The organism is Salinivibrio sp. IB868, from assembly GCF_001995655.1.
GTDB classification, from domain to species: Bacteria; Pseudomonadota; Gammaproteobacteria; order Enterobacterales; family Vibrionaceae; genus Salinivibrio; species Salinivibrio siamensis.
This window is the reverse complement of record NZ_MUEW01000005.1, coordinates 1-57,671: the sequence shown is the minus strand read 5'-3', so window position 1 is coordinate 57,671 and position 57,671 is coordinate 1. Positions and strand designations below refer to the sequence as shown.

Annotated in this window: 50 protein-coding genes and 1 other RNA gene; 33 read left to right on the top strand and 18 right to left on the bottom strand. The window is 50.2% G+C overall.

Annotation, left to right across the window (positions count from 1 at the left end; genetic code table 11):
* Nucleotides 1–192: 192 nt before the first annotated feature.
* Together dbpA and BZG20_RS06925 are read left to right on the top strand one after the other, a co-directional pair.
* Nucleotides 193–1,575, top strand: coding sequence for an ATP-dependent RNA helicase DbpA (gene dbpA / locus BZG20_RS06930; protein WP_108743407.1), 1,383 nt, complete (start codon nucleotides 193–195; stop codon nucleotides 1,573–1,575).
* Between the two features lie 123 nt (nucleotides 1,576–1,698).
* On the top strand, nucleotides 1,699–2,193 hold the full coding sequence (locus tag BZG20_RS06925; protein WP_077578540.1) for a DUF1003 domain-containing protein: 495 nt from the start codon (nucleotides 1,699–1,701) through the stop codon (nucleotides 2,191–2,193).
* Nucleotides 2,194–2,218: 25 nt separating this feature from the next.
* Here BZG20_RS06925 and BZG20_RS06920 read toward each other — a convergent pair whose 3' ends face one another.
* The 3 genes from BZG20_RS06920 to BZG20_RS06910 are packed head-to-tail and all read right to left on the bottom strand — an operon-like array spanning nucleotide 2,219 to nucleotide 5,296.
* A complete protein-coding gene (locus BZG20_RS06920; protein WP_077578539.1) occupies nucleotides 2,219–3,763 on the bottom strand; it encodes a tripartite tricarboxylate transporter permease in 1,545 nt (514 codons plus the stop codon).
* A 3-nt stretch (nucleotides 3,764–3,766) separates the two neighbouring features.
* Nucleotides 3,767–4,297, bottom strand: a complete 531-nt coding sequence (locus tag BZG20_RS06915) for a tripartite tricarboxylate transporter TctB family protein (protein ID WP_241828640.1) — start codon at nucleotides 4,295–4,297, stop codon at nucleotides 3,767–3,769.
* 21 nt (nucleotides 4,298–4,318) lie between these two features.
* Complete coding sequence (locus BZG20_RS06910) at nucleotides 4,319–5,296, bottom strand: tripartite tricarboxylate transporter substrate-binding protein (RefSeq protein ID WP_077578537.1); 978 nt, start codon at nucleotides 5,294–5,296, stop codon at nucleotides 4,319–4,321.
* 194 nt (nucleotides 5,297–5,490) lie between these two features.
* Here BZG20_RS06910 and BZG20_RS06905 point away from each other — a divergent pair, with 194 nt between their 5' ends.
* Together BZG20_RS06905 and BZG20_RS06900 are read left to right on the top strand one after the other, a co-directional pair.
* Nucleotides 5,491–7,164, top strand: coding sequence for a sensor histidine kinase (locus tag BZG20_RS06905; RefSeq protein ID WP_077578536.1), 1,674 nt, complete (start codon nucleotides 5,491–5,493; stop codon nucleotides 7,162–7,164).
* Nucleotides 7,161–7,850: a response regulator gene (locus tag BZG20_RS06900; RefSeq protein WP_074213090.1), complete on the top strand. Its 690-nt coding sequence runs from the start codon at nucleotides 7,161–7,163 to the stop codon at nucleotides 7,848–7,850. The genes BZG20_RS06905 and BZG20_RS06900 overlap by 4 nt, the downstream gene beginning before the upstream one ends.
* Before the next feature lie 14 nt (nucleotides 7,851–7,864).
* Here the strand turns inward: BZG20_RS06900 and BZG20_RS06895 are convergent, their stop codons facing one another.
* Nucleotides 7,865–8,929: a PLP-dependent cysteine synthase family protein gene (locus BZG20_RS06895; RefSeq protein ID WP_077578535.1), complete on the bottom strand. Its 1,065-nt coding sequence runs from the start codon at nucleotides 8,927–8,929 to the stop codon at nucleotides 7,865–7,867.
* Between the two features lie 130 nt (nucleotides 8,930–9,059).
* Between BZG20_RS06895 and BZG20_RS06890 the strand changes: the two genes are divergently transcribed.
* Genes BZG20_RS06890 through BZG20_RS06880 form a run of 3 tightly spaced genes read left to right on the top strand, consistent with a single transcriptional unit; the run spans nucleotide 9,060 to nucleotide 13,083 of the window.
* Nucleotides 9,060–9,527 carry an Lrp/AsnC family transcriptional regulator gene (locus BZG20_RS06890; RefSeq protein ID WP_077578534.1) on the top strand — a complete coding sequence of 156 codons (468 nt, stop codon included), beginning with the start codon at nucleotides 9,060–9,062 and terminating at the stop codon, nucleotides 9,525–9,527.
* 42 nt (nucleotides 9,528–9,569) lie between these two features.
* Complete coding sequence (locus BZG20_RS06885; protein WP_077578533.1) at nucleotides 9,570–11,330, top strand: ABC transporter transmembrane domain-containing protein; 1,761 nt, start codon at nucleotides 9,570–9,572, stop codon at nucleotides 11,328–11,330.
* Nucleotides 11,323–13,083, top strand: a complete 1,761-nt coding sequence (locus tag BZG20_RS06880; protein ID WP_077578532.1) for an ABC transporter transmembrane domain-containing protein — start codon at nucleotides 11,323–11,325, stop codon at nucleotides 13,081–13,083. The genes BZG20_RS06885 and BZG20_RS06880 overlap by 8 nt, the downstream gene beginning before the upstream one ends.
* An 89-nt stretch (nucleotides 13,084–13,172) precedes the next feature.
* Here the strand turns inward: BZG20_RS06880 and tesB are convergent, their stop codons facing one another.
* Nucleotides 13,173–14,036, bottom strand: a complete 864-nt coding sequence (gene tesB, locus BZG20_RS06875) for an acyl-CoA thioesterase II (RefSeq protein ID WP_046073853.1) — start codon at nucleotides 14,034–14,036, stop codon at nucleotides 13,173–13,175.
* A gap of 99 nt (nucleotides 14,037–14,135) precedes the next feature.
* Here tesB and BZG20_RS06870 point away from each other — a divergent pair, with 99 nt between their 5' ends.
* The 8 genes from BZG20_RS06870 to BZG20_RS06835 all read left to right on the top strand — a co-directional run bounded on the left by BZG20_RS06870 (nucleotide 14,136) and on the right by BZG20_RS06835 (nucleotide 22,065).
* Complete coding sequence (locus BZG20_RS06870; RefSeq protein WP_046073620.1) at nucleotides 14,136–14,555, top strand: YbaY family lipoprotein; 420 nt, start codon at nucleotides 14,136–14,138, stop codon at nucleotides 14,553–14,555.
* Nucleotides 14,556–14,594: 39 nt separating this feature from the next.
* Nucleotides 14,595–15,326 carry a hypothetical protein gene (locus BZG20_RS06865; protein WP_077578531.1) on the top strand — a complete coding sequence of 244 codons (732 nt, stop codon included), beginning with the start codon at nucleotides 14,595–14,597 and terminating at the stop codon, nucleotides 15,324–15,326.
* 122 nt (nucleotides 15,327–15,448) lie between these two features.
* Nucleotides 15,449–15,545, top strand: an RNA gene (ffs, locus tag BZG20_RS06860) — signal recognition particle sRNA small type.
* A 171-nt stretch (nucleotides 15,546–15,716) separates the two neighbouring features.
* Nucleotides 15,717–17,135: a DUF3404 domain-containing protein gene (locus tag BZG20_RS06855; RefSeq protein WP_077578530.1), complete on the top strand. Its 1,419-nt coding sequence runs from the start codon at nucleotides 15,717–15,719 to the stop codon at nucleotides 17,133–17,135.
* On the top strand, nucleotides 17,132–17,776 hold the full coding sequence (locus BZG20_RS06850) for a response regulator transcription factor (protein WP_077578529.1): 645 nt from the start codon (nucleotides 17,132–17,134) through the stop codon (nucleotides 17,774–17,776). Before BZG20_RS06855 ends, BZG20_RS06850 begins: the two co-directional genes overlap by 4 nt.
* Nucleotides 17,773–18,666, top strand: coding sequence for a DUF2861 family protein (locus BZG20_RS06845; RefSeq protein WP_077578528.1), 894 nt, complete (start codon nucleotides 17,773–17,775; stop codon nucleotides 18,664–18,666). The genes BZG20_RS06850 and BZG20_RS06845 overlap by 4 nt, the downstream gene beginning before the upstream one ends.
* A 205-nt stretch (nucleotides 18,667–18,871) precedes the next feature.
* Nucleotides 18,872–21,007 carry a glycoside hydrolase gene (locus BZG20_RS06840; protein ID WP_077578527.1) on the top strand — a complete coding sequence of 712 codons (2,136 nt, stop codon included), beginning with the start codon at nucleotides 18,872–18,874 and terminating at the stop codon, nucleotides 21,005–21,007.
* 191 nt (nucleotides 21,008–21,198) lie between these two features.
* Nucleotides 21,199–22,065 (top strand): aldo/keto reductase, encoded by an 867-nt coding sequence (locus BZG20_RS06835; protein ID WP_046073615.1) that lies wholly within the window; start codon nucleotides 21,199–21,201, stop codon nucleotides 22,063–22,065.
* A gap of 50 nt (nucleotides 22,066–22,115) precedes the next feature.
* Here BZG20_RS06835 and BZG20_RS06830 read toward each other — a convergent pair whose 3' ends face one another.
* Nucleotides 22,116–22,619, bottom strand: a complete 504-nt coding sequence (locus BZG20_RS06830) for a cupin domain-containing protein (RefSeq protein ID WP_077578526.1) — start codon at nucleotides 22,617–22,619, stop codon at nucleotides 22,116–22,118.
* Nucleotides 22,620–23,249: 630 nt separating this feature from the next.
* On the opposite strand from BZG20_RS06830, the gene BZG20_RS06825 reads away from it, so the two are divergent.
* From BZG20_RS06825 to BZG20_RS06815, 3 genes are all read left to right on the top strand, one after another.
* The gene (locus BZG20_RS06825) at nucleotides 23,250–24,188 is read left to right on the top strand and encodes an AraC family transcriptional regulator (protein WP_046073851.1); all 939 of its coding nucleotides are present in this window, start codon (nucleotides 23,250–23,252) and stop codon (nucleotides 24,186–24,188) included.
* A 31-nt stretch (nucleotides 24,189–24,219) separates the two neighbouring features.
* Nucleotides 24,220–24,702 carry a cyclophilin-like fold protein gene (locus BZG20_RS06820; RefSeq protein WP_158010024.1) on the top strand — a complete coding sequence of 161 codons (483 nt, stop codon included), beginning with the start codon at nucleotides 24,220–24,222 and terminating at the stop codon, nucleotides 24,700–24,702.
* Between the two features lie 179 nt (nucleotides 24,703–24,881).
* Complete coding sequence (locus BZG20_RS06815; protein ID WP_198531464.1) at nucleotides 24,882–25,562, top strand: carboxymuconolactone decarboxylase family protein; 681 nt, start codon at nucleotides 24,882–24,884, stop codon at nucleotides 25,560–25,562.
* Between the two features lie 59 nt (nucleotides 25,563–25,621).
* On the opposite strand, the gene BZG20_RS06810 is transcribed toward BZG20_RS06815, so the two are convergent.
* From BZG20_RS06810 to BZG20_RS16235, 3 genes are all read right to left on the bottom strand, one after another.
* Nucleotides 25,622–26,098, bottom strand: coding sequence for a Dps family protein (locus BZG20_RS06810; RefSeq protein ID WP_077578524.1), 477 nt, complete (start codon nucleotides 26,096–26,098; stop codon nucleotides 25,622–25,624).
* Between the two features lie 167 nt (nucleotides 26,099–26,265).
* On the bottom strand, nucleotides 26,266–27,645 hold the full coding sequence (locus tag BZG20_RS06805) for an HD domain-containing protein (protein ID WP_077578523.1): 1,380 nt from the start codon (nucleotides 27,643–27,645) through the stop codon (nucleotides 26,266–26,268).
* A gap of 51 nt (nucleotides 27,646–27,696) precedes the next feature.
* The gene (locus BZG20_RS16235; RefSeq protein ID WP_077578522.1) at nucleotides 27,697–28,992 is read right to left on the bottom strand and encodes a PAS domain-containing methyl-accepting chemotaxis protein; all 1,296 of its coding nucleotides are present in this window, start codon (nucleotides 28,990–28,992) and stop codon (nucleotides 27,697–27,699) included.
* 420 nt (nucleotides 28,993–29,412) lie between these two features.
* On the opposite strand from BZG20_RS16235, the gene BZG20_RS06795 reads away from it, so the two are divergent.
* The 9 genes from BZG20_RS06795 (at nucleotide 29,413) to choV (ending at nucleotide 39,935) form a co-directional block, all read left to right on the top strand.
* Nucleotides 29,413–29,976 carry a MarR family transcriptional regulator gene (locus BZG20_RS06795; protein WP_046073610.1) on the top strand — a complete coding sequence of 188 codons (564 nt, stop codon included), beginning with the start codon at nucleotides 29,413–29,415 and terminating at the stop codon, nucleotides 29,974–29,976.
* Between the two features lie 18 nt (nucleotides 29,977–29,994).
* Nucleotides 29,995–31,338, top strand: coding sequence for a cytochrome ubiquinol oxidase subunit I (locus BZG20_RS06790; RefSeq protein ID WP_046073609.1), 1,344 nt, complete (start codon nucleotides 29,995–29,997; stop codon nucleotides 31,336–31,338).
* A gap of 2 nt (nucleotides 31,339–31,340) precedes the next feature.
* Nucleotides 31,341–32,333 (top strand): cytochrome d ubiquinol oxidase subunit II, encoded by a 993-nt coding sequence (gene cydB, locus BZG20_RS06785; protein ID WP_101494459.1) that lies wholly within the window; start codon nucleotides 31,341–31,343, stop codon nucleotides 32,331–32,333.
* 649 nt (nucleotides 32,334–32,982) lie between these two features.
* On the top strand, nucleotides 32,983–33,585 hold the full coding sequence (gene betI / locus BZG20_RS06780; protein WP_046073607.1) for a transcriptional regulator BetI: 603 nt from the start codon (nucleotides 32,983–32,985) through the stop codon (nucleotides 33,583–33,585).
* A 54-nt stretch (nucleotides 33,586–33,639) separates the two neighbouring features.
* A complete protein-coding gene (gene betB, locus BZG20_RS06775) occupies nucleotides 33,640–35,100 on the top strand; it encodes a betaine-aldehyde dehydrogenase (protein ID WP_077578521.1) in 1,461 nt (486 codons plus the stop codon).
* Between the two features lie 20 nt (nucleotides 35,101–35,120).
* Nucleotides 35,121–36,845: a choline dehydrogenase gene (betA, locus tag BZG20_RS06770; protein WP_046073605.1), complete on the top strand. Its 1,725-nt coding sequence runs from the start codon at nucleotides 35,121–35,123 to the stop codon at nucleotides 36,843–36,845.
* Nucleotides 36,846–36,864: 19 nt separating this feature from the next.
* Nucleotides 36,865–37,824, top strand: coding sequence for a choline ABC transporter substrate-binding protein (locus BZG20_RS06765; RefSeq protein ID WP_077578520.1), 960 nt, complete (start codon nucleotides 36,865–36,867; stop codon nucleotides 37,822–37,824).
* Between the two features lie 55 nt (nucleotides 37,825–37,879).
* The gene (choW, locus tag BZG20_RS06760; RefSeq protein WP_046073603.1) at nucleotides 37,880–38,722 is read left to right on the top strand and encodes a choline ABC transporter permease subunit; all 843 of its coding nucleotides are present in this window, start codon (nucleotides 37,880–37,882) and stop codon (nucleotides 38,720–38,722) included.
* Between the two features lie 10 nt (nucleotides 38,723–38,732).
* Nucleotides 38,733–39,935 (top strand): choline ABC transporter ATP-binding protein, encoded by a 1,203-nt coding sequence (choV, locus tag BZG20_RS06755; RefSeq protein WP_046073602.1) that lies wholly within the window; start codon nucleotides 38,733–38,735, stop codon nucleotides 39,933–39,935.
* A gap of 152 nt (nucleotides 39,936–40,087) precedes the next feature.
* On the opposite strand, the gene BZG20_RS06750 is transcribed toward choV, so the two are convergent.
* Nucleotides 40,088–40,528 carry a fasciclin domain-containing protein gene (locus tag BZG20_RS06750; RefSeq protein ID WP_227486498.1) on the bottom strand — a complete coding sequence of 147 codons (441 nt, stop codon included), beginning with the start codon at nucleotides 40,526–40,528 and terminating at the stop codon, nucleotides 40,088–40,090.
* A 469-nt stretch (nucleotides 40,529–40,997) separates the two neighbouring features.
* Here BZG20_RS06750 and BZG20_RS06745 point away from each other — a divergent pair, with 469 nt between their 5' ends.
* On the top strand, nucleotides 40,998–41,303 hold the full coding sequence (locus tag BZG20_RS06745; RefSeq protein WP_077578518.1) for a hypothetical protein: 306 nt from the start codon (nucleotides 40,998–41,000) through the stop codon (nucleotides 41,301–41,303).
* Between the two features lie 87 nt (nucleotides 41,304–41,390).
* On the opposite strand, the gene yjjG is transcribed toward BZG20_RS06745, so the two are convergent.
* Both yjjG and BZG20_RS06735 read right to left on the bottom strand, forming a co-directional pair.
* Complete coding sequence (yjjG, locus tag BZG20_RS06740) at nucleotides 41,391–42,068, bottom strand: pyrimidine 5'-nucleotidase (protein ID WP_077578517.1); 678 nt, start codon at nucleotides 42,066–42,068, stop codon at nucleotides 41,391–41,393.
* Between the two features lie 133 nt (nucleotides 42,069–42,201).
* Entirely contained in the window at nucleotides 42,202–43,425 is a 1,224-nt protein-coding gene (locus tag BZG20_RS06735; protein WP_077578516.1) for a NupC/NupG family nucleoside CNT transporter, read from the bottom strand.
* A gap of 548 nt (nucleotides 43,426–43,973) precedes the next feature.
* Here BZG20_RS06735 and BZG20_RS06730 point away from each other — a divergent pair.
* The 5 genes from BZG20_RS06730 to BZG20_RS06710 all read left to right on the top strand — a co-directional run bounded on the left by BZG20_RS06730 (nucleotide 43,974) and on the right by BZG20_RS06710 (nucleotide 50,753).
* Nucleotides 43,974–45,590: a BCCT family transporter gene (locus BZG20_RS06730; protein ID WP_198531468.1), complete on the top strand. Its 1,617-nt coding sequence runs from the start codon at nucleotides 43,974–43,976 to the stop codon at nucleotides 45,588–45,590.
* A gap of 424 nt (nucleotides 45,591–46,014) precedes the next feature.
* The gene (locus tag BZG20_RS06725; protein ID WP_198531467.1) at nucleotides 46,015–47,631 is read left to right on the top strand and encodes a BCCT family transporter; all 1,617 of its coding nucleotides are present in this window, start codon (nucleotides 46,015–46,017) and stop codon (nucleotides 47,629–47,631) included.
* A 160-nt stretch (nucleotides 47,632–47,791) separates the two neighbouring features.
* Nucleotides 47,792–49,669 carry a DUF294 nucleotidyltransferase-like domain-containing protein gene (locus tag BZG20_RS06720; RefSeq protein ID WP_046073595.1) on the top strand — a complete coding sequence of 626 codons (1,878 nt, stop codon included), beginning with the start codon at nucleotides 47,792–47,794 and terminating at the stop codon, nucleotides 49,667–49,669.
* A 9-nt stretch (nucleotides 49,670–49,678) separates the two neighbouring features.
* Nucleotides 49,679–50,410, top strand: a complete 732-nt coding sequence (locus BZG20_RS06715) for a 3'-5' exonuclease (RefSeq protein WP_077578513.1) — start codon at nucleotides 49,679–49,681, stop codon at nucleotides 50,408–50,410.
* A gap of 139 nt (nucleotides 50,411–50,549) precedes the next feature.
* Nucleotides 50,550–50,753, top strand: a complete 204-nt coding sequence (locus BZG20_RS06710; RefSeq protein ID WP_046073593.1) for a hypothetical protein — start codon at nucleotides 50,550–50,552, stop codon at nucleotides 50,751–50,753.
* A 106-nt stretch (nucleotides 50,754–50,859) separates the two neighbouring features.
* Here the strand turns inward: BZG20_RS06710 and BZG20_RS06705 are convergent, their stop codons facing one another.
* The 6 genes from BZG20_RS06705 to dinG form a co-directional block, all read right to left on the bottom strand.
* Nucleotides 50,860–52,290, bottom strand: coding sequence for an alanine/glycine:cation symporter family protein (locus BZG20_RS06705; protein ID WP_077578512.1), 1,431 nt, complete (start codon nucleotides 52,288–52,290; stop codon nucleotides 50,860–50,862).
* 582 nt (nucleotides 52,291–52,872) lie between these two features.
* A complete protein-coding gene (locus tag BZG20_RS06700; protein ID WP_077578511.1) occupies nucleotides 52,873–53,055 on the bottom strand; it encodes a DUF2496 domain-containing protein in 183 nt (60 codons plus the stop codon).
* Nucleotides 53,052–53,978: a histone deacetylase gene (locus BZG20_RS06695; protein WP_077578510.1), complete on the bottom strand. Its 927-nt coding sequence runs from the start codon at nucleotides 53,976–53,978 to the stop codon at nucleotides 53,052–53,054. Before BZG20_RS06695 ends, BZG20_RS06700 begins: the two co-directional genes overlap by 4 nt.
* A gap of 14 nt (nucleotides 53,979–53,992) precedes the next feature.
* Nucleotides 53,993–54,544 (bottom strand): primosomal replication protein, encoded by a 552-nt coding sequence (locus BZG20_RS06690; RefSeq protein ID WP_046073589.1) that lies wholly within the window; start codon nucleotides 54,542–54,544, stop codon nucleotides 53,993–53,995.
* Between the two features lie 23 nt (nucleotides 54,545–54,567).
* Complete coding sequence (locus BZG20_RS06685) at nucleotides 54,568–55,338, bottom strand: TSUP family transporter (protein ID WP_046073848.1); 771 nt, start codon at nucleotides 55,336–55,338, stop codon at nucleotides 54,568–54,570.
* 17 nt (nucleotides 55,339–55,355) lie between these two features.
* A complete protein-coding gene (gene dinG / locus BZG20_RS06680; RefSeq protein ID WP_077578634.1) occupies nucleotides 55,356–57,428 on the bottom strand; it encodes an ATP-dependent DNA helicase DinG in 2,073 nt (690 codons plus the stop codon).
* Nucleotides 57,429–57,671: the final 243 nt, after the last annotated feature.

The window sequence follows — 57,671 nt, the reverse complement described above, 5'->3', positions numbered from 1 at the left end:
AGACAAGCCGCGTAAAGGTAAATACGGAGCTTGGTCTAACAATGACGCAACAAAACACATGAGGCGACAAAGCGATTATCAAGTGTGTGGCGCTAATTGGTTAATGTGGCAGCAATCAGACTCTGGTATGATACGCCCCCTTTTTGGCCGTGCTTGGGCGCGGCATGATTTACTTTTGCTGTGGATACGACTTTGATTGATACCGCTTTTTCCTCGCTCGCGTTACCTGCTGATTTACTCGATAACTTGGCAACCTTGGGTTATACGCAGATGACGCCCATTCAGGCGCAGAGTTTACCGTCTGTGCTCAGTGGCAAAGACATTATTGCCCAAGCTAAAACTGGCTCGGGGAAAACGGCGGCATTTAGCTTAGGTGTGTTAGCCAAACTGAACGTGAAACGCTTTCGCGTGCAATCTTTGGTGTTGTGCCCAACCCGTGAGCTGGCCGAGCAAGTGGCGGTTGAGATGCGTAAGTTGGCGCGTGGTCGCCATAATGTCAAAGTGCTGACGCTGTGTGGCGGTGTATCGATTGGCCCACAAATTGGCTCATTGGAGCATGGTGCACACATTATTGTTGGCACTCCAGGGCGTGTGGATGACCATTTACGCAAAGGCACCTTGCGCCTTGATGATGTTGAGACCTTGGTGTTGGATGAAGCCGATCAGATGCTGGATATGGGCTTCCAAGATACCTTGGATGCCATCATTGCGCGTGTTCCTGCTCATCGCCAAACCTTGTTATTTAGCGCCACTTTCCCGCGTTCGATCAATGCGATTGCCCAGCGAGTGCTGAGCCACCCTGTCTCCGTTAAAGTGGATGAGGTGCAAACGCAAAGTACAATCACGCAACACGTTTATAAAGTCGATGACAACAAGCAGCGTTACCAAGCGTTAAAGCTACTGTTATTACATTTTCAGCCGCAAAGTTGTGTGGTGTTCTGTACGACCAAAGCTCAAACACAACAAGTTTGCGATAACCTAGAAGATGATGGTTTTAGCGCCGTTGCCTTGCATGGCGATATTGAACAGCGTGGCCGTGAGCGCACCTTGGTAAAATTTGCCAACAAAAGTGCGTCCGTGCTGGTGGCCACTGATGTGGCTGCGCGAGGCTTAGACATTGATGACATGGATATGGTGATCAACTATCAACTCGCCCACGATCCGCAAACTCATGTACACCGTGTCGGCCGTACCGGTCGCGCTGGCAAAAAAGGGGTGGCGTGTTCGCTATATAACGATGCCGAGCACTATAAGCTGGCGATGATTGGCGATCAATATGATCGTGATTTTCTCCCCGAAGCCCTGCCGTCGCAGCATTTGCTCGACACTGCGCCTTACCAGCCTGAGATGGCAACCTTGATGATTGACTCGGGTAAAAAGCAAAAAGTACGCGCGGGTGATATTTTAGGTGCGCTGACTGGCCAAGCGGGCATTGATGGTAAGCAGGTCGGCAAAATTAATGTACTCGACAATGTGGCGTTTATTGCCGTGTCACAATCTTGCGTTAAAGCCGCATTACGTAAACTCAATGATGGAAAAGTTAAAGGTCGCACTATTCGTGCCCGCCGGATTTAGTTTGCATGATAAAGGATACTCTGTTTGCTAAGCCTCTAAGTTAATCTACTCTATTTCAATGGCTTAATGATAAAGTCTGCACGATACCTTGTTGGTGTCGTGCACGTTAGCATGGAGTGACAGATGAAAAAGTATTTTGAGAACTTAGCCAAAGCCTTGCTCGGCCAGCCGTTTGGTAGTCTTAGCTCGGGAGAAAAGAAAGTTATTGAGAGTATTGCTAACAACACGTCTGTCTCTGAGAACGTCAACAAGTCCTTTCATGAAAGCCTGACCACCGGGCAAATGGTGGCGGATAAAATTGCCTCATTTGGCGGTTCTTGGTCATTTATCGGGCTTTTCTTCGCATTCATCATTGGCTGGATTGTCGTGAATACGGTTTGGTTAGTGGGAGACGCATCATTCGATCCCTATCCCTTTATTTTACTGAACCTTGGGTTATCTAGTCTGGCGGCTTTCCAAGCACCGATCATCATGATGTCGCAAAACCGCCAAGCGGCAAAAGACAGGATGGAGCAAAAAGCCACCTACGAGATCAATCTAAAACTCGAGCTTGAACTAATGCGCCTGCACGACAAGTTTGATGCCCTGCAGACGCGGATAGATAAAGATACGGACTAGCGTATTAATACTTTTGTGCGTTTTATCAATCTGTCGCGTGCTCGGTCGCTTGGGTTGAACTGCTTTTCTTACCTCGTTTTTTATCCCAGACGGCGATAAAGCCAGGCAGTAACAAAGCGAGTACCGCTAACAGCATGATGGTAAGTGTTAGTGGCCTTTCCCATAGGAATGCATAGCTACCATCCGTCAGTGTCAGTGTACGGCTAAGATTTTTCTCCAATATATCGCCTAGAATAAACCCTAAAAGCATGGGAGCCATTGGAAAGTCTAGCAGTTTCAAAAAGGTGGCGATGATGGTGATGACGACCATCATTTGGATATCGAAGGCATTAAAACTGACCAGATAAACGCCCGTGATGGAGAAAAACAATATCAATGGGATTAAAATGGGGCGTGGGATCACCAACAGACGAGAGATGTAAGGGATCAGCGGTAGGTTGAGAATTAACAAAACCAGATTACCGAAGTACATCGAGATAATCACGGACCAGAACACATCAGGATTGTCGATAAAAAGGCGTGGACCGGGTTGAATGCCATAAGCGATTAGTGCCCCGAGCATAATGGCGGTCGTGCCAGAGCCCGGAATACCAAGCGTAAGTAGAGGAACAAAGGATCCTGTCGAGGCGGCATTGTTAGCAGACTCTGGGGCGGCAAGCCCACGCAACGCTCCGCGCCCAAATCTTTCTTTAAGTGCCTTAGGCGCAAAGTTTCTTTCCATGCCATAGCTTAAAAAGGCGGCGATCGTTGCGCCTGCGCCGGGTAATACGCCAACAAGAAAGCCAAAAAATGATGAGCGACCGACGGTCGGGGCGACGTGTTTTATTTCTTCTTTGCTTAGCTTCATGCTGCCGAGTGAGGTCATATCGATCTGCGCGTCTTTTTCTTTGTGCTCCCCCCTCAGCACTGTCATCACAACTTCCGTTAATGCAAAGGTTGCCATTGCTAGTAATAAGAAGCTGATACCATCAATTAAATCGACATTTCCAAAGGTAAATCGTGGGCTGCCTGACATCACATCAATGCCAACTGTCGCGATCATCAGGCCAAAGACAGTCATCATCATGGCTTTAAGCACGCGCCCTTTACCGGAAAATGCAGCCACAGCCGTGAGTCCCAGCACCATAAGTGCAAAGTAGTCACTGGATTGAAAACTCAAAGATACTTTTGCTAGCGCAGGCGCGGCAAAGAGTAAGATGATGGCGCCGATCGTGCCACCGGTGAAAGAGGAATAGGCGGCAAGCGCCAAGGCTTTTCCAGCTTGTTTTTGTTGCGCCAATGGATAACCGTCAAACGCGGTCACAACGGTACTGGCACATCCCGGAGCGTTGATAAGAATGGAGGAAGTCGATCCGCCAAAAACGGCACCGTAGTAAACGCCAGCCATCAGAATAATACCCGATGATGGGTCGAGCCCGTATGTGATCGGGATCATTAGGGCAATCGCTGAAATGGGGCCGAGTCCGGGTAACATCCCTATAAAGGTGCCGGCAAAGCAGCCAACAATTACCATGAGTAAGTTGAAGGGCATGATAGCAGTACCAAGCCCAGACATAATTCCATCAAACATCGCTTACCCTCCTTGTGCTAGGCGAAAAAGTTGACCAGGAGCTAGATAGATATCGAGCATTTGGGTCAATAAAAACCAGAAGCTGATAGCAAAAGGGACTGAGGCCAAGAGAATAACTTTGGGGCGCCGCTCACCAAGCAACCAATAACCGCCAGCAAGAAACAGCGCGGTGGATACCAAAAAACCGACCCATTTCAGTGCAAGCGAAAACGCGACCATCAATAATAAAAGTTTGCCCATAAGCCAAAAATCGTAGCCGGCTAATGAAAGCGTTGAGTGTCGACTTTTTGTGGCGGTGAGCAACTGTAGTAGCGCGAGCACACTCCCTAATACGGCTAGAAAGTTGGGGAGGGTGCGGGCATGAAAGGGCTGAAACTCATCGCCAGGAATAAGCGCTATTTGATTAGCGTAATAACCGTAAGCAAGCGAAAAGCTCAGAAATATTAGGCCGCCGATATGGTCTTTGGTTATCGTCATTGGAGCTCCCTCTCTAGATGAACCAATAAAATGGAGAAGCAGCGCGCCAAGAAGCATGGCGACGCTGCGGTAAGGCGATTACATGAAACCAAGCTCAGTCATCAAGGCGCCGATTTCTTTTTCTTGTTGTTCAAGAAAGTGCATGAATTCGTCGCCAGGCTTATAGATTTCGGTCCAGCCGTATCGATCGCGCACGGATTTCCATTCAGGTGTGTCATACATCTCACCCAGTACTTGTGCATACTCTTTCGCACGTGCTTGACTGATTTCTGGGGAGCCAAAAAAGCCACGCCAGTTGACAAACGTCGCGTCGTAGCCCAGCTCTTTGAGGGTAGGCACATTGGGTGCAACGGGAGAGCGCTCTTCCCCTGTCATCGCGAGGATACGAACTTCACCTGCTGCTGCAAGCGTCAACGCTTCACTTAAACCGGTTGAGAGCACCTGAGTTTCGCCTGATAGCAACCCTGCCATGGCTTTACCTCCGGCATCGTAGGCGAGGTATTTGACTTGTCGTGGGTCGCCGCCACCTGCTTTAAATGCGAGCGCTGCCACTAAATGATCCATACTGCCGCGCGCTGACCCACCGGCAACAGAAACGGAACGAGGATCGTTGTTGTATTGCTCCACAAGATCGGTAAAGCTTTGGTATTTTGAGTCTTTGGGTACAACGAACGCAGCATAATCACCAATAGTGGCCGCTACTGGGGTCAAATCACGAAACGATTGCGGAAAAACTTTGGCAAGAGAGCGGATCACAATCGGTGTGGAGTTAACCATTAACGTGTCGGTAGATTGCTCAGCGGTTTGGATCAGGTACGCAATGGCCTTACCTCCGCCACCGCCGGACATGTTCTCGTACGAAACCTGTTCGACAAGCTCAGATTTAGAAAGTACTTCCCCGACGCCACGTGCTGTGCTGTCCCAACCACCACCCGCGCCGCCTGGTACTAGAAAATGAATGTTGTCGACGCTCGCTTGGACGTTAATGCTTAGCGCGGCTGCTATCACACCTGCGACGATGGCTGTTGATTTACCTTTTCGATATTGCTTGAACATTGTGCTTCCTCATGTATTGATTGCTTCCTCATGAGGACTCTAATGCTGTTGTTGAGCATTTCATATATTGTAAAAATAATGTGAATAAAAAATGTTTTGGTGGTTTTGTTCATATTGTTCACTGCAATAAAAACATAACGCAGATAAACTAACAGAACATGAGAATGCTTGGGTGAAAGGAGCTCGCCACCACAATGCGTCAGTTTCTCTCATTGCGTCGCTTGAAGCTAAAGCAGCGCATGGTATTGATTTTAGGTGTGATTGCCATCCTACAAACAGGGACGCTTGGCTACTTTGCTATCAATTACCTCGATAGAGTCCTTAATGAGCAAATTGGTCAGCAAGCGATGCGGGTCGCGATGACGATCGCGGCGATGCCTGATGTGGTTGAAGCCGTATCAAAAGAGAACTCAACATTTTTGCAACCTTTAAGTGTTGCTCTCGCACGTTCGGCTCAAGCACGGTTTGTCGTGTTTGGCAATGAGGTGGGGATTCGGCTTGCTCACCCTTTACCTGATCGTTTAGGGAAATCGATGGCCGATGATGACGGAGATACCAATGCCCCTGCGCTGATTCATGGTCAAGCGTACATTGCGCAAGCCGAGGGAAGTGTGGGTTGGTCTGTGCGCGGGAAAGCGCCTATTTTCAGTCCTGACGGGAAATCGATTATCGGCATTGTCTCGGTGGGGTACTTACTAGACACTGTTGATGCAATCGTCATACATCACTCCAGTACAATGTTCTTCGCCATCCTCGCAGCCTTTATCTTTAGTGTTATTACCGCGATCTTATTCGCTAATCATTTTCGTCGAGCGATTTTCAATCTCGAGCCTGAGCAAATTGCGCGTCTGTTTCAGGAGCGTAATGTGACATTAGAAACTGTTCGCGAAGGGATTGTTGCGATTAACCAATCTGGATATATCACGACATTCAATCGTGCAGCCATAAAGACGCTAGCGCTGCCAGAAGACCAACTCTACATTGGTCGTCATATTACGGATGTATTACCCGATACCGGAATGGAAACTGTCCTGGCGGAGGGAGAGCCTGATTTTGATCAAGAGATTTGGCTTCATCATCACAATCTTATTGTTAACCGGATTCCATTGCGGCAAAACGGTCTCATCACGGGGGTCGTGTCTAGCTTTAGGTTGAAAGACGAGGTGGATTTGGTAAGCCGTAAGCTAACGCGAATCAAACAGTATGCGGAGTCCTTGCGCAGCCAAGCACATGAGTACAACAACAAATTACATACTCTTGCTGGACTGATCCACATGGGGGCGACAAATGAGGCGTTGCGAATGATCGGCCAGGAAACCTCAGGCCACCAATCCTTTATTCAACGGGTGATGCAGGTCACTTCAGATAGCATTCTGGCGGGATGCCTGTTGGGTAAATATAATCGAGCAAGAGAGTTAGGTTTACGATTAACCGTTGATAAAGAAAGCCATATGCAGGACTTGCCAGAGGCTTTGCCGCGTGAGCAGCTGGTCAGTATTTTAGGTAACCTCGTTGATAACGCCCTAGAAGCAACGCTGGATCATTATGGTCCCGATGGCCAAGTCACACTGAGTTTTTCTGACTACGGTAAAGAGCTTATTTTCGAAGTGAATGATCAGGGGGCAGGTCTATCTCACCAACAAGCAGAGGCGATATTCACGCGTGGTTACACAACAAAAGAGACCGATGGTCATGGCATTGGCTTGGATTTAGTTCAGCGTCAAGTTGCACACCTAGGTGGTATCGTAACAGTTGAGCCGAATATGCGTGATAAGCAAGGTAGATTATCAGGAAGCCGCTTTACGGTTTATATACCTAGAGCTAAATGGCAAGAGCTCGATCAACATCCATATCAGGACAACACATGACAGAATTAATCAGTATTGTCATTGCAGAAGACGATCCGAAAATTGCAGAGATTCAGCGTCGCTTTATCGATAAAATCGAAGGGTTTGATGTAGTGGGAATTGCCCATGACTTGGATGATGCAAGAGACTTGCTTGATGTATTTCGACCTCAATTACTGCTTCTCGACAATCAGTTCCCCAAGGGCACAGGTCTGGAGTTACTGAGGGAATTGCGCGCCAAGAGTGCGCATACAGATGTGATATTGGTGACGGCAGCTAAGGAGGTAGAGACTCTTCGCACTGCCATGCACAACGGTATATTTGATTATATTTTAAAGCCCGTTGTTTTCGAGCGATTAAAAACGTCGTTAAACCAATATTCTACGCATGTTCAAAAGCTTGCAAATATGGATTCACTCATTCAAAGCCAAGTTGATGGCCTACTGGCGTCGGGCGTAAAGGAGAAGAGCGAACCTTATTCACCGCGACTACCAAAAGGCATAGACGCGATTACACTGAATAAAATTCGTGAGGTTTTAAATGCTCCCACGATAGCGCTAAATGCCGAGCAGGTTGGGCAGCAAATTGGCGCGAGCCGAACAACAGCGCGTCGTTACTTGGAATATATGGTCGGAAGAGATGAGCTTTGCGCTGAGGTGGCTTATGGTAGCGTCGGTCGCCCGGAGCGTCGCTACCACAAACCATAAGGCTGTTGTGCCTTTTACCCCAACACCGTCTGCAAATCGTGGGTTGCTTGGTCGAGATCCCCAATGTGCTCGCGCACCCAATCAGGGTTGTAATAGGTGTCTAGGTAGCGCTCGCCGCTGTCACACAGCAAGGTGACAATAGAGCCTTTCTCGCCGTTGGCGCGCATTTCATTCGCCAACATCAAGACACCGTACAGGTTGGTACCGGTGGACGCGCCGGCTTTGCGGCCAAGTTGGCTTTCTAGCCAGTGAATGGTGGCGATACTGTGAGTGTCCGGCACTGTGGTCATTCTATCAATCACGCCGGGAATAAAGCTGGGCTCGACACGTGGCCGTCCAATCCCTTCAATGCGACTGCTTTTATCGGTGGTCAGTGCGCTGTCGCCAGTGAGGTAGTAATCGTGAAACACCGAATGTTCAGCATCGGCCACCATCAGCTGAGTCGGTTGGCAGCGATAGCGAATGTAGCGGCCAATGGTCGCTGAGGTGCCACCGGTGCCCGGGCTCATCACAATCCAGCGAGGGATCGGAAAGCGCTCGTACTGCATTTGATCAAATATGCGGTTGGCAATGTTGTTATTGCTACGCCAATCGGTCGCGCGCTCGGCATAGGTAAATTGGTCCATGTAATGGCCGTTTAGCTCTTTAGCAAGGCGGCGAGACTCGGCATAGATCTGATCTGACCGCTCGACAAAGTGCGCTTCGCCGCCATAAAAACGAATTTGCTCAATCTTCTTACATGCAGTGTTTTTAGGCACTACGGCAATAAAACGTAAGCCAAGCAGACGGGCAAAATACGCTTCGGAAATGGCAGTACTGCCAGATGAGCTTTCAATGATGGTGGTGTGCTCATCAATCCAACCATTACACAAGCCGTACAAAAACAAAGAACGCGCCAAACGGTGCTTCAAGCTGCCGGTTGGGTGAGTGCTTTCGTCTTTCAGATAGATATCAATGTCTGCAAAGCTGGGGAGATCGAGCTTAATTAAGTGGGTATCTGCAGAGCGTTTAAAGTCGGCTTCAATGAGGCGAATCGCGTTACCGACCCAAGTATGGCAAGGCTGTGGGGTTGTCATCATGCGTCTCCGAATACGTAATTAGCACCAGTTTACGTAAAGAGCGGGATAAAAACCTTGCTATTTTTGCTCTATAATGCCATTAAAAGAGAAAAAAAAACTCCCTTATAGCACTTAATGGAAATAATTTTTTATGGCTATCACTTTAGATGAGATAGATCGCACTTTACTCGCGGCGCTGCAGGAAGATGCTAACTGGTCTGTGGCTGCGTTGGCCGAACGGGTGAATTTAACCACCACCCCCTGTTGGAAGCGACTGAAACGGCTGGAATCACAAGGGGTGATCCGCGGGCGGGTGGCGTTGCTTGACCCCGAAACGGTTGGCCTCGCATTTACCGCTTTCGTTCACATTAAAACCAATGATCACAGTGAGCAGTGGTACAAGACCTTTACCGAGGTGGTGACCGAGTTCCCTGAGGTGATGGAATTCTACCGTATGGCGGGAGAATATGATTACATGATGAAGGTGCAGGTGGCTGATATGACTCGATTTGATCATTTTTATAAAAAGCTGGTCAATTCTGTGCCAAGTCTGAATAATGTGACATCAACATTCGCCATGGAAGCGCTTAAGTACACCACCGCCTTACCGATCCGATAGGTCGTTGTGATGATAAAAAGGCGGGGATAAAAAGGAGACCTCATGAAGGTGTTTTGGCAGTTAGGCTGGTTTTTTAAACGTGAATGGCGTCGGTATGTCGGCGCCATGATTATTTTAGTATTTGTCTCTGTCTTCGAGCTGATCCCGCCGATGGCCGTGGGCCATGTGGTTGATGGCGTGGTCGCGGGCGAGATTTCCACTGAGCTACTGATGTGGCTACTCGCGGGCATGCTAGCCATTTGGGTGGTGGTGTATGTTCTACGCATCGTTTGGCGAGTCTGGCTATTTGGTGCCGCGGCTGAGCTGGGCACTGTGCTGCGCAATCGGCTTTATGATCACTTTACCCGTCAATCCCCGCATTTTTTCCGTCGCTATCCGAGTGGCGATATCATGGCGCGTTCCACCAATGATGTGAAAGCAGTGGTAATGACGGCCGGTGAAGGGGTCCTGACTGCCGGGGATTCCATTATCACAGGCGTTGCTGTGCTCATTGTGATGGTGAGCCAAATTAGCTGGCAGCTCACACTCTTAGCCCTGTTACCGATGCCGGTAATGGCAGTACTGGTTAATCGCTTTGGTCGCCGTTTGCACCATACCTTTACTGAATCGCAAGCGGCGTTTTCTGAGCTGTCAGAGGTGAGTCAGTCCTCACTGTCGGCGGTGCGTATGGTACGTGCATTCGGCTTAGAGCAGCACCAGATGAATCAGTTTAATCAAGTTGCCGATCGTACCGGGGAGAAAAACCTCGCGGTGGCACGGGTTGATGCGCTGTTTTCGCCGGTGATCCAAGGCACCATTGGCGCTTCGTTTTTCCTAACCGTGTCTGGCGGTGGCTACATGGTCGCCACTGGTGATATTTCGCTTGGGGATCTTACCGCATTTACCTTGTATCAAGGTTTGATGATTTGGCCGATGCTCGCAGTGGCGTGGCTATTTAATATTATTGAGCGTGGGCGCGCCGCTTGGACGCGGATAGATGCGTTGCTGCAAGAGCAGCCGGACATTGTTGGTGGTGACACGCCGCTGCCTGACACCATGCAGCCATTAGCACTGACCATTGAGCAGTTTAAGTGGCAACCGGATGACAGTTTTGCCCTCAAAGATATCCATGTGACGCTTCCGCCTGGGGCCATGCTGGGGATTGCCGGTCCAGTCGGCAGTGGTAAATCAACCTTATTGCAATTGCTACTTCATCTGACCCAGCTTGAAAAGGGCGATATTCGCTATGGTGATGTGTCGATAGCGGAGGCTGACTTGTCGTCATGGCGACAACGTTTCGCGGTAGTGACGCAAACGCCGTTTTTGTTTTCGCGCTCGATTGCGGAAAACATCGCCCTTGGTCGTCCTGATGCGACCCAAGCGGAAATCGAACAGGCGGCGACACTTGCCTGCATTGATGAGGACATCCGTCAGCTGCCGCACGGGTATGAAACCGCAGTCGGTGAAAAAGGGATCACCTTATCTGGCGGTCAAAAGCAGCGTATTTCCATTGCCCGCGCTTTGTTGGTGGAAGCGGAGTGCTTGATTTTGGATGATGCCTTGTCAGCCGTTGATGGTGACACCGAGCACCGTATTTTGCAGAACCTGCAACAGCATCAGCACACCCGTACCACGATTGTGATAGCCCACCGCTTATCGGCACTCGAAAACGCCGATGAAATTGTGGTACTCAGCCACGGGCAAATCCGAGAGCGTGGCCAGCATCGCCAATTGATTCAACAGCCAGGATGGTATCAAGAAATGCACCAATATCAGCAGCTGGAAGCGGCATTGGAAGCCGATGAGGAGCCGCGTCATGACTAAGCGAGAGATCTTATTTCGATTGCTAAGCTACATGCGCCGCGACAGGCGTCAATTTGTGATTGCCACGGTTTTCTTGCTGGTGGCGGCTGTGGCCGAAGTGACGGGGCCTTATTTGGTGCAAATCTTTCTCGATAATTATGTCGCCAAAGATCATTATCCGGCGGTGATCATGTGGGCACTGGCGGTGGGTTATATCGTATCGACCATTGTCTCCGCGGGCTTTCAGTATCAGTACGAGCTGCGTTTTAACACCATGGCGGTGGCCATCATTCAACGTATTCGTAAAGCGGTGTTCGCCAACGTGATTAAACAGCCTCTTTCAGCCTTTGATTACGTGCCAATGGGGCGGATTGTATCGCGCTTGACCAATGACACCGAGTCGTTGAAAGAGCTGTATGTGTCGGTGCTTTCTACCTTTTTACGTAACATCGCACTGATTGGTGTGATGCTGGTGGCGATGCTAATGCTCAGTGTGCAACTGACAATGGTGGTGCTGGTGCTACTGCCGTGTGTGGTACTGGTGATGGCGCGCTATCAAAAACGTTCAGCGCCTGCGTATCGTCGGGCACGAGATCGGCTAGCAGACATCAACGGGGTGATGAACGAATCTGTGCTCGGCATGAATTTGATCCAGCTAATGCAGCAAGAGCGGGCGTTCTCCTCGCGATTCAGTGATATGACTGCGGATCACCTAGATGCCATGGTGACTATTCAACGCCTGAACGGGATCTATCTTCGCCCTTTGATTGATTTATTGGCAGGGGCAGCGTTGCTGTCTTTGGTGGCTATCTTCGGTTTTAGCGGCACGGCAGTGATTGGGGTTGGGGTGCTGTACGCCTTTTTAAGCTACTTGGGGCGGATCACCGAGCCATTGATTGAAATGATGCAGCAACTGTCACTGCTTCAGCAGGCTATCTCGGCCGGTGAGCGGCTTTTCGAAATGATGGATACGCCGCCTGAGCAATATGGTCATGACACCACGCCGATCCCTGATGGTGCTATCGCACTGCAGAATGTGTCGTTTTCCTATGATGGCGAAACACCGGTGTTGTCAGACGTGAATGTAGACGTCCCTGCGGGCGGCTTTCTGGCGTTGGTGGGACATACGGGCAGCGGTAAATCAACTTTGGCGTCGTTACTGATGGGATTTTATCGCGCAGGTGAGGGGACGCTGACGCTGGGTGGATTACCGATCGAAAGCTTGAGTCATCAAAGCTTGCGTGAGGGCGTTGCCATGGTGCAACAAGATCCGCACATGCTGACGGGGAGTTTGCGAGAAAACATCGCGCTGGGGCAGACGCTGGACGATGAAAAAATCTGGCATGCGCTCGAACAAGTGGCGCTGGCAGATTACGTGAAAGGGTTGCCAGCGGGGCTGGATACCTTACTTGGCGAGGGCGGGATGACCTTTTCTGCCGGTCAGCGCCAGCTGTTGGCTCTGGCGCGCGTGTTGGTGCGTCAGCCGAAAATTCTGATCCTTGATGAAGCCACCGCCAATATCGACTCTGGTACCGAAGAGCTTGTGCAACAGGCGCTGAATCGGTTACGCCAACAGATGACAGTGGTGGTGATTGCGCACCGCTTATCGACCATTGCCGAGGCCGATAACATCCTCGTCTTGCATCGTGGCCGCGTGATTGAGCAAGGGCGTCATCAAAGCCTGCTGCGTCAGCAAGGCCGCTATTGGCAGATGTATCAACTCCAGCAAGCCAGCGCGCATTTAGCCGCACTAGAGGAAGAGGCGCAGGTGTAGCGGCTCAGTCAGGAGTGAAGCAATCAAAAAGGGGCGCGATGCCCCTTTTTCGTGTTGCTCTGATTCGCTCAGGTTCGATACGTTGATGGTTAGGAGAGTTTACGCATCAAGCCTTCTTGGGTCGCTGAAGCAACAAGATCGCCTTGCTGATTAAAAAGTTCGCCGCGCACAAAGCCACGCGCACCACTGGCGGAGGGGCTTTCAATCGCAAACAGTAGCCACTCATCCATTCTAAACGGGCGGTGGAACCACATGGAGTGATCAATGGTGGCCACTTTCATGCCCGGCGTAAGTAGCGTCACTGCATGAGGCTGCAAGGCCGTGACCAAAAAGCCCCAATCGGCGGCATAGCCGAGTAAATACTGATGGACATGAAAATCGTCGCCGACTTCACCATTGGCGCGGATCCACAGATATTGCTTAGCCGGCGCGGAATGGGGTTTAAGTGGGTTGATCACTGTGGCAGGTCGCACTTCAATCGGCTTGTCACCCCCAAAGGCTTTGACCACATTAGGGGGAAGCTTGTGAGCGATATCATTGACAAGTGACTGCTCAGAGCGCAAGGTCTCGGGCGCTGGCACGTCTGTCGGCATGGTGTTTTGATGCTCAAAGCTTTCTTCCTCTTCTTGATAAGAGGCGGTGAGATAAAAAATCGGTTTGCCGTACTGCACGGCTTTTATTCGCCGTGTGCTGAAACTTTTTCCGTCTCTGAGTATCTCAACATCATAGATGATCGGCTGCTCAGGATCGCCTGGGCGCAGAAAATAGCTATGGAATGAATGCAAAAAGCGATCAGGGTCAACCGAGGTTTTGGAGGCCGATAAGGCCTGTCCAATCACTTGCCCACCATACACTTGGGGGAGTCCAAGGTTCTCACTTTGACCGCGGTACAGGCCAGTGTCTAGTCGCTCAAGCTCTAGCAGCTGTAAGAGTTCTTTCAGTGGTTGGCTCATAAGTCCTTGATTCATGCTATGCTTCCATTGTTATTGTTCAAGCTATCATAACCTTAGCGTTTTTGCCGCATTTGAACGTGCTTCAGTGAGGATTCTTTAATGAAGAAACTAACGTTTCTATTGTTCGCCTTATTCACTGCTTTGGTGTTTACTGCTTGTTCTGGAAATAGCCAACCTAATGATTTAGCAAATGTTTCTGGTAGCTTGGTGTATCGAGAACGCCTTGCGTTGCCCGAAAATGCCAGTGTGACAGTGCGCTTGGTAGAGATTAAAAACATCGATGCGCCAGGCAAAGTGATCAGTCGACAGTCTTTCGTGACGGAGGGGCAACAAGCGCCTCTGCATTTTTCCCTCAACTATGATCCGAGCCAAATTACGACGACGCACGATTATGTGATCACCGCCCAGATCGATGTGAGTGATCGGCCTCTGTTTATTACCAATACGGTCAATAAAGTGATCACGGATACGAATCATACCTATGATCCAACGCTAACACTGGTGCGTGCGGGGCATTGATCGCTACACTGGTGAGAGATATCCGCACAAGGAGTGTGCATGCGAATCTCACTGTTTCTCTGGCCCGTGTTGGTGCTGACGGTTATCGCTGTCGCGGGGATTAGCGCCACGTTTTCCCTGAATAGTCTAGCGATTGGCGCGTCTGCTTTATTCTTTTTCTATCCAGATAAATTCGCGAGTTGGTGCTTAGCGCTAGCGATGGCGATTTTTGCCTTTACCTTGCCACATCTCCCTGCGCTGTTAGCCGCGAGCACGCTATTGCTTTTGCCGGCTTTGTCTCTCTGGTTCAATCCCGACCGACATCCACACGTCAAGCTATTACTCGGTGCGGTGATGGTTGCCATGTTCGCGGGGATGATGGCTTTGCAATCTGAAGCTAAATTGGGTGGCTCACCGAGTACTCTCGCGCTGCAAACGCTAGCACTCGTGGGGTTATGGCTTGCGATCAGATATTGGCCAGGTTACCAGCCTCCCCATCGCGGGGCCTGGCTGTTACTGCCTGTATTAGTGGCGGTGAGTGGCTGGCCTGCTGCGTTATGGAGTGCGACAACGGTGATGATTATTTGGTTGTTACAGTGGGTGGGATTCACACCACAATTTGCTCGCTCACGTCACCTTGCCTTGCATCTTATCCCGAGTATTCCGTTTTTGGTGATTACGTGGATTACTCCTGGACAACTCACGCTGTCGCTATTGGTCGCGTGGGCCACCATGCTTGCGGCGATTTGGGTTGGTGAGTATTTGCTATTGGAAGAGCCGGACGATCAGTAGGAAAATTGCCTAGAAGATAAACAGTTAACGAATGAGGTCATGAATCCTCCTTGCATTGCATCCAGCCTTGCCACATAATGCCCCGCAGTTAAGCAAGCTTAACGACATATCGATGGAGGCCTCCTTGGTTCTCCCGCAACACTATCTTGTGTACTGGGTCAGGTCCGGAAGGAAGCAGCCCGCGCTTGGGACGTGTGTGCCGGGATGTAGCTGGGGAGGTCTCCGCCCTTTCTGCGCCATGAAAATCGCCTCATTCATCAACCACCGATACCTCTCGTTGTTTGTATGACCACATAGCGTCTTGGCCTCCTCACAATGTTGACACTCGGGTGACACAGCCCCTTACCGCTTAGCTATGATTTAATCATTAGTGCTGGTAGCGTAAGTGTGATGGTCCATAAGGGTGGCAAAGTGGTGTTTCGAGCGTTAGCAGCGTTATTGTTGGCTTTACTCAGCAGCCAAACGGTGGCCAGTGAGCTGCACACGCAACTGAAAGGGTTTTATGATAAGGCCTGGCAAACGGGCACCTTGATGGTTGCTCAGCCGGCATTAAATGCCTATCCGCAGGCTTTGTTGGTCAGTCAGTCGCAGTACCCTGATTTCGAGAATGTTAACTGGCAGGACTTAAACGCACTACACCAAGTGGTGCAAACGTGCCAGCCGACCCCCAGTATCGTGTCCCCCCTTTTGTTAGCCGCCCAGCGTTTTGAATTGGCTTTGTGCCGTGATGAGCCTATACCCATTGAGTGGTTTGAGCAAAACCCGCTACTCCATCCTGCCGGTGGAAGTTATGCTGAACGTTATGTGTCAGCGCGTGGTATCGCCACGCCGTCACCTGAACTGGTACAACGTTTTACCTTAGCCAACGAAGAGCACCCTCTACATGCTGCGCTGAATGTCCTCAGTCAGGCTGGCCGAGATGCGTTACTCAGTGGTTACCGCGCGTATTTAGATGGCGGGCGCCTGTGGCTTAACGGCGAAGAAGGATGGAAGGCGCTATCTCATGAACAATGGGCGCCAATTGCTGAACAATATCGTTTGAGTTTATCGACGAATACGACGGGGTGTGATTACCGCTATGGAAATATTTGTAATCAACTCCACCCGGCGTATCGTGGCGTGATGATTGCGGTGTTTGTAGCGGTTTTTTGTGCGCTGATAGTTGGTTTAGCGCGTAGCCTATACGATCGATACCAGCAGCGCCGTGAGCGCCAATTTATTCTCCAGTTGCTGACGCATGAGCTAAGAACACCGATCGCAAGCCTAGGTATGACGGTGGAAATGTTGCGCAGCCAGTTCGATTTGCTTGAGCCCAGCACGCAAGATGTGCTTTGGCGATTACTGGCGGATCATCAACGCTTAAGTCAGCTGACAGAGACCAGTAAGGGCTATTTAAGTACCGATAAACGTGAGCAATTTAAGTCACAAACTGCGTCCTTATCGGAGTGGCTGGATAATGTTTGCGATTGCCTAGAGGTTGACTACACCCTTGAGCAAGATAAAACACTGACGTTGCCTTTCTACTGGTTATCCATCTGCTTGAAAAACCTGATTCAAAATGCCCATCATCATGGCGGTGATCAAATTTGGATTCGTGTATGCGTGGATAAGCGCGTACGAGTTTGTGTGTATGATAACGGAATTTTTCCATCCTGGTGGCAAAGGCTGTGGCGGCGATATAAGTCGTCACCGTCAGAAAGAAACATGGGGATTGGATTGTTTTTAGTGGCGCGTTTAATGCGTCAAATGGGGGGGAAGCTAGTGATCAAGCGCCACCCAACCTGCTGTATTCTGGAGTTGCCGCAATGAGCCATCTATTGTTGATTGAAGATGACACCTTATTAGGGGAAGGCTTACGCCAGTTTTTGGAACAGCAAGGGTTTGAATGCACCTGGCTGGCCGAGAGTAATAAGGTGGATAAGCATTGGTTTCATGCCGATTTGGTGATTTTAGACCGCCAGCTCGCCGATGGCGATAGTTTAGCGCATCTGCCTCATTGGCTGTCTTTAAAAGCAGTGCCAGTGATCGTATTGACAGCCAAAATTGAGGTTGAGCAACGGGTTGAGGGCTTAATGGCCGGCGCCAAAGATTATGTGGTTAAACCCTTTTCACATCAGGAGCTCTTGGCGCGTATCTATGCCCAATTACGGCCCTTAGGAGAAAGCCAACTCGTATACGGGCAGATCAAGGTTGAACCTGGATCCCGTCATGTGTATTGGCAAGACCAGGATGTGACGCTCAAGCCTAAAGAGTTTGATTTATTGCTATTGCTGTTACAAAACCAAGGGCGGGTTTTTCATCGCGAAGAATTGCTCAATAAAATATGGGGATATCAGGCGTTTCCTACCACGCGCACGGTTGACAATCATGTGTTGCGGCTACGACAAAAGTTGCCCGGTTTAGCGATAGAGACGCATCGCGGTGTCGGGTATCGGTTGGTGGTGCTATGAACTGGTTTGGCTACCACTTACTCGTGATAGTATGCATGGTATGCAGCTTCAGCTTCAGCTTCAGTGTCCGCGCTGAGCAAGTTTGGTTTCCAAAAACACCGATGCAGGAAACCTATCAGGCACTCCTCGCAGATAGGCCCAAGGTGGCGTGGCAAGAGCTTATTTTTGCGTTATCTCAGCAGCAGATACCGACTGAGCATTGGGCGAAGATCAAGTACGCGATCATCAATCAAACGGATTGTGGCCAACAGTTAACTGAGCCCAACGGTAAAGGGATCCCTCAAGGGTTGACCATTGCCTTTGTACGACGGGCAGGCGCGTCAAGTCTTGGCTATGAAATCAAACTTTCTGCCGAGCAGGTCGAGCGTGATACTTTGCTAACCCTCACCGATCCTACCGGGCAAACGGTGCTCAATGAGATCTTGAACGCGAAAAGTGGGTATCAAGAAATTGAATCAGGGCAACTATTTACCCAAATTATTCCTGGTATTTATGAGTTAAAAATGGGTGGTCAGCATTATAGTTTGGTGGTGTATGGGCTGCCACGCCGCCCTTGGGTAAAACTGATAGGTCATCCTGATCAACAGCTCGCAATCGATTTGCCCGATACGCCTTTGAGTTGTTCGCCAGCCGCTGCACACTGGTTGTGGCTTGATGACGCCTATCGCTGGGTCGAACAAACGCCGATTTATTTGTCCGGCCGCGCAGACAACTCCCACGCGCCAACCAAGATAAAATTGCCCTCTTCATCGCTTGTTAATGCGGAGCATTTAAGCGTCACTGTCAGTCACTTTGAGTATCAAGGCGCAATAAAAGTCAACTATGTTGAGCGATTGGCGTTGCCGCTGCCCAATGCTGCCATCCGCACAGAGGCTGTTAATAGCGAATAAAGAGACATCGAGGTGACAAATGAGGGAGGACGTTAGCATTTAATAGGGCGCTGACATCAACTGGAGACAGCGCGTGAACCTATCATCTTTTTATTTTTCTTGTGTTGCATGTGGCCTGACGCTATTCAGCCTAACTGCCTACGCAGCGCCTCTCACTTTGACCCATCAAGATACACACGTCACCATTAACCCTAGCGATCTGAGGATGCACTGGGACAGTCTGCCCATTAATGACGCTAATTTGGCAGTGGGTCAGAAGCCCCAGCAGGTGGTGAATATACGTCACCCAGCGCCAAATCAAGTTAACTGGCGCTGGATGCCTGCCAATATCGAGGTATCTGCCACCTTGGATAACGCGTTGACGTTGTCTATGTCGTTGGATGACAACGCTAAAGTGACACGCCAACGCCCCGTTTCAGTGAATTGGTTTAATTTACCGGTCGAGGACACCCAAGCCTTATTATTGCCGTTTAGCGAAGGAATGCGAATACCCACGGATCATCCGCAATGGATTGACTATCTGCAGGCAAGCCGAGATGGTGCGAATACCACGCAAGATCTAAAAATGCCGTTTTGGACGGCTCAGATAGGTCGTCAATATGTCAGTTACCATCTAGTCACCGCCACCAATAACCGACTGAGTTTTGCTCGCAAACATGACAAACTCGCGACGGGCGCGGTTCATACCTTTACGCCGTTAAATCGCCATGACCCCTTTGTGGTAAGGATTAAACCGGGTCAGCATCCATTGGATGGGGCTAAATGGTATCGCCAGTGGCGGCAAGAGCAGCATCAAGCAACCTCGTTGGCGAAAAAAGTGCAACAAAACCCTGAAACGGCCAAGCTAATTGGCGCGACCCATGTGTATTTATTTGGTCAAGGACCGCTTGCGCGTGATGATGTGAAGGATTGGTGGGGACTTAAACATTGGGCGCTGAATACGTCACCATTGCCGCTTGATGATGAGACCAAAGCGGCGCTCCGAGAGCTTTCCGGTGACCAAGGCTGGTTTAGCAAATATCATAAAAACACTTTGGTGAATGGCATTAATCGTGCGTTGGCAGAGATCTTTTCGGCGACCGCTCCCACCGAAAAAGACAATACCATCAAACAGCAGTATCAGGCCGCGCAGCAACGTAAAAAGTGGTTAGCTTCGAGGGCAGGACAGTACCTTAAACCGGCAGACCAGTGGGGGCAGGGGCTTTCCACTGAGATGCTCGACAGTTTACACAAAGCGGGTATCCGTCAATTGTGGTTAGGCTTGGACAATTGGATGCCGGCATTTTATCAGCCGCATGTCGTCGAAAAAGCCAAGCAAGCGGGCTATTTAATTGGCCCCTATGACTCCTACAATACCGCGATCCCACGTGGCGTGAACGATAGCTGGCTGACTGCACAATTACCGGATGTGATGCGCACATCGTGTGCGATTGAACAGCGCAATGGCAAATTGAAAAAAGGGTTTCGCGGCAACGGCTTCTATCTCAATCCTGCCTGTGATGTTGATTATGTCGCTCAGCGTATCGCCGATATCATTAAATATGGACATTTCAATAGCTTGTTTATTGATGTGGATGCGACTGCGATGGCGCGAGAAGATTATCGCCGTGATACTCGCGAAGTCGATATGCTGGCGGCGTTCAATCAACGGATGAAATCGATCGTAGATCGTCAGGCTGTCGTGTTGGGCTCGGAAGATGGCAACAGTTTGACCACGCAGGGCATCGCTTTTGCTCATGGCCTAGAAACGATTGGTTTTGGATGGACAGATAAAGACATGAAGTCTAATCGTGCATCTCCCTATTATCTCGGTCCTTGGTATCCGGATAACAAGCCCGCTTTTTTCTTTCAGCCGGCGAAAGTGAAGCCGCTGTACCAAGCATTGTTATTTGCGCCCCAATTTCGTATCCCGCTTTATCAAGCGGTGTTCCATGATGAGGTGATCAATAGCCACCACTGGCATAGCGATAGCCTAAAGTTTACCAATGTTCGTGCTGAGAGAGATTTAATAGCCATGCTTTATAATGTGCCCGCCATGGTGCATTTAAGTCGTGATGAAGCAACGTCGCCATCGCAACCTCGGATTCGTGCGATTAAACATTACCAACAGGGCTTTATGCCAATTCATCAAGCCCTTTGGGACAAAGCCTTGGTGGACTTTCGTTGGTTGGATGAACGCGGACGCGTGCAGCAGACCCAATTTAGCGATGGGTCGACGCTAACCGCCAACTTTACCGACCAACCAGTCGGTATGTCGGGCATCACTGTGCCCGCAAAAGGCTTGGTGGCGCAATTGAGTGATGGAACGCAAGTGGTTTGGTCTGTGTCTGAGCAGGATTAAGGTTCGCTAATAGGATATAAGAAAGCGCGTTCACGTTCTGTACGATTAGGCAATAAACCGCAAGGAATGCGTATTAATCAATGAGCCTGATTCGAGCATCATTTGGGTCATAAAGCGAGGTCTAATCACTTCGCTTTAATGCTCCCGCTGGCAGGGAGCCCTCAACTAGTTAAATAGATGGAGCGATCGAAATGATACTCGAAGAGACTTATTCACTGACGAATGGTATTGCGATTCCGAAGCTGGCTCTTGGAACCTGGATGATTGAAGGTGAATCCGCAACAAATGCTGTAACTTCGGCCATTGAACTTGGCTATCGGCACATTGATACGGCTCAGGATTACGGTAACGAAGCGGAAGTAGCCGATGGTGTGCGCGCCAGTTCCGTTGAGCGTGAGCAGATTTTCGTCACCAGCAAGCTGGCCGCCCGTCACAAGACCTATGAAGATGCCGCTGCTGCGATTGACGAATCCCTCGAAAAAATGGGGTTAGACTATCTGGACCTGATGATCATCCACAGCCCGCAACCCTGGGATCACTTCGGAACTGAAGACCGATTTGCTAAAGGCAACCAGGAAGCCTGGCGCGCCCTGGAAGACGCCTACAATGCCGGAAAACTGAAAGCCATCGGGCTGTCCAACTTCCAGGAAGCAGACATTGATAACATCGTCCAGCATAGCCGTGTCGCGCCGATGGTTCATCAGGTCCTGGCGCACGTGACCAATGTGCCGACGGCGTTGATCGAGTATTCACGTAATAAAGGCATGCTGGTAGAAGCTTATTCTCCGGTAGGGCATGGTGAGCTTTTCAAAAACGAGGCGATTATCAAAATGGCGGAGAGATATCAGGTGTCTGTGCCACAGCTGTGCATTCGTTATGACCTGCAACTCGGCCTTCTGCCGCTGCCTAAAACGGCGAAGCCGGCTCACATGGCCAACAATGCCGATGTGGATTTCGTCATTTCAGAGGCGGACATGCAGTCGTTGAGCGCCTTGGAGCCCATTCGGGATTACGGCAACGCAAGTCAGTTTCCGGTATTCCAGCAAGTTGATGGGTAAATCCCGGGATCGAAAAAAGCCCCTCTATCGTTGGAGGGGCTTTTTCGTTGTTACTCGACCTTTGCCAGCGCTTTTTCGTAGTCTTCGTTGCTTACCTTTTCTTTCCAGATCACGTTTTCACCATCTTTACTGGCGGTCACAACGAAGTGCTTCATGGGCGCGTCCGGTGTTGTGCCATGCCAGTGATCGAGATCGGGTGGGCACCACACTGCTTCGCCCTCATGAAACTTGATGACATGACCATCCCGCGTGCCAGTCAGTGCGGTGCCTTGGGTCACCACCATGTGCTGACCGGCAGGGTGTTCATGCCACGCCGTACGAGCGCCTGGTGAGAAAGTGACGTAGGCACCGCTATAGTGGGCACTCTCGTTGCTTGGAAAAACAATGTCTACCTGAACCTCTCCGGTGAAAAGATCGCTCGGCCCGGCAAAGGATTTCTGCGTGTCCTCGGAGTAATGGGTCTGACTGTGGGATTCTTCGGCTGTTGCACTTGAGCCGACGGTCATACCCACCAGGGTTGCCGCTACGCTTTGAAACAGGGATTTTTTGAACATAGTTATGTCTCCATATCAGTATTTGATCGGTTTGGATGCCACATATTGATTAGAACACCTGATCCCTGGCCTTTTTTATCCACATCCTGTTCGTTTATTGCTCATTTCTCTTTGTTTCGCCTAAATGAGGTGATCAACTATTATTCGATAGTATTTAATGCGCGCCATTGTTTACGGACCACGGTTCAGAAAAAAGCTTCAGGTACGTTGTCAAGCTGATGAAAACGAAAGTAGTAAAGCTTTTTTGGGAATGAATGGCGTGTCGAAATTGTTGATTTGCTCGGGGGCGTTGCATCTTCAATACCCGAAGTTTGGCCAATAGGGGAAAGTCGTTCAGTCTGTTAACACCGAGGATTGGAACCCGTGTAAACCTGGACGGTGCGCAATCAGAGCGATTTAGCAACTGGTGGGAATAGGCAATATCGTGGTTGTGCGGTAACAAATTTTGTAAGCCATTAGCCGGCTAGGCAGAGATAACCCAATACTCTCGATTTATTGCCTGATTCTACGGGCAAGGCGGGGTAGACGTGAACTGCTGCGGTAAATGAGCTTAAATGGTTACAGACCACCCAAATGACGATCTGGTCACTCATCAAGTTGGAACAGAGATTACTTAAGGGGCATAGGATCATGTCTGATACCGACAAATCTGAGAGCTACCGGCCCGAATTAGCCTGGGATCGCGGGGCGAAAGGTCTGGCCTCCAGAATCGAGATGCTGACTGGGGACGCGAATCGTCTGGATACGGACATCCAAGGGCTCTGTCTTCATCGCTGGCCGCACCCCACTGACCCTACCAGCTACATGTTGGCGCCCAGTATTTGCCTGATTGGCCTGGGCCGTAAACAGGTGGTGGTCGGGGAAGACACATTCCTCTACGACGCCAGTCAGTTCTTGATTACCTCTATTGATCTGCCAGTAGTCTCCAAAATCATCGAAGCCTCCAAAGAGAAGCCGTATCTGGGGCTCACCATGGAGATGGATTTTCAGATGCTGTCGCAGCTGATCATGGATAACCCGGCCCACATCGCGCGCGAGCAAACTGATAAGTCCCTGGGCATTGCGGTCAATAATGTCGATGCGCCGTTGCTTGACGCCTTCAACCGGTTGCTGGACCTTGTGGACGAGCCGGAGGACAGTGCCGTACTGGCACCACTCATTCAACGCGAAATTCTCTACCGGCTGCTGAAAGGAGATCAGGGCGCACGCCTTCGAAATATGGCGGCCTCTGGCCAGAACGGTTATCGGATTTCCAAAACCATTGAGTGGCTGAAGAAACATTATCGGGAGTCCATAAAAGTGGAGGAGATGGCTGGCCGGGCGGGGTTGAGCGTCTCCGCCTTTCATCACCATTTCCGTGCAATGACCGCGATGACACCTCTTCAGTACCAGAAGCGCATGCGACTCAGCGAAGCGCGTCGATTGATGCTGACCGAGCATGTGGATGCCTCACGGGCCGCTTTTCAGGTGGGGTACGAGAGCCCATCACAATTCAGTCGTGAATACAGCCGGATGTTTGGAGCTCCGCCGATGCAGGACATTCGCAATTTAGTACAGCAGTCTGCCTGACCGGTTCGTGCTGAATCTTGAAGAACTTTGTATGAAACCTTTTCGGTTGAAGAAAACCCCACTTTCTCTGCTACTTATTTTGCTTACCCTGGCGGGGGAGGTTTTATCTGTGTCGGCCGAGCCGCAATCCCGTTTAACTGAGGAGAAATCCATGCGGAATCAAACAGACATCATTCTGAACATAGACGGTTCGATCGTCCAAGTGCGACTGGCAGACTCGGTTGCCACACGGGATTTTCTGGCGCAGCTGCCACTGACACTGGAGTTTGAGGATTATCACGGTATTGAAAAGGTCAGTGACTTGCCAAGCCGCCTTTCAACGGATGATGCGCCAGCTGGCTTTGACCCGCAGGTGGGAAGCTTCACCTACTATGCCCCCTGGGGAAACCTTGCAATCTTTTACCAGGATTTCGGCTACGCAAATTCGCTGGTCAACCTTGGAACGGTCGTCAGTGGGATGAAGCATTTAAAGAGATCCGAACGGTTCACAGCCACCATCTCTCTGGCTCCGTAGCCGTTTTCGCCTCTCGCTGGAGAAAAGTCACATTACCTACCAACCCATCATTGGAAGACTTTGCTATGAGAAAGCTTGCACATACCGTTGTACCATTGGCCCTTTGCTTTTCCGGGGTCGCGTTCGGGCAGGGCCCCGCCTCAGGTCCGGAGCTCAGTCTGCCGGGAAGCGCGCCATCCTTGGAGCAGATTCGATCGGTCTCGCCTGCCTTGGCGTCCTACACGGAGAACCTAGTTCTGGAAGAGGTCTGGAACCGTCCGGGGCTGTCTGCCCGTGACCGAAGTGTTGTTACGCTGGCTGCGCTGATCTCCCGCAATCAGCAGGTCGAGCTGCCTTACCACGTCAACCTGGCGCTGGATAACGGGGTTGAGCCCTCCGAAATTTCAGAGCTTATTACCCATCTGGCGTTTTATTCCGGGTGGGCGAACGCCATGTCTGCCGTTGCTGTTACTGCGAACGTCTTCGAAGCCAGAGGTGTAAAGGCCTCTGAGTTGCCTGCGGTATCGCCGGAGCTTTTGCCGCTGGATAAAGAAGCTGAGGTGAAACGCCAAACCTTCGTGCAGGACACCTTTGGCGAGGTGTCGCAGGGTGTGGTGGACTATACCGAAAGTGCGCTCTTCCTGGATCTCTGGCTCAGGCCAGGATTAAAGCCTAGGGATCGAAGCCTCGTGACCGTCAGTGCACTCATCTCTACCGGCAAAGTCGAACAGGTTCCGTTCCATCTGAACAAGGCAATGACCAATGGGCTGAGTGAGGAGCAAGCCTCAGAAGTACTTACGCATCTCGCGTTCTATGCTGGTTGGCCGAACGTTTTCTCGGCGATGCCGGTAGTGAAAAAGGTATTCGCGGATAGAGATTAACTCACGAACAAAACCCGATCAGGCGACCTCGAAGGATAGCCTTCGAGGTCGCAGGGAGATTAGTTGAGGTAAGCGTTAAGCATCCACATCAGTTTTTCTTGTTCGCGGATGTAATCGCTCATCAATGCAGATGTCCCTTCATCGCCGGCATCACCAGCAAGGTTCATGATATCGCGTTGTAGGCCAATCAGAACGCTAAAGCCTTCGATCAGCGCACGTACGCCAGCTTGACCATTCGCTTCGGGTGCGTGCTCTTTAATTTCACTGACCTTCAGGTACTCGCTGAAGCGATGCTCGGCGGTGCCACCGATGGTGAGAATGCGCTCAGCCACTTCATCAATCTTGGTTTGAAGATCGGTATAAATCTCTTCAAATTTGGTATGCAACTCGAAAAAGTCGTTGCCTTTGATGTTCCAGTGAAAACCACGCACATTGGTGTATAGCACTTGGTAGTTCGCCAATAGCGTATCCAAACGCGCGCCTAGATCGGCGGCTTTGCTGCTGTCTAGTCCAATCAATGCTGCTTGCTTACTCATTTAATGCCTCCTTAGTGGCAAATCAATGTGTTCGACCCTTCGCTTATCGCGAGTGCCAAGCACTGGAAACGGTTCGTTCCAAACGATGTGAATAGAGTAACTACCCGATATAAAAAAAGAAAATGGAGTTAACCTATATACGCGATAGGTGATATCTATGATGTGATCTAGGTATCGTCATGAACAATAAAGTGGTCAGGCAGTCGCTCGAGGCCAGCAATTAGCGCCTGTAAACATTGCGTGTCAATGGCAGTCCCTGTCTCCTCTTTCATGATCGAGAGGGCTTTGTTCATCGGAATAGGGCCACGATAGGGGCGCTCTGCAGTGATCGCATCGAAAATATCCGCGGTGGTGATAATGCGAGTGAGCAAAGAAATGTCATCGCTTTTGATACCTTCAGGGTACCCAGTACCATCGAGCTTTTCGTGATGAGCGCTGGCGAACTTGGCGAGGTGATCGAATTGGTGGATTTTCGATAAGATGGTTTTGCTCAGTGCTGCATGGCGTTTAACGTGCTCCCATTCGTCGTCATCCAGTTTTCCCGGTTTATCGAGCACATCATTGCTCACGCCGAGCTTGCCAATATCGTGCAGTAACGCGCCACGCTTTAGCCATTTTTTATCCTGTTCACTGATGCCAAGTTCATCAGCAATTAAGCTGGCGTAAACGGCCACGCGCTCGCTGTGTCCGGAGGTGAAAGGGCTTTTGGCATCAACAATGCGTCCGAAAGCCGCCGCAATGTCATCCAGATAGTCATCGTCGACCCAGATACATGTGTCTGCCGGCGTCATCGACAGTACGTCTTCTTTTAATGCGGGGCTGTCCAGCTGCTGCCAAAACTGCGGATCGCGCGCTATCTGTAAAAAGGTGTCGACGAGCGTCGGATCAAACCAAGTACCGCGGCGGTTTTTTAGCTCGCTGAGTGCGGCGTCGACACCGGACTCGGTTCGGAACACATCAATGACCTGTGTCATCAATGCGATGCGCGAAAATAAAGGGATCTGTTCGGCTTTTAACTGGTCAGGACGCCCTCCGCCATCATAGTGTTCATCCAGCGCATAGATGGCTTCAGCAACGGTTTCATTAAAACGCAAATCGCGTGCGACATCGGCTCCGCGGGTACATCGTGTTTCAATCAGCTCTTGCGCATACATGTCACCGTTGCGGATGATATCAAGTGTCGTCGAGAGCTTTTGCATGAAGCCGCGTTTGACGCCGGTATTTTTAAGTACAAAGTTGAGTACGCTGGACAAGCTACCATCGACAACTTTGTAGCTTTGTTTAAAGGCCAAGTCGTTGGTGAGGTAAAGCTCACAGATCCGTGCCGCATTACTGCTGCAGCCCGCATCTTTTAGCAGCAACGTATAGAAAAGATCATGACGTTGTTGATCATCGAGCGCTAAGGCGTCAGCGAGTTTCATTCCTAACCACGTGCAGCGCATACAGTGCTCAGGAGGCTGCCCCTCGGTCATATCCAACGCGGTACTTAACGCCAAAATGAGCTCCGATAATTTCAACTGTGTGGCGCTGCTGGCTTGGGTGTGCATGTTATTCCTTATCCTTGATGCTCATCGCGACCGGATGGCAATGACCGACAGTTAGTGTGTCAGGCGACGAACGGTAGCGGAGACCTCTTCTGCGCCAGCATGAATATCGGTCATCACAGTATCGGCGGCGGTTACCTTTTCCTGTCCGAGCGAAGATTGTTCAGTGACTTTTGCCATCGCATCGCTTACCCCTTTGATCAGTTGTAGATTTTCATCGACGACATCGGCAATTTCGGTGGTAGATTGGCTGGTACGTTGTGATAAACCGCGCACTTCATCTGCGACGACGGCAAAACCACGTCCTTGTTCGCCGGCGCGTGCGGCCTCAATCGCTGCGTTCAATGCGAGGAGGTTGGTTTGTTCCGCGATCTGCTTAATGGTGGTCACGATGTTTTCGATACTTTGTGCGTGCTCACTCAATTGATTGACTTGATTCGCGGCTTCGCCCGCTTGGTCGGTCACGCTTTGTGATAAGGTCACGGCCTCTTGCAGCAGTGCACTGCCTTTTTCACTATCGCTAAGGGTTTGTTCTGACGAAGCTTGAGCGAGTTCAGCCGCTTGATTGACCGCTTGGTTTTGTTTCACCGTATCGGTGATGGCGGTAGCGAACTTGATCACCTGACGCACGTTTCCCTCCACATCAAAAACGGGATTATAGGTGGCTTCCAACCACACCTCATTGCCATGTTTGTCGCGGCGCAGGTATTGCCCGGAGGTGAATTGTCCTCGAGCTAAATTCTCCCAAAAGTCAGGGTTTTCATCGTAAAAGTCCTGATCACAGAAGAGGCGGTGATGTTGGCCTTTGATCTCGTGATCTTGGTAGCCTACCGCGGTGAGGAAGTTATCGTTGGCACGAATAATCGTGCCATCCGGTTCAAATTCAATCACAGCCAATGAGCGATTAATCGCCGCCAATATGGCTTCTTGTCGACGCGCATCCTGGTGCGGCTTGGTGACATCCGCGGCTAACTTGCGAATACTGACTACCTTACCGTTGGCATCTTTAATGGGGACATAGGTCGCTTCCAGCCAAATCTCCGCGCCGGTCTGATGGCGGCGGCGAAACACCCCCTTTTGTGACTTTCCTTGTGCGAGCGATTGCCAAAACTGCCGATAGCTTGATGCTTGGCTGGTTTCCTCGAAACAGACCGTGCGATGATGCTGTCCGATCACTTCATCGTAGGTGTAGCCGATGATATTTAGCAATTTGTCATTAACATCGGTAATAATGCCATCGGGTGTGAAGGTGATGGTCGCAATATGTGCTTGGATAGCGTTGAGTTCTGCTTGGAGCGAGGCTTTTTCTGCTCGGCAGGTGTCCAGCTCTCGCTGCGTCTTTTTGAACATGACAGCAAACTTCCTTTTGTTCAGGTATTAATCATTGGTGCGCCATGTCGAATCGTTATAAGTTCGCGCACGCTGAGGAGTATAGCGCCTAGCGATGTCTCGCATGTGACATTGTCCCCAAATATATCGTGGTTTCCAGTATAAAAAACCATTTATGTTGAGAGACTCGATGTTTATAAACCTCTCAATTGTGTATCTGTTTGTGTGTTTCCCCTTTCTTTTGCGTCTGTGAATACGTAATCTGTGTGACTTCGATCATGTTTAATCATAGCCGACTGTAACGTATCCATAACCTCTCCTTACGTTTGCTTACAACTTCGCTTTTCTATTTTCAATAATTTCTGAAATTTCCAAATTTTCATTGATCCCCCGCAAAGAAACTCCGTATTATTTCTCAAAGGCACTGCGAGGGAGATCAAGATGGAGCTGTCACAAGAACTACGTAATGTGGTGATGCACTTTGGTGAAATGGGAAGTCGTTGGGGCTTTAACCGTTCGGTGGGCGAAATGCTGGCACTGATTGTTTTGAGTGAGCATCCACTGAGCGCAGACGACATTGTGTCGGCACTCAACATTTCTCGTGGCAATGTCAGTATGGCAACCAAAGAGCTGCAAGGCTGGCACTTGATCCGTTCGCAGCGCACCCCTGGAGATAGAAAGGACTACTTTGTGCCGAATGGCACTATCTGGGAATTGGCGCAGCAAGTTCTCGCCGAAAGGAAGAAGCGAGAAGTCGACCCTACCTTATCTATGCTGCGCTCACACTTTATGCGGAGTGAAGACGACGCAGAGAGTCACTCGGTTAAACAGTTGCACGAAATCCACGATCTCCTAGAGCTGTTTAACCACTGGTTTGACGATGTGCAGCAAATGAAACCTGAACATCTAAAAAACTTGATGAAGCTGGGTAGCAGTGTCGGCAAGCTTCTTGAGCTGTCCGGCAAGCTGTTTCACAGCAAATCCAACGAAGAATCGGGTAGTTAACCTCCTGAGGGTAATGTCATGTTAGATACATTAATGTTGTCGCGGATCCAGTTTGCGGCCAACATCAGTTTCCACATCCTGTTTCCCACCATCACGATAGCACTTGGGTGGATGCTGGTGTTTTTCAAGTTCCGGCACAACCGTACCGGTGAGCAAATCTGGTTGGATACCTACTACTTCTGGGTAAAAGTGTTCGCGCTCACGTTTGCGCTAGGGGTGGTGTCTGGGATCACCATGAGTTTCCAGTTCGGCACCAATTGGCCTGGCTTTATGGAAAAGGTCGGTAATATTGCCGGCCCACTGTTGGGTTATGAGGTGATGACCGCCTTTTTCATGGAGGCGACCTTCCTTGGCATTATGCTGTTTGGTAAAAATCGCGTCCCGAACTGGGTGCACACATTAGCGACGCTGCTGGTAGCGATTGGTACCACTATTTCTGCGTTCTGGATTTTGGTGCTGAACAGCTGGATGCATACGCCAACCGGTTTTGAAATCATCGATGGTGTGGTGCATCCAACCAGTTGGTTCGAGGTGATTTTTAATCCGTCCATGCCGTATCGTTTAAGCCATATGCTGCTGGCGTCTGGCCTGACGGCTTCTTTCTTGATCGCCGGTATTTCCGCCTACCAGAAGTTGAAATCGCCTAAATCAGGTGTGGCAGATAAACCATTAAAAGTAGGGATCACGGCTGCCGCCATCCTTATTCCCTTGCAAATTTTTGTCGGTGATATGCACGGTCTCAATACCCTTGAACATCAGCCGCAGAAAATTGCGGCCATGGAAGGGGTTTGGGAAACCGAGCAGGGTGCGCCTTTGCTGTTGTTTGCGGTACCCAATGAAGAAACACGTTCCAACGACTTTGAAGTTGGGATCCCGAATCTGGCGAGCTTGATTCTGACTCACCAACTCGACGGCGAGATTAAAGGGCTGGAAAGCTTTGACTATCATCCGCCGGTGAAGCCGTTGTTCTTTGGTTTCCGCATTATGGTCGGAGTGGGCGTATTGATGCTGCTGGTAAGCTGGTTTACAGCGTATCGCGTGTGGCGTAACCAGCCGATGCCCAAGTGGCACTTAATCGGCTTGGTCGCTATGACGTTTTCCGGTTGGGTGGCTACGCTTTCAGGCTGGTATGTGACGGAAATCGGTCGTCAGCCCTGGCTGGTGCAGGGGGTGCTTAAAACCGCCGATGCGGTCACTCCAGTCGCGAGCTCGCACGTGGGGATTACCTTAACCATTTACCTGACGCTCTACGCGGTGCTAATGGTGGCGTATATTCGCACCTTATTCTTTTTGGCAAAAAAACGCCTGCCTGAATATCAATCAGACAATCACGCTCAGCCTGAGAAAGAGGTGAACGTATGAGCATAACTCCTTATCTGCCTGAAATTTATCTGCTGCTGTTTGGCTTTTCGGTCTTCATGTATGCCGTGCTTGATGGCTACGACCTTGGCGTCGGTATGCTGTTACCAAGCTGCAATCAGGCGCAGCGTGACCGTATGATTGCGTCAATTGGTCCCTTTTGGGATGCCAACGAAACCTGGCTGGTGTTGGCGGTGGGATTGTTGCTGATTGCTTTTCCAGCGGCCCACAGCATGATTTTGACTGAACTGTACCTGCCAACGTCTGTGATGCTAGCAGGGCTTATCTTGCGTGGTGTCTCTTTTGATTTTCGTGCCAAGGTGAAGCCAGAGCGTAAAGATCTCTGGGACCGCTGTTTTAAAGCCGGGTCTTTTATCGCGTCAATGACGCAAGGCTACATGATTGGTCGCTATGTGTTGGCGTTTGATGACAGCACAGGCTCATATTTGTTTGCGCTATTAAGCGGCCTCTGTGTTACCGCAGCGTACATCTATATCGGCGGTACCTGGCTGGTGATGAAAACCGAGGGGGATTTGCAAAAACGTGCGGCTAAATGGTCACGTCGTGGCGGTTGGCTGGCAGCTCTGGGGGTGTTAGCGATCAGTATTGTCAATCCTCTGGTCAGTGAGACAGTCGCAGCGCGTTGGTTTGGCTTCCCTGAAATTTTATTACTCGCACCCGTCCCGTTGGTTTGTCTTGCCATCATGCTGCTTGTTGATCGCTACCTACGCCACGTACCGGTCGAAAACGATGTGGGATACCAGTTCCCTTTCATTGGTGCAATTTTCCTATTCGCATTGAGTTTCTTTGGTCTCGCGTATAGCTTTTTCCCCGATATTATTCCTGGGGTGATGACAGCAAAAGAAGCGGCCAGTGCGCCGGGTACCTTATTGATTGTGGGCTATGGTGCCATGTTTGTCTTGCCCATGATCTTCTTGTATACCCTGTTTGTTTATCGTGTCTTCTCGGGGAAAGCGACAGAGCTTAACTACGAGTAAGGCGACGTTAACATCATCGATGAGGCGCTCAGGCTTTTTGACAGGCCTGAGCGCTTTTTTATGTCCCCCTTGTGGCTGGCCTTAAACGCGCTTCTATTAAGCGATGTCAAGGTTGCCTGTTATCGCTTCATGCATCACGCTGCGACGTCATAAAACTTGTCACCCTAAACATTTAGGGGGTTAACCATTACATCTCATTTATTTGTCGTCCGTTTAGTACGACGCTTTCCTCTCTTTATCTTATTGTGACGATCCGTGTCTAACTGTCACTTGTGGCTAATTAGTAGCTATGTTCCTCTAATGTGCCGCATTTTGCTGTTATCTTTTTATTGCTATGTGGGCGGCACGTCTCGGTCGTCGAGACAATGAAGCGTTTTTCTTCTTTATGCCCCTTATTAAAGCCAGTATTTAGGGTTTGGTAAGGCGGTTTTTTACACGATTTGCTCACAAATAGTGCTATCAGCACAAAATATTAGGTCTGGAATCAGTCAGGGTAAAATTGACCTAAATCATTGTTTTGTCTTTATCTAGCTGTTTTTTGGTGGGGGTGGGCGTAGCAAATTGGTTAAAAATAATGTTTGAGATCTAAAGATTAGCGTGTAAGATTATCTTTAACTAATCGTTCAATTAAAAACGAATGGGAGACGAAATGCCTAAGGTAGGGATGCCGGAAGTACGAAAACCGCAACTTGTTAGAGCCACCATGACGGTGATTGGTCGAGTGGGGCTACATGCGGCAAGTATTTCTCTGATTAGTAAGGAAGCCGGCGTATCGACAGGCATTATCAACCACTACTTCGGTGGTAAGCATGGCTTGCTGGAAGAAACGATGCGCGTGGTATTGCGCGAGCTTTCAGCCACTGTGATCGGCGCATTAAAAGAAATTCCGCGTCATCACCACCAGGCGCGTATTAACGCGATTATTAATGCCAACTTTGAAGGTTTTCAGGCCAAATCTGATGTGGTTAAAACCTGGTTGGCGTTCTGGTCTTATGCCATGCATGACAACGAGTTACATCGTTTACAACGCGTGAACGAGAAGCGCTTGCTGTCACATTTGCGCATTGAACTTCGCGCACTATTGCCAGAAGAGCAGGCTGCGATGGTTGCTCAGGGGATTGCCGCATTGATTGATGGTATCTGGTTGCGTGGTGCATTGAACCCTAAAGGTATTGATGCCAACAACGCACGCACCATTATCAATGACTATTTGGATAAGCAACTGACCTTTTATGGTCGTCCTCAGAGCTAAGCCTCAACAGAGCCTTACATGCACACTCGAACAGAAAAGAATTCAGGATTAATCATGGATGCGAAAACGCTTTTTATTAACGGTCAGCTTACCTCCGCAACAAGCGGTGAGCAGTTTGCAACGGTAAACCCAGCAACGGGCGAGACACTGGCGCAAATTGGCCAAGCCTCGGCAGACGATGTGCAAGCTGCGGTGGATGCCGCTAAGCAAGGTTTTGCGGTTTGGTCACGTATGACGGCCATGGAGCGTAGCCGTATTTTGCTTAAAGCCGTTGCGTTGTTACGTGAGCGTAATGATGAGCTAGCCAAGCTGGAAGTACTAGACACCGGCAAACCGATGCAAGAAGCGGTAGAGGTTGACGTGGTGACGGGCGCGGATGCGATTGAGTACTTTGCTAACTTGGTACCATCAATGCAAGGTGAGCAGCAACCGCTTTCTGACAACCAATTCTTCTACACCCGCCGTGAGCCACTGGGTGTGTGTGCAGGCATTGGTGCATGGAACTATCCGATTCAAATTGCCATGTGGAAGTCAGCACCTGCCTTAGCCGCGGGTAACGCCATGGTTTTCAAACCCTCGGAAGAAACACCGCTGACCGCACTGAAACTGGCAGAGATATTTGCAGAAGCGGGTATGCCTGCCGGTGTCTTTAATGTGGTGCAGGGTGATTATCGTGTGGGTCAAATGCTGACGGCACATCCTGAGATTGCCAAAGTATCGTTTACCGGTGAAGTGGGCACGGGCAAAACCGTGATGGGTGACGCCGCGAAGACCCTGAAATCAGTCACGATGGAACTAGGCGGTAAATCGCCATGTATCGTGTTTGATGATGCCGACCTGGACAACGCGGTATCCGCAGCAATGGTGGCAAACTTCTACACCCAGGGTGAAGTGTGTACGCACGGTACACGTGTGTTTGTTCATGACAGCATCTATGACCGCTTTATTGAACAGCTTAAACATCGTACTGAAAAGCTTGTTATCGGTGACCCAACCGACATGAACACGCAAATTGGTGCGCTGATCTCAACCGATCACCTTGAGAAAGTGATGACGGCTATCGAGACCGCAAAACAAAGCGGCGCGACCTTGCTCTCTGGGGGGTATCGCGTGACTGAGAATGGTCTCGACAAGGGGAACTTTGTTGCCCCAACCATCTTTACTGACTGTGATGACAGTATGGCGCATGTCCGTGACGAGATCTTTGGTCCTGTGATGTCGGTGCTGCGTTTCTCTGACGAGGAAGAAGTGGTAGCACGTGCCAACAATACTCACTATGGCCTGGCGGCTGGTGTCTTCACCCAAAACCTATCGCGTGCACATCGCATTATTCATCAACTCGAAGCGGGTATTTGCTGGGTCAACACCTGGGGCGATTCGCCGGCTGAAATGCCTGTCGGTGGCTATAAGCATTCAGGGGTAGGGCGTGAAAATGGTGTCGAAACCCTCACGCATTATACCCAAACCAAGAGTGTGTTGATCGAGCTTGGCGACTTCGCCAGCCCTTACGCCTAATTTCTAACGGAGCGACCAATATGTCACAACGCTACGATTATATTATCGTCGGCGCGGGTTCGGCCGGCTGTGCATTGGCTGATCGGCTGACCGAGTCAGGCCAACATCAAGTGTTATTGCTGGAAGCCGGTGGTACCGATAAGAGCATTTTTATTCAGATGCCAACGGCGCTATCGATCCCGATGAATACCAAACGCTACGCGTGGCAGTTTGAATCTTTGCCTGAGCCAGGCCTTGACGGCCGCCAACTGCATTGTCCACGTGGCAAAGTGCTGGGTGGAAGCTCATCGATTAATGGCATGGTGTATGTCCGCGGTCACGCTTGTGACTTTGAAGAGTGGGTTGAGCACGGTGCTAACGGTTGGGATTACGCGAGCTGTTTGCCGTACTTTAAGCGCGCAGAAACCTGGTCTGGCGGTGCCGATACTTACCGTGGCGGTCAGGGGCCTGTGGGCACATGTAACGGTAACGACATGAAGCTCAACCCGCTGTATCAAGCCTTTATTGATGCGGGTGTCGAAGCAGGCTATCCCGAAACCAACGATTACAACGGTTATCAGCAAGAGGGCTTTGGCCCTATGCACATGACCGTCGATAAGGGCGTACGTGCCTCAACGTCGAACGCTTATCTGCGCCGCGCACTGAAGCGCAGCAACCTGACCTTGAAAAAAGGTGTGGTTACCCGCCGCATCTTGTTGGAAGGCAAGCGCGCGGTAGGTGTGGAATTTGAAAAAGGCGGCAACATCGAGCATGTGATGGCCGACAAAGAAGTCATTTCGAGTGCGGGTTCAGTGGGATCGCCACAGCTGCTGCAGTTATCAGGGATTGGTTCACGTGATGTGCTTGAGAAAGCTGGCGTAGACGTTAAGCATGAACTGCCGGGTGTGGGTGAAAACCTGCAAGATCACCTCGAGGTCTACTTCCAGTTCCACTGCAAACAGCCTATTACGCTTAATAGCAAGCTGGGCCTTATCAGCAAAGGCATGATTGGTACTGAGTGGATCTTAACCCGTAAGGGGCTGGGGGCCACCAACCACTTTGAGTCATGCGCTTTTATTCGCTCTCGTGAAGGATTGAAGTGGCCGAACGTTCAGTATCATTTCTTGCCTGCAGCGATGCGCTATGACGGCAAAGCCGCGTTTGATGGCCATGGTTTTCAGGTACACGTCGGCCCGAACAAACCAGAGAGCCGCGGCCACGTTCGGATCAAATCAGCCGATCCGCACGATAAGCCGTCAATCTTATTTAACTACATTACCACCGAGCAAGATCGCCAAGACTGGCGCGATACCATCCGTTTGACCCGTGAAATCATGGCGCAAAACGCGATGGATACCTTCCGCGGCGATGAAATTCAGCCGGGCAATGATGTTCAGTCTGATGAAGCGATTGACCGTTGGGTGAAAGACAACGTGGAAAGCGCGTATCACCCCTCGTGTACTTGCAAAATGGGCGCCGACGATGACGCATTGGCTGTGCTTGATGAGCAGTGCCGTGTGCGTGGAATTCAAGGGTTGCGGGTGGTGGACTCGTCTGTCTTCCCGACGATCCCTAACGGCAACCTAAATGCCCCAACCATCATGGTAGCGGAGCGCGCCGCTGACATGATCCTTGAAAAGCCACTCTTGCCTGCCGAGCAGGTGCCAGTATGGATTGCGGCTGAGTGGCAGCACAAGCAACGCAATCAAAACGCGCAGAGTGATGATGCCACCGTTGGTGAGCACACACTAGAAACTAATCAGTAAGCATTACAAGGAAACTAAGATGTCAATGAATAAACGTAAAACCAGCAAAACTCTGATGACCGCAGTCGGTTTGAGCTCAATGGTCGCTTTTAGCGCCGCCGCTAATCAGTGTGAGACAGTCCGCTTTTCGGATATCGGTTGGACAGACGTGACCTCAACGACTGCCATCACTACTGAAGTGCTGAAAGGCATGGGTTACGAGACACAAACCGATCTATTGTCTTTGCCGGTAACCTTCTCATCACTTGCGTCGGGCGACATCGACGTATTCCTCGGTAACTGGATGCYTACGCAAACAGGCGATATCAAAAAGTATCTTGACGAAGGCTCGATCGACAGCGTTCGCGCCAACCTGACAGGTGCCAAATATACCCTCGCCGTGCCTAAGTATGTTTACGATGCCGGTGTTACTAGCGTCGCAGATATCGCGAAATACGCTGACAAGTTCGACTCACGCATTTATGGCATTGAGCCAGGTAACGACGGTAACCGCCAGATCCAGAAAATGATCGATACCGATGATTTCAACTTGGGTGACTTCCGTCTTATCGAATCCAGTGAAGCTGGCATGGTGTCTCAGGTGTCTCGTGCCGTTCGTCGTGACAAGTGGGTTGCCTTCCTCGGTTGGGCCCCGCACCCAATGAACAGCAACTTTGATATGAAATACCTATCTGGTGCGGACGAGTACTTTGGTCCTAACTATGGCGGTGCCACGGTTCATACCAACGTACGTAGCGGCTATGTCGAGCAGTGTGCGAACGTCGGTCAAATGCTTGAGCAACTTGAGTTCAGCCTCAAGATGGAAAACGAAATGATGGGCAAAATCCTTAATGACGGAGAGAAGCCTCAGGCCGCGGCACGCGAGTGGTTGCGTAATAACCCAAGTGTGCTGAACAAGTGGCTGGACGGTGTGACCACCGTTGATGGTGAGAACGCGGTTGAAGCGGTCACTGAGTACCTGAAAAAGACTGAAGCGTAAATAAAAAAAGTGTAGAAGGAGAGGGCGGTGTTAACGCCGCCCCTAAGGTTTTATTGTGAATATTATTACAGATAACAAGATCCCACTCGGCCAATGGATGGAAAATGGTGTTGACTGGCTAACCATGAACGCCGCCGGCTTTTTTGATGCGATCTCAATTGGCTTAGATACGACCATCACACTATTAGTCGACATTTTTAAATGGATGCCAGCGGCAGGGCCGATCATTATGACAGCCGCCTTAGCATGGTACCTGCAGCGTCGAATTTCCATCGTGATCTTTGTTGTGAGTGCGCTCTTGTTGATCCTCAACCTGGGCTACTGGCAAGAGATGCTGGAAACCTTTGTTCTGGTATTTGCCGCGACAACGATTTCCGTATTAATTGGCATACCGCTTGGGATAATGGCCGCGCATCGGCCCTTGGTGTACACCATTATGCGGCCCTTATTGGACTTGATGCAGACGGTACCGCCGTTTGTGTACTTGATCCCAACCTTGGTGCTGTTCGGCTTGGGGATTGTCCCGGGTCTGATTTCAACCATCATTTTTGCTATTGCGGCGCCGATTCGTTTGACGTATCTCGGCATTACCCGTGTACCGGAAGAGTTGGTAGAGGCAGGACGCGCATTTGGTGCTAACCGTATGAAACTACTTTTTAAAGTGGAGCTTCCTGCGGCACTGCCTAGCATTATGACGGGTGTGACTCAGTGCATTATGTTGTCACTGTCGATGGTGGTGATCGCGGCGCTGGTAGGTGCTGACGGCCTCGGTAAACCAGTGGTTCGTGCACTGAATACCGTCAACATTTCTCAGGGTTTTGAAGCGGGTCTGGCGATTGTATTGGTAGCCATCATTCTTGACCGCCTGTGTAAAGCACCAAATCAAGGCAACGAATAAGGGGGAAACCATGGACGCAATCGCAATTAAAAATTTAGACGTGGTGTTTGGCGACAATGTTAAGCCAGCACTGGATCTGCTTGATGACGGATTAAGCCGCTCAGAGATTATCGAGAAGACCGGTCAAGTCGTGGGCGTGGACAATGTCTCACTCAATGTGAAAGAAGGTGAAATCTGTGTCTTGATGGGTTTATCAGGCTCAGGTAAATCGAGCCTACTGCGCGCCGTGAACGGATTGAACCCCATCAGCCGCGGTAGCCTTGAAGTCCGTGATGGCAACAGAATGGTCGACATGGCAACAGTTGACTCGCAAACGCTTCGCCACCTTCGTACTAACCGTGCATCTATGGTGTTTCAAAAGTTTGCACTTATGCCTTGGATGACAGTGGTTGATAACGTCGCCTTTGGCCTAGAAATGAAAGGTATCAGCAAGAAAGAGCGTCGTCGACAAGCGCTGGAAAAGCTAGAAATGGTCGGGTTGGACGACTGGGCTTATCAATATCCGCATGAGCTGTCTGGTGGTATGCAGCAGCGCGTTGGCTTGGCCCGTGCGTTCGCGATGGACAGTGATATTCTACTGATGGATGAACCTTTCTCGGCACTGGATCCACTGATCCGTGCGCAGCTACAAGATGAGTTGCTAGAGTTGCAGAAAAAGCTCAACAAAACGATTTTGTTTGTGAGCCATGATTTGGACGAAGCCCTGAAAATTGGTAATAACATTGCCATTATGGAATCAGGCCAGCTTATTCAACATGGTAAGCCTGAAGACATTGTGCTGCGTCCTGAGACGGATTACGTGCGTGACTTTGTTGCTCATACTAATCCATTGAACGTGTTGAAAGGGCGTTCGATGATGAAATCTGTTGACGACTTACCTCATGTCGACAACCGTTGGAAAGTGTGTGAGCAGCGTGATATTTGGGTCACCGCAGAGCAGGGCGGTCGCTTGTCAGCCGCTGCAGGCTCACAGCCCTTACGAGTCGTTGAATGGGAAAAAGACGTTCAAGATCTGTCACAAGTTGGAGACGACACCATTGTGGTTGCCTCGCCTGACATCGAAATGCGTGATGCGATTGAAATTCGCTATCACACTGTTAAGCCGGTGTTACTCATCGAAGAAGGGAAACTGGTTGGTACCTTATCTGACCATGACTTCTACCACGCGCTGTTAGGTAAGTTTCAACAAAAGTGCACTGATAAAGCGGCGTGACATTCGGTGTATGATTTGTCTATAGACAGATGAATAAAACAGCCTGCTCCAAGAGCAGGCTGTTTTTTTTACGTATCTATGTGTGTACCGAGGCTTGGTGCCTCACTCATATCGCCTCACGAGCGACCTTGTTGAGCGAGACGGACAAAGTACTAGGGCATTATCACGGTATCAATCACATGAATAACGCCGTTGGAGGTCATGATATCGGGCTTGACGACGGTAGCGTTATCGATTTTGACATCCCCGTACGATGTTTTGATCATCACGTCACTGCCTTGCACTGTGGTCGCGGAAGACATTCCCATCACTTGCTCTGCCGTTACTTTTCCAGGGACGACGTGGTAGGTCAGGATCTCGGTGAGTTTGTCTTTGTTTTCTGGCTTGAGTAGGGTGTCCACCGTGCCGTCAGGTAACTTATCGAAAGCCGCGTTCGTGGGGGCAAAGACGGTAAACGGGCCCTCTCCTTTCAATGTATCAACAAGGTCCGCGGCTTTAACGGCTGCCACCAATGTTGAAAAGTCGTCATTTTTCATTGCTGTATCAACAATGTCATGCTCACCTTTGTGGTGGGCAGCGACGGCGCTTCCCATCCCAACCAGCAATGTCGCAGTGATGGCTAATTTCGTGATCGTGCGTGTTAACATCATTATTCTCCCTTTTACGTTCGTTTCCCCACCCAATAAGTTGCCTTATTACAACCCTTGGTGACGACTTGGGAAGTATCAACTTGTTGCAAGGGTGAAAACGAGGACGGAAGCGAAGTCGATCACTGGTAAGGAGAATATTCTCCATCTTCCTCTTTTCTACGCCTAATAACCGCCGCCGTCTTGTGAAATTTTTCGAACGAGTTATTCATATTATTGTGATTGTCGTCACGGTCTGTCAGGCGTAATCTCATTCTCGTTCCACGGCAATAGCGCAATGACAATGTCGAACCGTGATTGCGCCTTGATGAGTCTCTGGAGACAGATTTTTAGAAATGGAGACATTGAGGTGACAAATCACCGGCACAATTTGCGTTTAATAGCTGTCAACCCATTACGAAAGAGGAAACAAACCATGAAAAAACTTGCTGCAATCTTTGCCCTAACGTTCGCTTCAACGTCTGTAATGGCTGGTGGTCTGAACCTCGATGTAGACCCTGCAGAAGGGGGCGCTTGGGTAACGGTCACTGAACAAGGCCAAGCGGTAAAAGGCGCTAAAGTCGCCAATGAATCGGGTCTTGATGCGAAGGTAACGGATGAGTCTGGTCGTGTATTTATCCACGCTCAGAACCAAAACAGCCGCTCAATCAACTTTGTGGCTAGCACCGATCAAGGTGAGCGCGCAGAGCAAGCCGCATTCATCAAAGGCGACCACAGCTAAAAGACGCGCGATTGAGTTCAAGCCGCCGTTAACAATGGCGGTGCCGATAAAAAGAGAGCATGTTTGCTCTCTTTTTTTTGTCACTGTTTAGGTTGGCAGTAGCCAATTTTTTAATTGATGTAGAGAGTCAACTTGGTGTGTCGGCGCAATATCTTCAGGGACTGGGGTATTATCAACATTTAGCCAACACGTATCGATGCCGGCTTGCATGCCACCGAGAACGTCAGAATGTGGGTTATCACCCACCATCAAGATTTTCTCTTTAGGCGGATGCCCCATTTTTTCAAACGCATGTTCAAAGATACGTGGGTCAGGCTTAGCGACACCGACCTGCTCAGAAATGACTAACGTAGAGATCGCCGCCTTCAATCCTGTTTTTTCTAAACGAATATCTTGTAAAGCCGTAAACCCGTTGGTGATGATACCAATATGAGCATGCGGGGAAATGGCGTTGATGAGTTCCCGAGCCCCTGGCAATGGTTCACAGATGTCTGCCATGGCATCTAAAAACCCTTGGTTTAAGGAAGATGGGGCGACGTTTAAGCGCTTTCCCCAGTCCGTAAAGCGTTCGGTCTGTAGAGTCTGGGCATCAATTTCCCCATTTTGATACTGTACCCACAGTGGTTTATTGCGTGCGGAGTATTCGGCAAACGCCTGCTGTTCAAAATCGACATCGTAATGCGAGAACAGACGTTGTAAGCCGGAGAACGCATCAAAGTGAAACAAGGTCTCGTCGGCATCGAATAAAACCCATGGGTATCGCATGTTATTACATCTCTTTACGTGAAGTTAACTAAGTGTAACAGAGTGCCAGTGCGGTTTTCGAGTCCATTTTTGTTTACTCACCGTCCATGGTGAGAAACAGCGTGAGTGGCCGTGAGCGAATACGCTAGGGGAATCACAAGGAAAGGTAGAGACCTGCCAGGGTCGCACTCATCAGGTTGGCGAGTGTCGCCGCGAGAATGGCACGCATACCGAGTGTCGCAATATCGCCCCGGCGTTCGGGTACGATGCCGCCTAGGCCTCCCATCAGCATGGCAATGGAGGTCAAGTTGGCAAAACCACACAGCGCAAACGTCACGATAGCTTGACTGTGGGCGGATAATTGGCCTTTTAAGTTCATAAAATCGGCAAAAGCAACAAACTCGTTCACCGCGATTTTTTTACCAATCAAGGTGCCTGCGGTCATGGCTTCATGCCAAGGAATGCCAATTAACCAAGCCACCGGCGCGAACAGGTAGCCAAACAGCCATTCAAGGCTCAGCTGAGGCAGGTTCAAAAGAGGACCAAGCTTACCTAACCCACCATTGATGAGCGCAATCATACTGATCACGGCCAATAAACTGGCACCCACTGCCATGGCGATTTGTAAGCCACTTAAGGCGCCTTGCGTGCCGGCATCAATCAGGTTCACTGGTTTGTCCTGTGTGTCTTGCACTGATTGATGTTGCATCGGGGTCATCGGTGTTTCGGTTTGTGGCACGATGATCTTGGCCATCATGAGTCCTGCCGGTGCCGACATAAACGCCGCCGCAATAAGGTACTTCATTTCCACACCGAGCCCTGCATAGCCTACCATGGTGCCGCCAGCCACTGAGGCGAGCCCACCCACCATGACAGCAAACAGCTCTGAGCGTGTCATGGCAGCAAGAAAAGGCCGAACAACCAGCGGCGCTTCAACAGAGCCAACAAAAATATTGGCGGTGGCAGACATTGATTCTGTACGCGACGTGCCGAGTACACGTCGTAGTAGTCCACCAATCAGGCTAATGACCCATGTCATGACCCCAATGTGGTACAGCACAGCGATCAGTGCAGAGAAAAAAACGATGGTGGGCAATACATTAAAGGCGAATATAAAACCGAGTTTGAATTTAGCGAGATCGCCAAAGAGGAACTCTGCGCCTATGTCACCAAAGCTGATGATCGCAGAGACGGTGTCAGACGCGTTGGCCAAAATACGCTGGCCAAGGGGAACCGAGATGATAAAGCCAGCAAAGACGATTTGTATGAGGAATGCACCGCCAACGGTGCGCCAGTTAATCGCGGATCGATTTTCAGAAAAACCCATCGCGATAAGAAAGAGGACGCTAATCCCCAACAGGCCAATGCCAAACTGCATGATGTTGCTCCGCAAACGTTAAACTTGAGATGGAAAACGATTGCGGCGGTATTGTACGTGGTTTTTATTATGTGACAAGTGTCACTTTGTGTGTTTTGTGTTTGCATTTTTTTTCATCAATGGCGTCTTTGATATGAGCAAGCGAGTTGCCCAAGCGTGATGAATTTCACGATCGTTATGTTTGCTTAGCAATGGTGGAAAATACGACTATGATTTTAAAAGGGTGTTAGGCGTTCTAAAACGCTATTAACCAAATTGTTTATTGTTCTGAAATAAAGAGTTCAAATAACCGGGAAAGCCAGTAAAATCGGGGCATGGAGGGAAGTTARTGTTGGGCGCTTGGTTAGAAAGTAAACATTTGGTTAGGGGCCTAATTAAATTTTTTCTCAGATGTGGTAATGTAGTTGATTGTGTGGTGACAGCTGGTCTTTTATTGCTGGTAAAGATGGCTTGAACAGCAATGAATAATGGGCGCACCACCAACACTCACAGGCTTCCGAATAAACGGACTAAGGAGTTAACTCGTGAGCGATAAAAGCCATGAAGATATGATGACACCAGACGGGAAGGTTAACCCGATCGATACTGATTATCAGGTCGGTCAGGATAACGTGGCACTGAAACTCGGCCCGTTTGGTTTTGATATTCACAACCGAGTATTTATGGTCTCAGGGCTGGCTATTTTGGCCTTCATTTTTGTCACCCTGGCCTTTCAAAACCAAATTGGTCCTGTTTTTGGGGATCTACGTGGATGGCTAACTTCAAACCTAGACTGGTTCTTCCTTTCAGCAGGAAACATTTTTGTTATTGCCTGTCTAGTGCTGATTGCGTCTCCACTGGGTAAAGTGAGACTCGGTGGTACCGAAGCTAAGCCCGATTACAGCTACGGCGGCTGGTTTGCGATGCTTTTCGCAGCCGGTATGGGTATTGGTCTGATGTTCTACGGGGTTTCAGAGCCACTGACGCATTTCCAAACGGCGTTAGGCGGGACATCCGTGGGCGCTGATGGTCTTCGCACTGACTGGGCGCCTTTGGGTGCGGCAGCCGGTGATACAGAGGCGGCGCGCCGCTTGGGTATGTCTGCCACGATTTTCCACTGGGGCTTACACCCATGGGCGATTTACGCGGTATTGGCGTTAGGCCTGGCACTGTTTGCGTACAACAAAGGCTTGCCTTTGACCATGCGTTCTGTGTTCTACCCACTGTTCGGTGAACGTGTTTGGGGCTGGACGGGCCACGTGATTGACATTTTGGCAATCATCGCGACCTTGTTTGGTCTTGCAACATCGCTTGGCTTGGGTGCCTCACAGGCATCAGCGGGTCTTCACTATCTGTTTGATACACCGCTAGGTGATACCACAGAAGTGTTGCTGGTAATGGGCATCACAGGCGCCGCGATTCTTTCGGTTGTGGCTGGTGTTGATAAAGGGGTCAAGCGCCTATCTGAAATCAACATGATGCTTGCGCTATTGCTGCTCATCTTTGTGATTGCAGTGGGTCCAACCATCGCTATCCTGACCGGTTTCTTTGGTAACTTGGGCGCGTATCTACAAAACTTGCCTGCGCTGTCAATGCCATTTGGCCGTGAAGATGCCAACTTTACGCAAGGGTGGACATCCTTCTACTGGGCATGGTGGATTTCTTGGTCCCCATTCGTCGGTATGTTTATTGCGCGCGTATCGCGTGGCCGTACCGTGCGTGAATTCATCACTTGTGTGTTGATCATCCCATCAGCAGCCTGTGTATTGTGGATGACTGCCTTTGGTGGCACCGCAATTGGTCAGTTCGTCAATGAAGGCTACACAGCCGTTGTGGACGCAGAGCTGTCACTGAAACTGTTTGCGATGTTAGATGATCTGCCACTAGCAGCGATCACCTCGTTTATCGGCATTATCCTGGTCATGGTGTTCTTTATCACCTCGTCTGACTCAGGGTCATTGGTTATCGACACCATTTCTGCCGGCGGTAAAGTGAATGTTCCTGTGCCACAGCGTGTATTCTGGGCCTCTTTCGAGGGCTTGGTGGCCGTTGCGCTGATCCTTGGCGGTGGCTTGGTCGCCCTGCAAGCAATGGCGGTGTCGACAGGCTTCCCATTCACGATTGTGTTGCTGGTTGCTACCGTGTCACTGTTTAAAGGTTTGGCCTCAGAGCCTCGTGCTTCTTAAGCCAAACACTTAACGTCGCGTTAAGGTTTTATAAGCAGCCCCAAGTGGGCTGCTTTTTTTATTGGTTACGTTTTCCCTACCTATTGTGTTTTTCTTCCCTGATTGCGCCAAAAGCGAGCACCTTTATCCAATCGTTATAACTGTTAAAGAATGAGTTCAAAGGATCTGCTTCGTTGTAAATAAGCTGTGCTGGCAAGGTATGTGTGTAACAACCTTGATGACAAAGTGACCAAGCGGTTAGGGGCCTAATTAAAGCGCGTTCGCTCTATGGTATTGTTGCTGACCGTGTTGTCATTGCCACCCTTTTTGGTGTTTTTATCACGCTTAAATACCAAGCAACCTTCGGCAGTGTTCAGCAACACAGAGAGGCTTGTGAATCGACGGACTAAGGAGTTAACGCGTGAGCGATAAAAGCCATGAAGATATGATGACACCAGACGGTCAGGTGAACCCGATCGACACTGACTACCAAGTGGGTCAGGATAACGTCGCTTTGAAAGTCGGCCCGTTTGGTTTTGATATTCACAACCGTGTATTTATGGTCTCAGGGCTGGCGATTATGGCCTTTGTCTTTGTGACCTTGGCCTTTCAAGATAAAATGGGGCCGATTTTTGGCGATTTACGTGCTTGGCTGACTGCAAATCTCGATTGGTTTTTCCTCTCGACAGGCAATGTTTTCGTCATTGCTTGCTTAATACTGATTGTCTCGCCGTTAGGAAAAGTGCGGCTGGGTGGCACAGAAGCCAAGCCGGACTTTGGCTATGGTGGCTGGTTCGCGATGCTTTTCGCCGCGGGTATGGGCATTGGTCTTATGTTCTATGGCGTGTCAGAGCCGTTGACGCATTTTCAAACCGCGCTCGATGGCACGTCGACAAATGCTAATGGTATCCGGACTGACTGGGCCCCGTTAGGCGGTGCCGCGGGGGATACAGACGCGGCACGTCGTTTAGGTATGTCCGCGACCATTTTCCACTGGGGACTGCACCCTTGGGCCATCTATGCGGTGCTGGCGCTTGGTCTTGCACTGTTTGCTTACAATAAAGGGTTGCCGCTGACTATCCGCTCGGTGTTCTATCCCTTGTTTGGTGAGCGCGTTTGGGGCTGGACCGGTCATGTGATTGATATCTTAGCTATTGTGGCGACGCTCTTTGGCCTTGCCACCTCGCTCGGTATTGGTGCCTCACAAGCGTCCGGTGGTTTACATTACTTGTTCGATACGCCGTTAGGCGCAACGACCGAGATCATCTTGGTGGTGGTGATCACCGCGATGGCGATTTTCTCCGTTGTCGCTGGCGTCGATAAAGGGGTGAAGCGCCTATCTGAGCTTAATCTTATCCTTGCGTTCTTGTTGTTGCTGTTTGTGATTGCGGTTGGCCCGACGCTCGCAATTCTGACCGGTTTCTTCGGTAATCTCGGCGCCTATTTAGAAAATTTGCCAGCACTGGCGATGCCATTTGGGCGAGATGACGCCAACTTTACCCAAGGTTGGACATCCTTCTATTGGGCGTGGTGGATCTCTTGGTCACCATTTGTCGGGATGTTTATCGCGCGCGTATCTCGGGGTCGAACGGTACGCGAGTTCATTACCTGTGTGTTGTTGATCCCATCGGCGGCCAGTGTGCTTTGGATGACGTCATTCGGGGGCACGGCGATTGACCAGTTTGTCAACGACGGATACACCGCCGTTGTCGATGCCGAGCTGTCTCTGACGTTGTTTGCGATGCTTGAAGGCCTGCCACTTGCGACGATCACCTCGTTCATTGGTATTATTCTTGTCATTGTCTTCTTCGTCACGTCATCCGACTCAGGCTCTTTGGTGCTTGATACCATCTCGGCGGGCGGAAAAATGGATGTACCCGTATCACAACGGGTGTTCTGGGCCACTTTTGAAGGTTTAGTGGCGGTGGCGCTGATCCTTGGCGGCGGCTTGGTGGCGTTGCAAGCGATGGCTGTCTCCACCGGCTTCCCATTCGCCGTGGTGCTCCTGGTAGCGACTGTCTCCTTGTTTAAAGGCTTGGCCTCTGAGCCACGCGCGAAATAAACAGGTGTGCTAACTGTTTGATTGTTAGCTAAGATAGGAAAGGCAGGCCTTCGGGGCTGCCTTTTTTATTACCCGGCCAGCGCTTGAGCTGTGCCGCTGGCGAAAGAACGGATGCCCCAAAGGGGAGCCCTTCAATAAAATGCAGGTTTAGGTGAGCATTATGGAAGCTGAACAAATTGAAATCGCGACATTTCTTGCCCAGTACGCCCCTTTTGACGCAATGCCGGAAGAGGTGGTGGCTGAGGTAGCAACCAGTATTGAAATCAGTTACTACCGTGCAGGCACCGATATTTTTGCTTACGGTGATGAAATTCACGATTTAGCCATCCTGCGCAGTGGCGCGGTCGAGCTCTTTCGCCGGAATGGAACCTTGTATAACCGTATTTCAGAAGGCGATATCTTTGGTCAGATGGGCCTTTTGATGAACAACCGCGTCCGGATGCCCGCCAAAGCGATCGAGGATACCTTGGTCTATTTTATCCCAGAGGCGATGTTCAACCGGCTCTTTGATGACTTTGAGCACTTTGCTGATTTTGTTGAGGTAGAGGACAGAACCCGATTGCGCCAAGCGGTATCGAGTCACAACGAAGCCAATGATTTGACCACCTCAAAAGTGAAAAAACTGATTATCCGTGACCCGGTAATGATATCCAGTACAGACTCGGTTCAGCACGCTGCTCAGGTCATGTCACAAGAGACAGTCTCTTCTATTCTGGTGATGGGCGATGAGCCAGATCCTGATACTGGTATAAAGCCGGTACTGGGGATCATAACGGATCGTGACTTACGTAATCGCGTCTTAGCGGAAGGGTTGCCTTATGAGACGCCAGTGCAAGAAATCATGTCACCACAGCTGATCACGCTTGACCACAATGCGTATATCTTTGAGGCAATGCTGACCATCTTGCGCTCAAACCTTCATCATGTGCCCGTGATTCAACACGGTAAGCCGATTGGTGTGGTCGCACTGTCTGATATCGCGCGCTATGAGTCGCAAAACAGTTTGTTCTTGGTGGCGAGTATCTTCCGCCAACAATCTGTGGATGATTTGGTCATCTTGTCTAAACAAGTGAAAGATTGCTTTGTCCGTATGGTCAACGAAGACGCGAACTCGCACATGATAGGCTCCGCGTTGTCGGTGATTGGCCGTAGTTTCAAACAGCGCTTGCTTGAGCTTGCTGAGGAAGAGCTCGGTGAGCCGCCAGTGCCGTATTGCTTTTTGGCCATGGGGTCAATGGCACGTGACGAGCAGTTAATTGTTACTGACCAAGATAACGCCATTATTTTGGACGATAGTTATGATCACAGTCAGCACAATGCGTATTTTGAAGCCTTGTCTAAACGTGTCTCTGATGGATTGAATGCGTGTGGGTATACGTATTGCACCGGCAATATTATGGCGACTAACCCTGAGTGGCGAAAAACGCTGAAAGAGTGGGAGCAATGCTTTGCTGATTGGATTGATAATCCCAGTCCGCGATCGCTACTTGATAGCAATATCTTTTTTGACCTTGATGGCGTCCATGGTCGCACCAACTGGGCAGAGCAACTTAAAGCCTTTATTGGTCGTCGTGCGCGCCGCAACAACCGCTTCTTGGCGGCGATGGCACGCAATGCGCTCAATCGCACACCGCCACTGGGCTTTTTCAAAGACTTTGTCATGGAGCAAGACGGGCGTCATAACAATTCCATTAACTTAAAACGTCGTGGCACGGCACCTTTGGCCGATCTGATTCGGGTACATTCATTGGCGATCGATTCACGCTCGCAAAACTCCTTTGAGCGTTTGGACGATATTATCGAGTCGGGGATCTTGCCTAAAGGTCGAGGCCCAGACTTACGCGATGCAATGGAATTTATCTCTATGGTGCGCATTCGTCATCAAGCGTTAGACATCGAAGCGGGTCGCGAGCCGGACAACAACATCGAGCCAGAGAACCTATCTGACTTTGAACGTCGAAACTTAAAAGATGCATTTCAGATCTTAAGTAACGCGCAGAAGTTCTTGAAATTCCGCTATCAGCCGAATCGGTCTTAAGGGGAGGGTATGCTTCATTTCGATTTGAGAAAAAAAGAGGATGCCGACCACGTGGATTGGCGTGCCATGCTGGAAACCAAACGTGAGACGGTCCAGCATGAGACGTTGCAAGCGTTTTATCAGCAAGGCTGGGTATCGCCTGATACGCCTGTCTCCCAGGTGTCTTTTGTGGCGTTAGACTTTGAAACCACAGGGCTTGATAGCCAGCAAGATGCGATTGTCAGTATTGGTTTGGTGCCCTTTACCCTGAATCGCATTCGTTGTCAGCATGCGCAACACTGGATTGTTAACCCTAACCGGCCGTTGGCAGAGTCGTCGATTGTCATTCATGGGATCACCCACTCAGATATCGTGAATGCCCCTGACTTTTCGCATGTGATTGAACCTTTACTGAGCGCGCTGGCCGGCTCAGTAGTCGTGGTTCATTATCGCCGTATTGAGCGGGAGTTTCTGGACCGTGCGATCAAACAGCGCCTAGGCGAGGGGATCATTTTCCCAATGGTCGATACCATGGAATTAGAAGCGCGCAAACATAGAAACGGTAAACGCAGCTTTATGGATTGGATTGCCCGTCGCCCGCCCGAGTCGATTCGTTTAGCCGATAGTCGTCATCGTTATCACTTACCCTTTTACCAGAGCCACCATGCGCTGACGGATGCGATGGCAACGGCTGAACTACTGCAAGCGCAAATTGCCCATGACTTTTCACCGGACACGCCCATCAGTGAACTATGGCGCTAGCCGCGGGAGCGAGCCTCACTTCTAAAACGGATGATCTCGGGGCGAGAGAACGAATGAACCCTTCTCTGGTGGTTTTCGTAATGACTGATAAGGCGTATAATCGACGTGCTACAAGTCAGTGACGGAAGTGAGAGGAAAAATGACATTGATCCATGCGGTTGAAGGGTTAGCGTTCGGTCTCGGTGTGCTATTGCTGTCATCGTCCATTGGCTTTGCGTATTGGGGGATCACTTTAAAGCCTGAAGAGGCTGAGGACATGACCGCACGTAAGATTGAGTTGGGGTTTTATGCGGGCGCGTGTCTTGTTTTCGCCCTACTCATTGGCTATTGGTTGAGCGTGTAGCCTTAGAAACTTTGGTATAACGGCGACAGCGCAAGTCTAAGACTTAAAAGTGAGTGTAAAAAAACCACCGATTGCTCGGTGGTTTTTTCGTATGACCCGTAGGGGATTACCAAACGTCTTTATCGATTTGCTTATCCAGTTTCGGGAACTTGGTGCGATCAAAAGTTGGGTTTTTGCCCGCACGGCGCTGGTCTTCATAGTCTTTCATCAGCGCGAAGGCGACACCCGACAAGAGCGCAATCGCCACCAAGTTGATCACGGCCATCATGCCCATCGACAAGTCAGCAAAGCTCCAGATTAACGGTAAGTCGGTAATCGATCCCACCAACACCATAGCTAGCACAGCAATACGGTAGAGTAGAATCGCGTTTTTCGAGCGGAAAATATACTCGATGTTTGACTCACCATAAGAATAGTTGGCAATGATAGAGGTGAAAGCGAATAAGAGGATTGCGATAGCAATAAACGCCGCACCCCAGTCACCCACTTGGCTAACCAATGCTTCTTGGGTAAGCGCAATACCCGTTAGGCCGCTATTTGGCTCAAGCATACCGGAGATTAAGATGATCGATGCTGTCGCGGTACAGATAACGATGGTGTCGACAAAAACACCCAGCATCTGAACATAGCCTTGCGCCGCTGGGTGATTCGGCTTGGTGGTTGCGGTAGCGGCCGCATTCGGTGCTGAACCCATACCTGCTTCGTTTGAGAACAAACCGCGCTTGATACCGTGCATCATCGCTTGCGCGATCGCATAACCCATAGCACCACCCGCCGCTTGTTCAAGCCCGAGCGCGCTTTTAACAATGGTGGAGATCACAGCAGGTAGCTGCTCGATATTCATGCCAACCACGACAAGCGCAACCAGCAAATACGCCAGTGCCATAAACGGCACGATCAGCTCCGCCACACGCGCAACCGAACGCATACCGCCAAAAATCACGGGTGCGGTCACTACGGCAAGGCCGATGCCAACCGCTAAGGCATCAAAGCCAAACGCGGTATTCATTGCTGCAGCAATCGAGTTGGACTGGACACCGTTAAACGCCAGACCAAAGGCGATAATCAGACAAATAGCGAACGCAATACCTAACCAGCGCTGACCTAAGCCTTTCTCAATGTAGTAAGCCGGGCCACCGCGAAAGGTCTTATCGTTGTGGTTAACTTTGTACGCCTGCGCCAAGGTGGACTCGACGAAACTGGTTGCCATGCCGACCAATGCCGTCAGCCACATCCAGAAGATAGCACCAGGGCCACCCAGATAGAGTGCGACGGCCACACCGGCCATGTTTCCGGTACCGACGCGCGCTGCCAGACTGGTACTAAAGGCTTGGAAAGAAGAGATACCACCTGACGCGCCATCGCGGCTGTTGGCCATGAGTTTGAACATGTGGCCAAAGTTACGGAATTGAATAAAGCCAGATCGTACGGTGAAGTACAAACCTAAGCCAATCAAAAGATAAATGAGTACGCTGCCCCAAAGGAGGCCGTTACCTGTATCGACTATGGACACAAATAGATTTTTAAGTTGTTCCATCATTAAACTCTGTTTTGTCTGTTGGGAGACGCCTAACTCGATAAGCACGTGAACTCAGGTTCATCGTGAAAGAGCGAGGGTCGACAACCACTGTCCATGTGAGATCTCTGCCGTCCATGCAGGTGAGCAACGAAACGCGCGATAGCACCAAAACATCTGGCTTGCTATGACGCGCGATGTTGGATCTGCAACAGCATTTTGAATCCATGCTCGGCTGTTGCCAGAGTGCGCCGTTACCAGTGATAGCGATGTCTTAGCACATCAATACACTGGGTGGAGCACGCCGGATAATACCGACATTTGTGAGACAAAACACTAGATGATTATTGTTCTGTTGGTTTTTTGAGCGGCTCTGGGTGTTAATAACAGCACTAAAAACTGTAACAAGAATGTAATGCGTTGCACGCTAATTACTTGATGTTAAAGCAGTCATCTCGACGCCTTTCGCATATTATTCCGTATTTTTTGACTAAATAACGTTTTCTTGCGCGCTGAACGAAATGTGATCAATGCCTCATATTGCCGCCGATTCATCGTACCGACTGTCGAACGAATTTGCCCGAACCGGTAGATAAAGGTGACTTAATCACTGGATGACGCCGCTTTTTTGGTCAGCAAATCATGCTTAACGATATCGATCGCGGAGAGCGCTGTGTCGGTTTCGATCGCATGGCTTTCAAGCAAGTAAATAAGATCGACGGCGAGTTTAACGTCGTCGGGGGCCTCTTCGAGTACTTTTGACGAGGAAGAATGTGAGTCAGTCATGATGCCTCCAGGCTGGCGGAAAAGTCGGGAAAGTGGGTGAGCGCGGCTTGTATCAGTTGTTCGTGCAACGGGATCAGCTGCTCATGGGTGTCATGATAGCCTCCTCCTATGACCGCAGCGACAGGTATCTGGTGGGCGGCACACCGTGATAACACGCCTGTGTCGCGTTGAAAAATACCCTCAGCGGTAAGTGACAAATACCCCAACGCATCGTCTTTATGCACGTCGACACCCGCATCATAGATCACCATGTCGGGGCGGTGCTGAGCCAGTGCAAGGTCGAGTAAAGGCAAAAAGGCATCGAGATAGTCGTTATCTTGGGTGCCAATCGGGAGGGGTAAATCAAGCGTTGATGATGGCTTTCGCGAGGGGAAATTTTTCTCACAGTGGACGGAAAAGGTCACAATATCTGGATGTGAGGAGGCTAACGCGGCGGTGCCGTCACCGTGGTGAACATCGCAATCGACGATCATCACTGTCTCTATGCCCGGCTGCGTGAGGGCATGACGCGCAGCAATCATTAAGTCGTTAAATAAACAAAAGCCACTGCCAAAGTCATAATGGGCGTGATGGTAGCCGCCGGTAAGGTGAATAGCCAGACCCGTGCGCAATGCCTGATCCACCGTTAAGGTGGTGCCACCCAGTGAGGTTAAACTGCGCTTTATTAGCGACTTACTCCAAGGAAACCCAATACGGCGCATTTTTACCAAAGGCAAGTTGCCCTCGAGTAATTGACTCACATAGGCGGGGTCATGAATCGCGTCAATGATCTCTCTATGCGCGGCGGTGGGCTGGTAAAACTCAACCGGCAATGCAAGCGCTTGTAATCGTTCGAACAGCAGCCGGTACTTTTGCAGTGGATAACGGTGACCCTCGGGAAGCGGGAAATCAGAGTAAATGGGATGGTATATCAGTGGTAGCACATTCGCTCCTTACGTTATCGCTTTTCCCGGTAAGTAATGGTGGTTTCAATGCGCTCTCGGGCTTTGGTGCACCGCGCTAGACGCTGCTCGAGCGCGAGAACTTGCTTTTGATGCTGTTGCCGTACAGCCGGACTGGAGGCCATCTCAACACTGGCGTTGGCATCACGGAGTTTGTCGGCGAGACGCCGCTCCCAGTCTTGATGCTTGGCCAAGTCTTGATAGAGCTCACCGATAGATTGGCGTCTTGGACCACGACGAGCTTGTTCTTGCTTACGTAAAGGTTGAGTGGCAAGTTCACGTTGGAGTGCGGTGATTTGTGCTAACAAGGTTTCGCAAATATGGGTGGCTCGCGCATCCGTTAGTACCCCTTGCTGATGATCGCGGCGCATCACGGCTAACAGGCCTTGTGCTTCATTAACACAGGGCGTTAATAACTTACCTTTGCAGTGAAAAAGTGGCGTGGCAAATAGCGGTGCCTTGGCTTCTCCTCGGCGACGATCAACCTCTGCGGCTTGAACGGCGAGTTGATCTAAATGTTGAGCCATGGCATCGATTTGCGCTTTCATGATGTTTTCTCTCTCAATGAGGGTTAGAACCAAGCATCAACGGCGAGTTTGCCCGCTAGAATAACCACCGCGGTGATAAAAATAGGGCGAATAAAACGGCTACCAAAGCGGATGGCTGAGTGAGCGCCAATAAAAGCCCCTAGCATTAAGCAGGCTCCCATGGTTAAGCCCAGTGCCCAGCTTACATGGCCTAACAGCGCGAACGCCACCAGTGAGGTGAAGTTACTGGTAAAGTTCATCGCCTTTGCTAATCCCGAGGATAGCAAAATATTCATCCGATAGAGCGACATGGTGGAAACCGTCCAAAACGCGCCGGTTCCCGGACCTGCCACCCCGTCATAAAAGCCAAGTGATAAACCCTGACTCCACTGTTTTATGGGCAGCTTTGGGCAACGTGCGGGTAGCTGGTTGTTATCGCCTTTAGGGTGTGGATGCCAGATGGTATACACCGCGGCGACCAACACCACAATGGGAATGGCCTTCTCTAACCATTCGGTACTCAGAACGTCCACCAGCAGGGTGCCGGCTGTGGCGCCAATTAAGGTGCCCCAAAACGCATGTTGCCAAAATAAGGGAGAAAATAGGCGCTTTTTATAATAAGTGAACGCGGCGGTGCTCGACGCAAAGGTCGCGGCCAACTTATTGGTGCCTAACGCAACATGCGGCGGCAGGCCAAGTGATAATAGGGCAGGGACAGTTAGCATGCCGCCACCTCCAGCTACCGCATCAATAAATCCAGCGACAAACGCGGTTAGCCCCAGAATAACTAAAGTAGAGAGGTCAATCAGTTCCAGCATGTTAACTCGTCAGTTTAAGGTTCGATCACGCGTGTAAAGGGAGGTAGCGAGTCGAGTAAGGATTGGCCATATCTACGGGTGATAATGCGCCGGTCAAGAAGCACTACTTTACCAGAGTCCTCTTCTTTGCGCAGTAGACGACCGACTGATTGTACAAGCTTTTTACTCGCCTCTGGCACCGCGATTTGTAAAAACGGGTTGCCACCACAGCGCTCGATATATTCAGCGTGCGCTTCTTCAACCGGCGAGGTGGGCACGGCAAAAGGGATCTTAGTAATAATGAGGTTGGTCAATAAGTTGCCCGGTAAGTCCAGGCCTTCGGAAAAGCTGCCGGTGCCAAAAATGATACTGGTTTTATCAACGCTAACCGCTTGCTGATGCGCCTTTAGTAATCCGGTACGCGACTGGCTCCCTTGGCAAAGCAGCTGCCAGCCCCGTTGCTTGCAGGTGCTTTCTATCACTTTTGTCACTTGCTGCATTTGCCAGTAGGAGGCGAAGAGCACCAAAGAGGCGCGTTCGCCTTCCAGATGTTCGAGTATTTTATCGCTCAGCACATCCGTAAAGTCGCTTGCTTGAGGTTCACAAGGCATCGTCGGGATCACCAAGCGCGCTTTGTTGGGGTAATCAAATGGCGAAGGCAAGGCTAAATAACGCGAGCCGTCGGTTTCGCTCAAGCCCACTTGACGGCAGAAATAACTGAACCGGTTGAGTGCACGTAAGGTCGCAGAAAAGAGGCCAACCCCGGCTGCACGGGACCAGAGCATTTGGTCTAAACGCCAACCGACTTCCAAGGGGGAGACATGGATCCAAAGGTCGCCTTCGCGCTCGCGACACGCTCGCACCCAACGTGCCAAGGGGGCGCCTTTATCCGAATTAGGTTGAGCCATCAAGGTCCACACCTTTTCTAAATTTTCTAACCGTTGCAGGAAAAAAGCCGTTTCCGCGAGCGCCGGATCAGCCAGTTTGGCCGAAATGTCATTTTCTTTCAGACGTTCATTGATCAAATCATGAATTTTTCCCAATGCCTGATGGGCTTTTTTACTCGCCTTTTTGAGTTGCTCACTGGGTGAGGTAAGCGCATCGGGGAGCTCGCCATCAGCAAAGCGGTAGCAACCATCATCGTTGAGCGGCAATTGACTGAGCTGTTGTTTAACCTCGCGTAAGCCTGGGATTAAGGTTTGAATCGCGTCTAGCAAGCTATCCACAAACCGATGTGCGCGCTTAATATCAGCGGTATTCCCCAACTTGGTCGTCGCTTGATTGAGCTTTTCCAGCCAGCTGACCACACCCAACAGGCTGGCACTGGCGGCAGAAAAGTCTCGCGCGACAGTAGGCAAGTGATGAGCTTCGTCAATCATATACAGGCATTGCTCCGGCTCGGGCAAGATCACTCCGCCGCCTAGTTCGAGATCGGCGAGCAGCAAACTGTGGTTCACCACCACCACATCCGCTTTATCCATCGCCTCTCGTGCTTTAGCAAACGGGCAAGCACGGTGGGCGGGCAAACCGGCATGACAAGTGTGCTTATCAGAGGCGATGGCTTGCCAAAGATGATCAGCAATGGGTTTTGGCCAACTGTCTCTGTCACCATCCCACTTACCTCGGCTCAGCGCAGCGTAGAGATCGTTGAGTAATAATTGCTCGCTGCGCTTGGGTTTTTGGGTAAATAGCGCCCCTTGAATGCTTTCCATGTCCGCTACCGCACTGAGCTTATGTGCACAGCAATAGCGTTGACGCCCTTTGGCTAAAATAAAATCGAACGGTTTGGGGCAGATGCGATGAAAAAACGGGATGTCTTTATTGGCAAGCTGTTCTTGCAACGCCACCGTCGCGGTTGAAATAACCACTTTTTTATTGTTGTTGAGTGCAAACGGGATCGCGCCCATCAGATAGGCCATCGACTTACCGACCCCTGTGCCTGCTTCTGCCACTAATAGTCGCCGTTTAGGCTCGTAATCGCCAGCTAGGGTCTTCGCGAGCTCTGCCACCAAATAGTTCTGAGCTTTACGGGGAATAAAGTGGGGAAGTTGATCTTGTAGCGTTTGGTAGCACGCGCGAATGTCTGATTTTACGGCAGGACTGAGCATCAACAGGTCCGAGTTGCAAAGGTTGGCACCTAGTATAACACGGGGCAAAAACGTGAAAACGATCGCGAACTGCAAGATTTCCTTACAGATATGAGATCCTGGTCACGAATTTAATTTGAACCATTCTTCGCTATCTTGCTGATCTGCCGTTTGATTAACAAAACGCCTGATTTAAGCTATTGATTAGTTTTTTATTCCAATATAAGCAATAAATACTGTAATTTTTGGTGTTTTATGTTGTTA

Excerpts from the sequence above, each read along its gene's own strand:
- BZG20_RS06830 (WP_077578526.1), bottom strand. The coding sequence starts at position 22,619 with ATGTTCAAAAAATCCCTGTTTCAAAGCGTAGCGGCAACCCTGGTGGGT.
- yjjG (WP_077578517.1), bottom strand. The coding sequence starts at position 42,068 with ATGCGATACCCATGGGTTTTATTCGATGCCGACGAGACCTTGTTTCAC.
- BZG20_RS06700 (WP_077578511.1), bottom strand. The coding sequence starts at position 53,055 with ATGACTGACTCACATTCTTCCTCGTCAAAAGTACTCGAAGAGGCCCCC.
- BZG20_RS16235 (WP_077578522.1), bottom strand. The coding sequence starts at position 28,992 with ATGTTCAAAAAGACGCAGCGAGAGCTGGACACCTGCCGAGCAGAAAAA.
- BZG20_RS06735 (WP_077578516.1), bottom strand. The coding sequence starts at position 43,425 with ATGCAGTTTGGCATTGGCCTGTTGGGGATTAGCGTCCTCTTTCTTATC.
- BZG20_RS06750 (WP_227486498.1), bottom strand. The coding sequence starts at position 40,528 with ATGGGAAGCGCCGTCGCTGCCCACCACAAAGGTGAGCATGACATTGTT.
- BZG20_RS06870 (WP_046073620.1), top strand. The coding sequence starts at position 14,136 with ATGAAGAAACTAACGTTTCTATTGTTCGCCTTATTCACTGCTTTGGTG.
- BZG20_RS06820 (WP_158010024.1), top strand. The coding sequence starts at position 24,220 with ATGAAACCTTTTCGGTTGAAGAAAACCCCACTTTCTCTGCTACTTATT.
- BZG20_RS06910 (WP_077578537.1), bottom strand. The coding sequence starts at position 5,296 with ATGTTCAAGCAATATCGAAAAGGTAAATCAACAGCCATCGTCGCAGGT.
- BZG20_RS06790 (WP_046073609.1), top strand. The coding sequence starts at position 29,995 with ATGTTAGATACATTAATGTTGTCGCGGATCCAGTTTGCGGCCAACATC.
- BZG20_RS06840 (WP_077578527.1), top strand. The coding sequence starts at position 18,872 with ATGCACTGGGACAGTCTGCCCATTAATGACGCTAATTTGGCAGTGGGT.
- BZG20_RS06745 (WP_077578518.1), top strand. The coding sequence starts at position 40,998 with ATGAAAAAACTTGCTGCAATCTTTGCCCTAACGTTCGCTTCAACGTCT.
- BZG20_RS06725 (WP_198531467.1), top strand. The coding sequence starts at position 46,015 with ATGATGACACCAGACGGTCAGGTGAACCCGATCGACACTGACTACCAA.
- BZG20_RS06885 (WP_077578533.1), top strand. The coding sequence starts at position 9,570 with ATGAAGGTGTTTTGGCAGTTAGGCTGGTTTTTTAAACGTGAATGGCGT.
- BZG20_RS06865 (WP_077578531.1), top strand. The coding sequence starts at position 14,595 with ATGCGAATCTCACTGTTTCTCTGGCCCGTGTTGGTGCTGACGGTTATC.
- BZG20_RS06890 (WP_077578534.1), top strand. The coding sequence starts at position 9,060 with ATGGCTATCACTTTAGATGAGATAGATCGCACTTTACTCGCGGCGCTG.
- BZG20_RS06730 (WP_198531468.1), top strand. The coding sequence starts at position 43,974 with ATGATGACACCAGACGGGAAGGTTAACCCGATCGATACTGATTATCAG.
- BZG20_RS06825 (WP_046073851.1), top strand. The coding sequence starts at position 23,250 with ATGTCTGATACCGACAAATCTGAGAGCTACCGGCCCGAATTAGCCTGG.
- BZG20_RS06925 (WP_077578540.1), top strand. The coding sequence starts at position 1,699 with ATGAAAAAGTATTTTGAGAACTTAGCCAAAGCCTTGCTCGGCCAGCCG.
- BZG20_RS06710 (WP_046073593.1), top strand. The coding sequence starts at position 50,550 with ATGACATTGATCCATGCGGTTGAAGGGTTAGCGTTCGGTCTCGGTGTG.
- BZG20_RS06805 (WP_077578523.1), bottom strand. The coding sequence starts at position 27,645 with ATGCACACCCAAGCCAGCAGCGCCACACAGTTGAAATTATCGGAGCTC.
- betB (WP_077578521.1), top strand. The coding sequence starts at position 33,640 with ATGGATGCGAAAACGCTTTTTATTAACGGTCAGCTTACCTCCGCAACA.
- BZG20_RS06810 (WP_077578524.1), bottom strand. The coding sequence starts at position 26,098 with ATGAGTAAGCAAGCAGCATTGATTGGACTAGACAGCAGCAAAGCCGCC.
- BZG20_RS06920 (WP_077578539.1), bottom strand. The coding sequence starts at position 3,763 with ATGTTTGATGGAATTATGTCTGGGCTTGGTACTGCTATCATGCCCTTC.
- betI (WP_046073607.1), top strand. The coding sequence starts at position 32,983 with ATGCCTAAGGTAGGGATGCCGGAAGTACGAAAACCGCAACTTGTTAGA.
- BZG20_RS06705 (WP_077578512.1), bottom strand. The coding sequence starts at position 52,290 with ATGGAACAACTTAAAAATCTATTTGTGTCCATAGTCGATACAGGTAAC.
- choV (WP_046073602.1), top strand. The coding sequence starts at position 38,733 with ATGGACGCAATCGCAATTAAAAATTTAGACGTGGTGTTTGGCGACAAT.
- BZG20_RS06850 (WP_077578529.1), top strand. The coding sequence starts at position 17,132 with ATGAGCCATCTATTGTTGATTGAAGATGACACCTTATTAGGGGAAGGC.
- BZG20_RS06795 (WP_046073610.1), top strand. The coding sequence starts at position 29,413 with ATGGAGCTGTCACAAGAACTACGTAATGTGGTGATGCACTTTGGTGAA.
- BZG20_RS06690 (WP_046073589.1), bottom strand. The coding sequence starts at position 54,544 with ATGAAAGCGCAAATCGATGCCATGGCTCAACATTTAGATCAACTCGCC.
- tesB (WP_046073853.1), bottom strand. The coding sequence starts at position 14,036 with ATGAGCCAACCACTGAAAGAACTCTTACAGCTGCTAGAGCTTGAGCGA.
- dinG (WP_077578634.1), bottom strand. The coding sequence starts at position 57,428 with ATGCTCAGTCCTGCCGTAAAATCAGACATTCGCGCGTGCTACCAAACG.
- BZG20_RS06715 (WP_077578513.1), top strand. The coding sequence starts at position 49,679 with ATGCTTCATTTCGATTTGAGAAAAAAAGAGGATGCCGACCACGTGGAT.
- BZG20_RS06895 (WP_077578535.1), bottom strand. The coding sequence starts at position 8,929 with ATGATGACAACCCCACAGCCTTGCCATACTTGGGTCGGTAACGCGATT.
- BZG20_RS06880 (WP_077578532.1), top strand. The coding sequence starts at position 11,323 with ATGACTAAGCGAGAGATCTTATTTCGATTGCTAAGCTACATGCGCCGC.
- betA (WP_046073605.1), top strand. The coding sequence starts at position 35,121 with ATGTCACAACGCTACGATTATATTATCGTCGGCGCGGGTTCGGCCGGC.
- BZG20_RS06855 (WP_077578530.1), top strand. The coding sequence starts at position 15,717 with ATGGTCCATAAGGGTGGCAAAGTGGTGTTTCGAGCGTTAGCAGCGTTA.
- BZG20_RS06720 (WP_046073595.1), top strand. The coding sequence starts at position 47,792 with ATGGAAGCTGAACAAATTGAAATCGCGACATTTCTTGCCCAGTACGCC.
- BZG20_RS06915 (WP_241828640.1), bottom strand. The coding sequence starts at position 4,297 with ATGCTTCTTGGCGCGCTGCTTCTCCATTTTATTGGTTCATCTAGAGAG.
- BZG20_RS06845 (WP_077578528.1), top strand. The coding sequence starts at position 17,773 with ATGAACTGGTTTGGCTACCACTTACTCGTGATAGTATGCATGGTATGC.
- BZG20_RS06905 (WP_077578536.1), top strand. The coding sequence starts at position 5,491 with ATGCGTCAGTTTCTCTCATTGCGTCGCTTGAAGCTAAAGCAGCGCATG.
- BZG20_RS06835 (WP_046073615.1), top strand. The coding sequence starts at position 21,199 with ATGATACTCGAAGAGACTTATTCACTGACGAATGGTATTGCGATTCCG.
- BZG20_RS06900 (WP_074213090.1), top strand. The coding sequence starts at position 7,161 with ATGACAGAATTAATCAGTATTGTCATTGCAGAAGACGATCCGAAAATT.